This is a genomic window from Pantoea sp. AS-PWVM4 (assembly GCF_000468095.1).
GTDB lineage: Bacteria > Pseudomonadota > Gammaproteobacteria > Enterobacterales > Enterobacteriaceae > Pantoea > Pantoea phytobeneficialis.
Genome location: NZ_ASZC01000003.1, coordinates 173015 through 230685 on the forward strand (window position 1 = coordinate 173015; position 57671 = coordinate 230685).

Here is a 57671-nt window from a genome sequence, read left to right on the forward strand (position 1 = left end):
AGCGGCGGTGAAGACGCCCGCGCCAGCGGAATTGCAGGGCTACTGGCAAACGGTCGGTCCCCAACGCAAGCTGGTAAGCGACCAGGCAATGGGCAGTCTGATTATTGGCGCACAGGGCGATACGCTTGATTGCCGCCAGTGGCAACGCGTTATTGCCAAACCCGGCAAGCTGACTCGTCTGGATGACCAATGGGTTAACGTGACACGGCAGGTGCGTGTGATGCCGCTTAGATTAAATAATGGTGAGCTGCGTTACGATGGCTTGCGGATGCGTAAAGTGGACCGCCCAACGGTTGAATGTCAGCAGGCATTAAAAGAAGTCGCCGCACGGCCAAATGACGATGTGATTCAGAATATTGAACCCGAGATTTTGCGTCCGACGCAGAGTGCTGCACAGAATTAATTGTTGAGAAAAAATAGCGGCAGGGAAAGAGGCTTCGCTGCCGCTACTTCAGGTAACACTCAGACTGACTGACGTGGTACCAATACGCTGCCTTGCTTGCCGTAGGCGCTCATCATGGTTTTTTGCCGTGATGATTGTCCAACCAACTGTGCCAGTTCATCCAGACGTGCCTGTAACAGGCGTTTGACTTCACTCTCATTGTCAAGGATATGGCGTAATACCGGGCGCAGTTGCTCCTGAGTTTGCAGCGAAGGTGCGTTATCTTGCGTCGATCGTGCCAACTGTTGCACCGCACTAACGTATTCCATCTCCTTGGTGATTAATTCATCCCATTCGCCGTCTGCGGCAAGGCGCAGCATTCCCTGGCTGAGATCGAGTAACTGCTGGTAAATGGCAATCAGATGCGGTGCGATAGTCATTAAACGGCGTCCTGAAGGTGTTGAGGTTGAGCGACTTCTTTCCAGGCATCAGCGATGTTACGTAGTAGCCCTTCAACTTCTTCGATGGCTTCTACGTCATTACGCAGATTGGCCTGTAACAGACGGCGAACCATGTAGGCGTACAGCCCTAACAGGTTATCGGTGAGTTCATCACCGCTGCCTTCTGCCAGACCCTGTTTGAGTCCGTTTTCAATAATATTGATCGCTTTAGAGAGCGACAGACCTTTGCCCTCCATATTTCCGTCCTGCAAAAACAGACGGGCGCGTACCAGTGCACTGAGCGCACCGTCAAACAGCATCACCACCAGTTGCTGCTGGCTGGCGCTCATGACGGCGCTTTCAACGCCGATTTTGGCATAGGCTTGGGTGCCATTTGCGCTATACATGAATCACTCCTTATGAGGATGAGCTACTGGTCGTCGTGCTGGAGCTGCTTGAAGAATCAAACTGCTGTGTCAGGTAGCTACTGGTACTGTTTAACTGACTCATCAAAACATCGAGGGCAGTAAACTGTGTTTTATAACGCGCGATCAGGTTATCGATACGCGTACTCATATCGTTGTACTGATCGGTCAGATCATTCAGGGTTTTACTCACGCCATCGGTGGCCGCCTGAACGATACCGGTGGTAGAAAGCCAGCTGGTCAGGTTGGTGGCGATGGTGGTGGTGATGCCCGTGGTGGTGCCATCGCCAACGATCATCTCTTTCACGCCATCAGGGTCGCTGGTCAGGGCGGTTTCCAGTTCATCGGAATCCAGCTCCAGCTGACCGGATGTCGGGTCAGTGGTAATCCCGATCTGCGCCAGCGTTTTATAGGTTGAGCTGCTCTGCGCATTGGTCAGCATGCTTTTCAGCTGCGTCTGAATGGTACGCAGGGTGCTGTCACCGAGCAGCGCGCCGTTGCTGGAGTCCTGTGAATCTGAACCGACATCCACCGCGGTATATTTGGTCAGAGTGTCGAACTGCGTCAGCAGGGTGTTATAGGCATCAACCCAGCTCTCAATCGCGCTTTGTGCTTTCGACGAGTCTTTGGTGATGCTTAATGTCGCGTTACCGGTGGTGGTGTCATTGAGTTTGAGCGTAATGCCTTCCAGCGCATCACTGATGGTGTTGCTGCTGTTCTCAATTTCAACGTTGTTTACCGTCAGCTTGGCGTTCTGAGCCGTGACGCTTTCCGTCATGGCGTTGCTGCTGGAGGTTGAGTCATATCCCACGATGCCTTGCAGGGTGTCATCGCCGGTCACGCTGATGCTGCTAACGGCATAATCGCTGCCGGTTTCTGACGACGTCAGTGACAGGCGATAGCTGCTATCACCGGTTTTAATAATGGTGGCGGTGACACCGGCATCGGCACTGTTGATGGCATCACGCATACCCGTCAATGACGTCTGATCGCTGGTCAGGGTGATGTCTTTACTGGTGCCATCCACCAGGGTAATGGTCATCGTACGGCTGCTGGCAGAGCTGTCGCCCAGCGCGGTGCTGTTGCTGGTCTGTGTTGCTGAAGTCAGGGTTTGTGCCTGTGCCAGCTGTGACACGCTAATGGTGTAGTTTCCGGCTACTGTGCTGCCAGATGTTGTGGCGCTAAAGGCACTGGAACTGCTGGTGGCAGATGTCGCAGTAAAAAGGTCTGCGTCATTCAATGCGGTATTCGCGGTCTGGAAGGTGGTCAATGCGCTTTTCAACGTACCGTAAGCGCTCAGCTTGGCGGTATAAGCCGTCTGCTGAGTAGAGATAGGATCTAATGACGCTTTTTCGGCGGTTTCCAGACTATCCAGAATGCTACTTAAATCGAGGCCTGAACCGACACCCAGGGTAGAGATACTTGCCATGTTGTTTCCTTTTTATGTCGACACGGAGAGTGAATACCGGGGTTATCGGCTTTCGATGGGGAAAGTTTAAAATTATTTACCTGCGAGTAATAAAGCGAATAGCGCATATAGAGAAGGGTATTTCTGACGCTAGAAAAGTGATCATTTATATCTAAAGAAGTCTGCGGGTCGGGCGATAAACATAAGCGTGACAGGCTGAAGACAAAAATTTTTGCCTGGTACTAAAAAAAATCTAAAGGTTGTTTAAGGGCAGACGATAACAACTTTGACGGCGCTGAAGCCGGCGGGTTGAAGCCCACACCTTAACCGAAAGACTTGATTAACAGGAATATTTATCATGGCCCAAGTCATTAATACCAACAGCCTCTCGCTGATCACTCAGAACAACATCAACAAGAACCAGTCTGCTCTGTCTACTTCTATTGAGCGTCTGTCTTCTGGTCTTCGTATTAACAGCGCTAAAGATGACGCAGCGGGCCAGGCAATTGCTAACCGCTTCACTTCTAACATCAACGGCCTGACTCAGGCAGCGCGTAACGCCAACGACGGTATCTCTGCTGCGCAGACTACTGAAGGCGCACTGTCTGAAATCAACAACAACTTACAGCGTATCCGTGAACTGACCGTACAGGCACAGAACGGTACCAACTCTGATTCCGACCTGTCTTCAATCCAGGACGAAATCAAATCACGTCTGGATGAAATCGACCGTGTGTCTGACCAGACCACTTTCAACGGCGTGAACGTGCTGTCTAAAAACGGCTCAATGAGCATTCAGGTTGGTTCTAACGATGGCGAAACCATCGACATCAACCTGGAGCAGATCGACTCTTCAACTCTGGGTCTGAGCGGCTTCTCTGTTTCTAAAAACTCTCTGGATGTGACCGACGCGGTTACTCAGGTTGCCGATACTGGCGGCGTGATGACTGATGTTGACATGTCAGACGTAGCAACCAAACTGGGCGTGAGCAGCGGTACTCTGTCTCTGCACCAGATCTCTGGCACCAACGAATATGTTGTTCAGTCTGGCAGCGATTACTACTCTGTATCTGTTGATAACAGCGGTGCAGATGCCGGTAAAGTTGAACTGAACACCACCGACGTTTCTTACGGTGACGAATCTAACGGTATCGCCACTAACGGCGCGGTACAGAGCGGTCAGCTGATTAAAGTTGGCACCGACAGCAGCGGCAACGCAACTGCCTACGTTACCATCCAGGACAAAAACTACAGCGTGTCTTCTGGCCTGCTGGCAAACAGCTCCGATGCAACTGCTGCGACTTCTGGCGCAACTTCAGGTATCGAACTGAGCTCTACCGGTGGCGTGACTGCAACCACAGAATTCTCTGGCGCAGCAACTGCTGACCCGCTGGCGCTGCTGGACAAAGCTATCGCTAAAGTTGATACCTACCGTTCAAGCCTGGGTGCGGTGCAGAACCGTCTGGACTCTGCTATCACCAACCTGAACAACACCACGACGAACCTGTCGGAAGCGCAGTCTCGTATCCAGGATGCGGACTACGCAACAGAAGTGTCGAACATGTCTAAAGCACAGATCATCCAGCAGGCAGGTAACTCCGTGTTGGCGAAAGCTAACGCCGTACCTCAGCAGGTTCTGTCTCTGCTGCAAGGCTAATCAGCGTAACAGGCGTTATCTAAACAGACTTGTCTGGCATAACGAGTTACTGAATCTGATTAACGTAAACGAAGGGTGTTTATACACCCTTCGTTTTTTGCTTTCTGCAAGCCAGAACACGCTCACCAGGGTGAATACGTAGGCGGCAAATAGGCGTGAATTAGGCCTTTATCTCACGATTGAAAAGGTTTACCCGGTGTTAATTTTAACCTCATTTAACCGCCCGGATCCCTCCTGGCACTTTAGCAGAGTCATCCCATTCTGGCTTCGGTAAGAGCAGATAACTTGTCAAACCGGAGGGGATAAGCAGGAGAGTTTCAATGAACTATTTCGATCAGATCAGTTTCGGTTCAGACGAAAGCATTATGAATTTGTTAGATAATCGTCGCAGTGCGCTACTGACGGATATTCAGAAACAAATCATGTTCAAACGACATGTTGAAATCGTCAACCTGGAGCTCTCATACAGTTGTAACCGGAAATGCGATTATTGCCCGGTAAGTTTTTCAAATCGTCAGTCAGTGCAACGCTTCATGGACCAGACTTTATTAGAAAAGATCTGTCATGAACTGGCGGCCGTTCGTTATGAGAATCGCATCTCGTTAAATCTTTATAACGAACCGTTAATGGACCTGGCACTGGAAAGCAAAATTGCTTTGATAAAACGCACGTTACCCTATACCCATGTGGCATTTAACAGTAATGGGGATTATCTGGACAGCGAACGCCTGGCTACCTTAGCTGAAAGTGGACTGGATGCCATATGTGTGACGTTACATCCCAATGCGAACGTCATACAAAGTGCATCCTCCATTTGTCGGCGAGTGCATAAAATTGTCGATCGATTGGGTTGCGAACACTTGTTTGCCGATTTCAGTGTAGATGATGTGACGCAGTCAACGAACATTGAGTTCAGCCTGCGGGGCGTAAAAATTAAAGTCCAATGGCCAGACTGGCGCAAAAGCGGCACAAATCGCGCGGGATTATTAACAGAACATGTGGCGAGCAGTGCGATTCGTACGCAGCCCTGTGTGAAGCCATTTAGAGAATTCACCATTTTCTATGACGGTACGGTACAACCTTGCTGCGAAAGTTTTCTTGATGACAAGACTAATCTTGCTTCAGCAGGGAGTTTACAGACGTTGTCAATCTATGACATCTATGCTGGGAAAATGCTCAGTAATTTCCGTAAAGGGCTATTTGATTTTGGCTTGAAAAAAGGAATTTGTGCTTCTTGTACTGTTGCGGACTATAGCCGTGAAGAAGATGATGCTGAACGCAAGCGTATATTACAGGCGTTATAAATCAAGACATTTCCGGGCATTTTATCAAAGAGAAAAGACATGAGAGACATTGAAGATTTTATTACTGGTGAAAGTCGCTATTTCGAACCCATGCTGATGCGTGCAACCCAATCGACAGCAGCGCAGCGGGAACAATGGCGTACGGAGACGATTCGGGAACGCCAGGAGCGTATTTCACTTGAAGTCTTTGAACAGTTAGAGGGCCATGTTAAATACGGTCCTTTTACTGGTATGAAACTCGATCGTAATACCTGGTGGGGTAAGCTTGATCTTGCGTCACAATGTCTGGGTTTATATGAAAAAGAGATTCTTGATATTGTCGGAGAAATAAATCCCGATCAGTACAGTCGATTTATCGATATTGGTGCTGCTGATGGATATTATGCTATTGGGATGCTGCTTTCCGGTAAATTTAACAAGACATCTTGCTTTGAAATAACGGAAAAAGGGCGCGAAGTCATCGCCAAAAACTGGCAAAACAATGGTTCACCCGGTGAATTGCGTATTTTTGGTGAGGCGACTGAGAAGAGTCTGGCCGCGCTACCTGCGGAGCAAAGGTACAACGCGTTTGTACTGGTGGATATTGAAGGGTTTGAGTTTGAATTGTTGAGCGAAAAAACACTTTCGTTGCTGCAATCCTGTACTGTTATTATTGAAATTCATCATTGGGTTGATGATTTTTTGCCACGTTATACAAGGTTATTGCGCACAGCAAGTCAGTTTTTTGACCTCGAGCTGCTTAAACCTGTCGAGCGTGCCACACTCCATCTGGCTGAACTGCGTGATTTAACCGACGATAACCGTTTACTACTGACTTCCGAGCGACGTCCGGGTGTTATGCGTTTCTTAAAACTTTCGCCAAAATCACCGGCCATGTGACATTCAGCAGCGCCTGATTGCTGACCAAAACGGTATGAATAGGCGGCGATTCACGGTGTTGCTCGACGGATTGAATCCAGAGAGGCTCTTTATCATGAGGAATACTCGTCTTTCTGCGCCTGACAAAGAGTGCTGGCGCAACGTATTCCAGCGAAGGGCCTCTGATGAATCACTCTCCACTTGTCAGCATTATTATCACTGCACACGTTCCCGTATGGCTGGAGGGAGCGCTTAAAAGCGCCCTGGCACAGGACTATCCGCATTGTGAGATTCTGGTCTCCGATACCAGTGGCAAACAGTTTATTGGTCAACGGTTACAACCTTATCTCAATCAGCCAGGACATACCGTCAGGCACTTAATCTTTCCAACTGGGTACTCAACAGCACTGGCTGAAGCGATCCATTCGGCACAAGGCAAATACATAAAGTTGCTGAGTTTTGCCGATCAATTGGCACCTCAATGTGTTTCAACGATGGTCCAGGCGTTAGAAAGCCTGCCTCAGGCGGTGCTGGCTGTCTCCAAACGTAAGCGACTTGATGCAGGCGGTGAGGATGTGGCGGATACGTTATCCACAGCGGCATTTTTGCCACATCCGGGGCTGGTAAAGGGTACCGACCTGCTGCGTTATCAATGTCGTCTCAGCTACAACCTGATCGGTGACCTCAGTGCGACCTTAATCAGGCGGGAGTGCCTGTTGGCACTGATGCCAGAACCAGAGGCGCTGTTCACCCTTGAGAATGAAACATTAGCACCAGCAGGTGCACTGGTTTTGTATAGCAAATTGTTAGCACAGGGTGATGTGGTTTGGTTCCCGACCCCACTCTGCGCAGTACGCGTTTCTGATGTCCATCCTCAACCTCATCAGATCGAGGATGACGAGCCGGCTCGGACGTCGCGAGAGAGAGTGATTCAGTTTTTGCGGCAAGCATCCTGGCAGAGCAGCGCAAAAGGGCCATCAGAGCTCATCTCTGTTGCGCCCTTATCACAGCCAGCGGCATTTACGCAGCATAATGTCAGGCAGTTGCAATATCATGCACTCAGTCTCAGTACGCTTTTTCACTGGAATGCGGTACGAAGTCTGAAGCCGGTTCACCAGGCGGCGCTGGAACAGTTGAGCGATCGTGCACCACAGCCTGCGAGCCTTGCGATCATCATTATCGTCACGCCTGAAAATGTAGAGCAGCTGAATGACACGTTAACATCCCTGAGTGATTTTTCTTCGCCATTATTGGTACTTACCCCTTTATTGGTCGGTGAGGTAACTGACAATACGCAGGGAGTCCCAGCCTGGCCTGCATCAGCTGAATCCCGACTTGCGGTAATTAACCAGCTCATTGCTGAGCAGTCGTACACTTGGTTGATGTGTGTTGAGGCCGGAACACGTTTTAATCTCTCCGGACTAATGGCGTTGTCTACCACTTTGCCATCACGGGATGACGTGTTGGCGCTGTATGCAGATGAGTATTTCTATATTGAACAGCAACCCGCAGGTCTGGCATTCCGACCTGATTTCAATCTGGATATGTTGCTCAGTTCACCGAAGTCCATGGCACGACACTGGCTATTTCGTCGTGAACTGTTACTCGCAGCAGAAGGGTTTGACATCAATTTTAACCAGTCAGCTGAACTGGATCTGATCGTCAAACTGATTGAATCGCAGGGGTTGAATGTCGTCGGTCACCTCGCGGAACCACTTCTGACAGCTCATCTTCGACCACGAGATATTGCGCAGGATGCACAGATTATCCAGCGTCATCTGCACAACCGTGGTTATGCAGAGGCGGAAATTGCGCTTGATGGCTACTACAACTATCGGCTGCGCTATAACCATGCTGATCAACCCAAGGTTTCCATAATCATTCTGGCCGGGGAAAGCCTGGCGGCGTTGATCACCTGTGTCACAACATTGATGGAGAAGACACGTTATCAGCATTACGAGTTGATGATCGTGGCTGACAATCAGCATAGCCAGGACCGCGATAACTGGCTTGAGGCGATTGCAACCGTTGATGTAGAGCGTATCCGCGTCGTGCGTTACGACGGTGAATGGCATCAGGGCGCAATGGCGAATCTGGCAGCAGAACATGCACAGGGCGAATACCTGATGTTTTTGCACAGTGAGCTAGCCATTACGGATGGCGAGTGGCTGGCGAATTTGCTCAATCATGCGCAACGCCCGGAAGTGGCGATTGTGGGAGGCAAGCAACTGTCGGCGGATAATAAAGTGCGCCATGCGGGCTTTGTCCTGGGTGTTAATGGCATCGCTGGCGATGTATTTCGCGGCCATGACGATAAGGCCCCGTCTGCGCTAGGACGCCTACATCTCGATCAAAACTACAGTGCCGTATCGGGCGACTTTATGCTTGTTCGTTTTACGGTGTTTGCCGCTCTGAATGGTTTCGATGAAACCCTGACGCTATTCAGTGACGTTGATCTTTGCCTGCGCGCCCGAAATCAAGGCTATCTGACAGTGTGGACGCCCTATGCCCGTGTATTGCGGGCGGCAGATCGAAAACGTCCGTTTGCGGGCGTGTCGATCCAGGCTGCGGCGCGACTCAAGCAACAGGAAGAGGATTTGCTGTTGCAGCGCTGGTTACCGTTAGTTGGACGCGACCCTGCGTATAACACCAACCTGTCGCAACGTGGTCGACATTTTGATATCAGCAATGACAGTGAAATGTGCTGGCAGCCAGTGAGAAGTGCGGGTTTACCACAGCTGTTACTCCACCACTCAGATACGGCGGGTTGCGGTCACTATCGTATGCTGCAACCCTTGCACGCGATGCAAATGGAAGGCAAGGCACAGGGTAACGCCTCTCTCTCATTGCTTAACCTGAGTGAGGTGGCACAGTATCGTCCAGACAGTTTGATTATCCAGCGCCGGTATGCACCTGCCTTCCATACCTGGATTGAGCGTGCCGGTAAGATTCCCGAAATGTTCAAAGTGTTTGAGCTGGATGACTATATTCTTAATTTGCCCATGAAACACTACAACCGCGCCAATTTCCGGCAGGAAGTATCGGGGCATTTACGTAAAAGCCTGAGCTATTTTGACCGCTTCGTGGTGTCGACACCGCCATTGGCTGAGGCCCTGTCGTCTTTCCACCCTGATATTCAGGTGGTACTTAACCGTTTGCCGGTTAACTGGTGGGGAGGGCTACACAGTCTACGTGGGCAAGGGCGTAAACCTCGTGTCGGCTGGGCTGGTGGCTCCAGTCATCAGGGGGATCTGGAAATGATAGCGGATGTGGTCAAAGCGCTTGCCAACGAAGTGGAATGGGTGTTCATGGGGATGTGCCCGGAGAAACTGCGCCCTTATGTGCATGAACATCATTCAGGTGTGGACATCAGTCTTTATCCGGCCACGCTGGCTGCACTGAATCTGGATCTGGCTCTGGCACCGGTAGAGGATAATATCTTCAACGATTGCAAAAGCAATCTGCGCTTGATGGAGTATGGCGCTTGTGGCATCCCGGTGGTGTGCAGCGATGTCCAATGTTATCGCCACACTAACCTACCGGTGACCCGCGTGAAAAATCGCTTCAAAGATTGGGTCGATGCGATCCGTATGCATCTTAATGACCTGAATGAAAGTGAACGAACCGGTCTCGCCCTCCAGCGGCAGGTGCGTGAAGAGTGGATGCTCAAAGGCACCCATGTTGATAACTGGCTCAAAGCCTGGAGCGCCTGATTACTGTGTCATGCAGGCTGGGTATCCCATCCAGCCTGTTTCCTTTGATATGAAAAATGCCGCGTTTTTGCCCTCTGTTTTGGGGATTGGTTGTCACCTGTCATGGCTACTATAGAGAAAATTTGCCCGGCAACACTTGCCGCTCAATATACGCGTAACCATGATGACGACTATTCAGGACGAAAATTTCCCTTATTTCATTATCGCGCCAGATTACCGCGACTCTTCTGCTGGCGTGCAGGTTATGCATCGCTTGTGCCATCTGTTAAATGAAAGTGGCAGACGCGCATGGATGGTGAATTGTAAGGTCAATCCAGAATGGAATACCCCGGCGGTGACCGGGAAAGAGTTGCGTGACTACCGTTTGCGCGGCGGCCTGTTTATTGCTGTTTATCCAGAAGTTGTCAGCGGGAATCCACATCAGGCTCCGGTCGTGGTGCGATATATGTTGAACCGTGAGTCGGCAATTAATGGCAATACATTACAAGACAAGGTGGGCGACCTCTTTTATTGGTATCGACCGGAGTTCGCTGCAAAGCACCACCACGCCAATATTCTCAATATTGAGTGTTATGACCTTGACCTGTTTTGTGATGAGCAGCGTAAACGTAATCGTGATGTGCTGTACCTGAATCGAGTTCCAGAATCTGCCGTTGATTTCGCGTCATTGCCTGCGGATATACAGATTCTCTCCATGCGTAATCCGTTATCGTTGCCACAACTCGCCGAAATACTCAAAACTACCCGTACGTTATACACCTATGAATCCTCGGGAACAGGGTTGCTAGCCGTACTCTGTGGTTGTCCGGTGGTGGCGTTGACGGCCAGGGGCTATGAACAGCATGCGGTAACACCCGCAACGATCAATGATCTAAATGGATTAGGCTATTGTTGGGATGACAAACCTGGGACCCTGGAGAGGGTGCGCAGTAACATCGGAGAGATGCATGATGTGTTACTTGAGCGCCGTAAACAGACTGCGTCACAGCTTGACCATCTGGTGAGCTCTTCACAGCAGGCAGCCAGAGAATTTCAGCAAACGGTTTGGGAAGGACGCCTGGAAAATTGGTTGGTGAACCGAAGTTTGACACCCGCGCTGAAAAGCGAACTGCAATTTACGCAGATGCCTCGTTTGCTTATCACGATTTTTGATGATGCCGAACATCCCGATCGCTTGTCGTTAACGCTTGATACGCTGGCTGAACATCCTGCTTACGTGGCTATTGTCATTGTTTCATCGCGTCAGGATGCCGCAAGGCAAGGTGTTGAGGTTGTTGCACTGACGCATTGGCGAGGGTGGTTGGCACGGCAGGTTGCTGAGGATACTTTTGATTGGTTGCAGTGTATTCCTGCTGGTGGTTTTTATAGCGCTGAGTGCTGGCCGGGCCTGGCACATTTCCTTGCGAGTCAGACGCAAGTGCAGGCGGTGTATGCCGACGAGTTATGGCTTGATGCTAACGGTGAGCCGGTTCCACATCTCAAACCGCAATGGGATTGGGATTTGTTCAGTAACGCACCCGAAATCTATCTCAAACGCTGCCTGCTGGCGCGAAGTGCATTCGCTCAATGGCTGGATACAGCCCATTTAACGCAGGCACTGGACGTTAGCGTGCTGCAACAACTTTATCTCCACACCGGTGTTATGGCTATTCGGCATTATCCCGACCTGATCTGTATTTTGCCGCAGCCGCAAGTGCACACCGAGGAGAGTGATGAGGCTGCTCAGGCGCTAAACGCGTTGACAATCCAACGAGGTTATCCGACGGCCTCCGTAGAGGTACAACCCGGTTTGCCGATGCGTGTTGTGTACCATCATCGAGCGCAGCCCTTGGTTTCTTTAATACTGCTGGCGGGCAACAAACTGGCGGCTCTTGAACGTGCAATCACCAGTTTGCTGCAATATAACGCATGGGCAAATACCGAATTGCTGGTGATCAATCATCAACATAGTGATAGCACGATCAATACATGGCTGGAGGGACTCGCAAGCATTGATCCTGCGCGTATCCGGGTGATTAATCTTACTGTCGGCTGGCAGCCTGTAATATTACGCAATCGTGCTTCGCAACACGCCAAAGGCGAGTTTCTTTGCTTTATCGAACCTCACCTGATTTTCTTTAGTGATAACTGGCTTTCTGCGCTGATGAATCACGCTCAACGTCAGGAAGTGGCTGTGGTTGGTCCAAAACTGATCCATACGGAGCAGCATATCCTGTCGGCTGGCATCATTGGTGGTTATCGTGGCCTTGCCGGGCACATTGGTAAGGGGGAACGTTGGGATTCGATGATCGCCGCCGGTTTCCTGCAAAGTGACCGTTATTCTCGCCTGTTAGATGGGCAATGCCTGGTGGTTCGCCAAACATGCTGGCATGAGATGAAGGGACTGGACGAGAGTTATGGCGACATTGCTCTGGCGGAAATCGATTTTTTCCTCAAGGTCGCGCAAGCTGGTTACCTGTCCATCTGGACGCCCCACAGTGTGGTCGCAACTGATGCTGATGCGCGTGGATTTAATCCATCTTCTGTCGAGGCTTCGCATCTTCAGCAGCAATGGGGCAGAAGTCTATTCTGTGACCCTGGCTATCACCCCAGTCATTCTCTGTATGGCGAACCCTTCACGGTTGATGAAAGCGTCAAGCAAATGTGGCCAGCATTCACCCAGGCAAACATCCCACGCGTCGTTTGGGTACAGGGAGATAACGGCATGCCCGCCAGCGCTTACCTGGGCGAGATACTGAGTGCGATGGCGCAGCAACAACAGATTGCGTTGCTCACATATGATGCCCTCGCGCCTTGGGTGTTGGTGCGCTTACAGCCAGACATGCTGATCATATCGGCGGAGGTGGGCGAACGCCAACTAGGGCATCTTAAGTCGATTACCACCATGACCGGTTGCCAGACGTATTGTTTACCTGAGGCTGGCATTAATCAGCAAGCGGTCCAGGGACTGTTGCATGCCGATTGGCTCGCTGGCTGGCTGGTACGCAACGAAGAGTTAAAACTCTGGCTGCAAAAACGTAAGCAAACGGTCTATTCCCTGCCATCGTTGGTGGTCATGCCAAAACTTCAGTCAGGAGTCGCCCCACGCGGCACGAAACTGCGGGTCTTATGTGACACTCTGCAATTAAGTGATGCTGAAAAGCGCTTCTTTGCCCCTGTCATCAACGAAACCGCGGGATTTATCGATTGGGTCATTCGTGGCGATGTTCCCGCCGGTTGGTTTGCCGGTGTGAGTGAAATACATCGAACGCACTCTGTGCTAGTGAACGCTGATGACATCATATCCCTGCAAGTCAATCTGGCGGTGCTGTTTCGTCTCAACAATGATGAAAACCGCTTCAAAGATAATTTGCCCCTGCTGCATTACCAGGCGGCTTCGCTTCCGGTGTTGTGCAGTGAGCATATCGCGTTGGCACACGGCGGGTCAGTAACAGCGATAAGGAATAAAGACAATGTTTGGATTACTCGCTTACGTGAATGGCATCAGAACGTTGAGCCAGCAGTGGTGTCGCCAGTAAACCGCGAAAACCAGTTAACGACAAACACGCTTGCGACCTTTTGGCAGCAGGCCGGTGTAGATCTCCAATAACCGTGACACATTACTTTGCCCGCAGGGGGCCTCGATGAAAAAAATCGCGCCACATTACGACAACAAAAATATTCTGGTGACCAGCCCCTTACTGCCGCCACTGGAGGAGTTTATTCCTTACCTCGAAAATATCTGGCAGAGCAAATACCTGACCAACGGTGGCCCGTATCACCAGGCCCTGGAAGCTGCGCTGGCAGAATACCTGGGCGTGAAACATATCTGCTTATTTTCTAATGGTACGCTGGCGTTGATGACCGCGTTACAGGCGCTGCGTATTGATGGTGAGGTGATCACCACACCATACTCCTTTGTGGCGACCTCACATTCGTTGTTGTGGAACGGCATCAAGCCGGTGTTTGTCGATATCGATCCTCAGACCTGTAACCTCGACCCGGCTAAAATTGAGGCGGCAATTACGCCGAAAACCAGCGCCATCATGCCTGTGCATTGCTACGGCCTGCCGTGTGACACCGATGCGATTCAGCGCATTGCCGATACCTATGGCTTACGCGTGATTTATGACGCGGCCCACGCTTTTGCCGTGAAACGCGAAGGGGTCAGCATCCTGAATCATGGTGATTTATCGGTGCTGAGTTTCCATGCCACGAAGGTGTTTAATACCTTCGAAGGCGGTGCGATTATTTGCCCGGATGAGAAGATTAAACGTCGCATTGATTATCTGAAGAACTTTGGTTTTGCTGATGAAACAACGGTCGTAGCGGCGGGCATCAACGGCAAAATGAGCGAATTCCAGGCAGCCTTTGGTATGTTGCAGCTAAAGCATGTGGATGCCGCGTTTGGTGTGCGTCAGCGAATTTATCAACGCTATGCTGAGGCGTTAGCCGCGGTGCCAGGGGTATCGTTGTTGCAGGCGGATGCGCAAACCGAATGGAATTACGCCTACTGCCCGCTGTTTATCCACCCGGAACACTTTCCACTGACGCGCGACCAGCTTTATCAACAGATGAAGGACGCAGGGATTTACGCCCGTCGCTACTTCTATCCACTGATTTCGCAGTTCCCGATGTATAAAGGTTATGAGTCGTCTCATCCTGACAATCTGCCGGTTGCCAGTGCCACTTCCCAGCAGGTGCTGTGCCTGCCGATCCATCCCACGCTGACCGAGACAGAGCAAGCGCGCATTATTGATATTGTGTTGGCAGCCAGTCAGACCGCGGCGGCCTGAGAACGGCTCCCCCCGAAAGGGGGGAGCAAAGTGTTAGCGCATTAACCGGTCGCAGTGGCGGGATGGGAAAGCAAGTCCAGCAGCGTTACTGGCTGGTGTAACGTGGCACTGCGTTGGGCTTTTTCGAGAAAATTCAGCCCGCTCAGTGCCGTATCAATACCCTGACTGTAGTCGTTGTGTTCGCCACGTAAACTCTGGGCGATATCCGCATAGTAGTTAGCAAAGGCTTCGATAAATCCAGCCGGATGACCTGCCTTGAAGCGGCAGTAGCGTGGCAGGTTAGCGATGCGGTTGGCATTATCGGTACGGTCAATCAAAGTGACCTGGCCGTGCACATTGCTGAGTTTCAGGGTTTCCGGTTCCACCTGTAACCACTCTGCGCTACCTTTATCGCCCATGACCCGGATACGTAAGCCATTGCGGTAACCCAGCGCCGCCTTGCCGTACCAATACTGGCATACCAGACCATCTTCATAGCGGGAAACGGCATGAACGGTGTCGATAATGTTGGGTAACGTCGTGAAGTGGCTATTGATCGCATAGACATCGGTCGCCCGACGTTGCGCAATAAAATCCACTAACTGATGCACATGAACACCGAGATCGAGCGATACCGTGGGGATCACGCCGTCGGACTGACGCCAGCTTTGTGGCCGTGCGACATCCCCGGCCATATTGCGACGGCTAAAGCCCTCCTGCGGCATCTCTACCAGGATCTGCTGGATATTCCCCAGCTCGCCATCGGCAATACGCTGGCGCAGCTCGCGCACCATTGGGTAACCGCTGTAGTTATAGGTAACAAACAGGCGGCCACCAGTACGTTGCAGGGCGTGACTGACCACCAGCGCGCTGGCGACTGACTCCACCAATGCCTTTTCACATATCACCGCGACACCATATTCAAGGCAGCGCACGATGACGTCGAGATGATGCGGCGTAGGCAGTAGAATCACCACCGCATCCAGTTGTGAATGTTCTGCTGCCAGCAACGCTTCATAATGGTCGTACAGACGATCGGTGGCGATGCCCCAGATCTGCGCTGTTTGTTGATTTATCTGTGCATCGCGGCTGAAACAGCCAGCGACCAGATGGAATTCACCATCCATCTGGGCGGCAATTTTGTGGGTCTGGCCGATGGCGGAATTGATGCCGCCACCAAGGAAGGCAATCCTGAGTGGTTGGGTCATGACTTTCTCTCCTGTTGCATCGGGGGATTAAGATACTGGTTCAGATGCGGCGTCAGTTGCGCCAGCCTGGTCAGGCTGTCGCACTCGGCAAACACCAATCCTGCGCGGTCGCGCGGAGCGGCTTCCAGTGCATCGCCCGGTAACTTGAGGGGGATGACATCGAGTATTTTTGCCGGTAACGCAGCAAAGTGAAAACCCGCGAAACGGGTTGCTTCGGCGACGGAGACGGTATGACGGGCGATAAAGCGCTGGCGTACCGGGCGGCGTTGGTCAAAGTGGTCATCAATATTGATAAAGGGTGCGACAAAATGGCTGCTGTAAGGCACACCGGTCGACAGGCTGATCAGGCGGCTATAGAGATCGCCAGGACAACGTCGTGTCAGTTCAATCAACCAAAAATCGTTGCCGTCGGTCATAAACTGGGTGTGTAGCAGGCCATCACACAGACCGAGCTGTGACGTTAACGTCGCCAGACAATCGCTGACGCGATCCTGTAATGTGCGGCTCAGTTGCGTGGTGAGAGAACTGCTGTTGACTTGCCACGGATAAACGGTGCAAAACTCATCGACATAAAATTCGCAGACGATTTCACCGTTACGAATAAAGGCGGAGTGGCTGTGCAGCGTGCCATTAATAAACTGCTCAATTAACGCTTCACCGCTACGTGAAGCCTGTTGAGCAGCGAGGAAAGCAACAGCTAACTGTTCGCGTTCAGAGATATGGGTAATCCCTAATCCGCTGTAGGCGTCAACTGGCTTAACGATCAGCGGTAAAGACAATTCATTGCTTTCGCTTAACTGCTGTACCGCTGCTGGCACCGGGAAATGGTTAGCCTGTGCCCATTGGCGAAACTGATCCTTCTGGAACAACGTATCGGCAACATCCGGAGTGTCGAATCCGGAAAAACCAAGTTGTTCTGCGACCCGTGAGCCGGCGAGATAAGAGACATCCGTGACGCCGGGCAGCAGGGCTGAAATGCCCCATTCGCGACACAGGTCAATGACTTGCTGCACGTCACCATAGTTAACAGGACTGCTGTCATCTGCAAAACGATGGCCAGGGTCTTGGGTTTTGCTGCCGCACACCGCCGTGCGGTAACCGTGCTGGCGTAATACATCCAGAAAGGGCAGTGAGGCGAATCCCGCATCAAGCAGCAGCGCCCGGGAGGGTGAAGACATGGCGTCCAACCTTAGCCTGAGTAAATTTAACCGTCTTATTTTATTCAGGCTTGGGTCAGTGCAATGGCATAAACAGACAGGGTTTTTGGCTCAATTTGCCTTTTTCAACACGTTTGCTTCCAGCAGTAGAGGGACCACCTCGCTTAAACGGGCGCGCCAATCCGAAGACGGGAAGCCCAGTTCGTCCAGACGTAAACTGCACAGGACTGAATTGCGTGGGCGCTTTGCCGGTGATGGCCACTGTTCGCTACCATAAAAAAGTAACCAACCTGTTACAGAACCCTGCAAATCTGCCGATAACTCCCTTCAGAATCACACGAATTTTTGCCGTACTTTTTCCATTTTCTGGGGTGTCTATGCGCTTCAATTATGACTTGTTACCCGGTGAGCTACTGACTTTCGAAGAGATCGCGTTGCGCTACATGCAGCAAAATCCTGATGAGAAAGAGCTTACCGCCCGTGGGTTGCTGAGCCCGTCAACCAGCTATCGCAATTTGGTGATCCGCGCGGTGTTCGCTCAGCAGGAGATCAATAGCCCGATCGAGGATCTGCTGTTTGTCTCGGACGACAACGAACGCAAAAACTATCTGCGTCGCTTTGAGCATTACCTGAAGAACCAGCAGGCTTTCCTCTATTTCCGCCGCACTGACGAAATAAAGAAAGAAAATCGCTGGAAGGTCGTCGGGGAAACCCGCGTTTACGCGATGCTCGATCCCCATTCGGCAGAGGCGCAGAACCTGCTGGCAAGCCGTGGCTTTAAGCTGGTGCTGATGCGCCAGAATGAAGACGACGAATATTGGCAGTTGTTCGACCCACAGGCTCATCCCTGTTTTCCATTATCGCGCAAGGTGCAATTCCTGGTAGTGCTGAGTACACCGCAACATAAAGTCCCGATTGCGGTGATGCCCGGTACTGAAGTCGGCAGGCGGGTTAAAGCGCGAGTATTCCAGCGTGCCAGTCAGGCCGAGTTTAGCGCGGCGGTTAAAGCGCGCTACGGCGCTTGCGTAATTACTGGCACGCGATTGACTGAACGACACAGCTGGCCGTGGGTCGAAGCCTGTCATATCGATACTCAGGAAAATGAAGAAGGATTTCTCGCCGATAACAGCGTGGATAACGGTTTGTTCCTGCGTAGTGACTTACAGCGGCTATTTATTAACCGCATGTTAAGCATCGATGCGGAAACCGGTCAGGTGGTGTTCAACGCGCAACTTGAAAGCGATGGCAACATTAGCCCTTTCTATCAGTCGCTTGAGGGGAAAACCTGCGTGTTATGGGACAACGTACCGCCCGGCACGCGCCAGCGCCTGCGTAATCTGCGTTAGGGAAGTCTTGGGTGGCGGCCTGCTGTGCCGCCATCAATTACAAATTGAAATAACCGCGCTTTGCCCGCCTATTCCTCCAATCAAAACGCCCTACAGAATTAGATAATCATGCCGATAACTTTATTAACGCAGGGTAGTCAACGTGAACGATCTCTATACCGCCGATGGCGTGATGGATAAACATTCGCTCTGGCAGCGCTACGTTCCTCTGGTGCGGCATGAAGCGCTTCGCCTACAGGTACGGTTGCCCGCCAGCGTTGAGCTTGACGATCTGTTGCAGGCCGGTGGCATTGGCTTACTGAATGCCGTGGAACGCTACGACGCGTTACAGGGCACCGCCTTTACCACCTACGCCGTGCAGCGTATCCGGGGAGCAATGCTGGATGAATTGCGCAGTCGCGACTGGGCACCTCGTAGCGTACGCCGTAATGCGCGCGAAGTGGCTGGCGCCATGCATCAGGTAGAGCAAGCGATGGGGCGCGCGGCTACCGAGCAGGAAGTGGCTGATCAATTGAATGTTTCGCTGGAGGAGTATCGGCAGATTCTGCTCGATACCAACAACAGCCAACTCTTCTCCTACGACGAGTATCGGGAAGAACACGGTGACAGCGCAGAGCTGGTGACGGAAGGGCATGAAGAAGCCAACCCGCTTCATCAACTGATGGAAGGGAATCTGCGTGAGCGCGTAATTGAAGCGATCGAGGCATTGCCCGAGCGTGAAAAATTAGTGCTGACACTGTACTACCAGGAAGAACTGAACCTGAAGGAGATTGGCGCGGTGCTGGAAGTGGGCGAATCCCGCGTCAGCCAACTGCACAGTCAGGCGATCAAACGCCTGCGTGCCCGTTTAACGGGAGCGCGCTGACAGAATCAGTTCCTGGGGATCCAAAAAAAATAAAACCGGGGACTCAGCAATGGGAGCCAAATCCAAAGCCAGACCTTTAAGTCGCTACCTTAAAGACTACAAGCACAGCCAAAGCAATTGTTCACATTGTGGCAAGGTTCTTGACCGTATGGCGTTAGTGTTCCGCGGCCAGATCATCAATAAAGAGGCCATTGCTCGCATGGACCAAATGATTGACGATCAGGTGTGGATGAAACTCCAGCCGGAATTGACTGCGTTGTGCCGTTTTTGCAGCGATATTTTTTGTAATACTCATCCGAATTACTTCGATATCATGGCGTTCAAGCAATACCTCTTTGAACAGACTGAGATGAGTCACAGCACCATCCGCGAATACGTGGTGCGTTTACGTCGACTCGATGACATGCTCAAGGCGAAAAATTTCCCGGCAGAACGTTTGCGGGGCAACAGCTGGCATGAGTGTCTGGAGAACGATTTACCTGATGCCGGTAATAATAATTACCGCATCGCTTTGCGTAAATATGACCAGTTTTTAGGCTGGCAGCGCAGCTAACTGTGATCCTCCCCCTGTTGTTGTCGAAGACGCCAGCAACAGGGACTGCACCCGGTGAATTCCGGGTGCGACTTTTCTCATCTTCTGCAACACTGTAAGAATAATTGCAATTTGCCCGAATGGAGGCTGCATTGTCCTTACATCTTTTGCACCAATTCCCTCGTCTTGAGCTGCTGGGTGCGCCCACGCCGCTAGAGCATTTGCCCCGTCTTTCTGACTATCTTGGGCGTGATATTTTCATTAAACGTGATGATTTCACCCCGGTGGCGCTCGGTGGTAACAAGCTACGCAAACTCGAATTCCTCGCGGCCGATGCGCTGCGCGAAGGCGCGGATGTGCTGCTGACGGCGGGTGCAATACAATCTAACCACGTACGTCAGACGGCGGCAGTGGCGGCACGTCTTGGTCTGAAGTGCGTGGCGTTGCTGGAAAACCCGATTGGCACCACGGCACAAAACTACCTGAGTAACGGCAACCGACTGCTGTTGGACCTGATGGACGTCGAGGTGGTGATGGTCGATGCGTTGCATAATCCGACGGCACAGTTGGCGGAGCAGGCTGAACGTCTCGAAGCACAGGGTTTTCGTCCTTATGTGGTGCCGGTGGGCGGTTCCAATGCGCTGGGTGCACTCGGTTATGTGGAATGTGCCCAGGAAATTGCGCATCAAAGCGAAGGCGTGGTGGATTTTGCCGCCGTGGTGGTGGCATCCGGCAGTGCCGGTACCCATGCTGGCCTGGCGGTTGGTCTGGAGCAACTGCTGCCGGACAGCGAGCTGGTGGGTGTGACGGTGTCGCGCAAAGTGGCAGATCAACTGCCCGTGGTTGAGCGCATCCGCACGGCACTGGCGCAGCAGTTGGAGGTTGCAGCGCGCGCGCCCATTACGCTGTGGGATGAATATTATGCTCCACGCTATGGCGAACCGAACGAAGAGGGGATGGAGGCGGTGAAGCTGCTGGCGCGGCTGGAAGGCATCATGCTTGACCCGGTGTATACCGGAAAAGCGATGGCCGGTTTGATTGACGGCATCAGCCAGAACCGTTTCCGTCGTGAAGGCCCGTTGTTATTTGTCCATACCGGCGGATCACCCGCGTTATTTGCTTATCATCCTTCGGTCTGAGACGCAGGTAAAAAAAGGTTTATAATCCGGCCGTTATTTGCCTGACCCGGTGAAATAACGCACACAACACACACAACTCACAAATAATAAATGGGGTATTTATGGCTTTCTCACAGGTTCGTCGCCAACTGGTGATGGGAGTGATGGCGGTGGCGCTGGTCGCCGGTTTCAATGTGAAAACCTTCGCGGCAGAAAATCTGCTGAATAAAGTGAAAGAACGCGGCACGCTGCTGGTGGGGCTGGAAGGGACCTATCCGCCGTTCAGCTTCCAGGATGAAAACGGCAAGCTGACCGGTTTCGAAGTGGAATTCGCCCAGCAACTGGCGCAGCATCTTGGCGTGAAAGCCAGCCTGAAACCAACCAAATGGGACGGTATGCTGGCCGCGCTGGATTCAAAACGTATCGATGTGGTCATCAACCAGGTCACCATTTCGGATGAGCGTAAAAAGAAATATGACTTCTCCACGCCGTACACCATTTCCGGTGTGCAGGCGCTGACGCTGAAGAAAAACGCGGGCAGCATTACTAAGCCGGACGATCTCTCCGGTAAGAAAGTCGGTGTGGGTCTTGGCTCCAACTATGAACAGTGGCTGCGTGATAACGTGAAGGGCGTGGATATCCGCACCTATGATGATGACCCAACCAAATATCAGGACCTGCGTTCAGGCCGCCTTGATGCCATCCTGGTGGACCGTCTGGCCGCGCTGGATCTGGTGAAGAAAACTGGCGATACCATGGCAGTGGCAGGCCCGGCCTTCTCGCGTCTGGAATCTGGTGTGGCACTGCGTAAAGGTAATGATGATCTGCTGAAAGCGATTGATGCGGCGATTGCTGATATGCAGAAAGATGGCTCCCTGAGCAAACTTTCCGAGAAATGGTTCGGCGCGGACGTTACTAAATAATGCAGGAAAGCCTACAACTGGTGCTGGATTCAGCACCATTTTTACTCAAAGGCGCGGTGTTCACACTGCAACTGAGTATCGGCGGCATGTTCTTCGGGCTGATACTTGGCTTTGTGCTGGCATTGATGCGCCTGTCGCACTTCTGGCCGATTAACTGGCTGGCGCGATGTTATGTGTCGATCTTTCGTGGCACGCCGCTTATCGCCCAGCTGTTTATGATCTACTACGGCCTGCCGCAGTTTGGTATCGAGCTGGATCCCATTCCCTCCGCCATGATTGGTCTGTCGTTAAACACCGCCGCTTACGCCTCGGAATCGCTACGTGGCGCAATTGCTGCAATTGAGCGGGGTCAGTGGGAAGCAGCGGCCAGTATCGGTATGACGCCGTGGCAAACGCTGCGTCGTGTGATCCTGCCGCAAGCGGCACGTACCGCGCTACCACCATTGGGTAACAGCTTTATCAGCCTGGTGAAAGATACCTCGCTGGCGGCCACGATTCAGGTGCCGGAGTTGTTCCGTCAGGCGCAGTTGATCACCTCGCGTACCCTGGAGGTGTTTACCATGTACCTGGCGGCGTCGGTGATTTATTGGGTGATGGCGACGGTACTCTCCGCCTTGCAGAATCGACTGGAAGCGCATGTTAATCGTCAGGATCGGGAGGCGAAATGAGTGCCATTGAAGTACGTCAGCTGGTGAAACAGTTTCACGGCCAGACGGTGCTGCACGGTATCGATCTGGACGTGGCTTCTGGCGAAGTGGTTGCGATTATCGGGCCGAGCGGTTCGGGTAAAACTACCTTATTGCGCAGCATCAACCTGCTGGAAGTACCGGATAGTGGCACCATCCGGGTGGGCGAGATTGCCGTCGATGCTGCTCTCGGCATCAACAAACAGAAGGAACTGGTGCGCCGTCTGCGTCAGCAGGTGGGATTCGTATTCCAGAATTTTAATCTGTTCCCCCATCGTTCGGTACTGGAAAACATTATCGAAGGGCCGGTGATCGTCAAAGGTGAACCGAAAGCGGAGGCCATTGCGCGTGCACGTTCATTGCTGGAGAAAGTGGGGCTGCACGGTAAGGAAGAGAGCTTCCCGCGACGCTTGTCCGGTGGACAACAGCAGCGTGTGGCGATAGCGCGCGCACTGGCAATGCGCCCACAGGTGATTCTGTTCGACGAACCCACCTCAGCGCTTGATCCTGAGCTGGTGGGGGAGGTACTGAATACCATCCGTGCGCTGGCAGAAGAGAAGCGTACGATGGTGATTGTCACCCATGAGATGAGCTTTGCCCGCGACGTTGCTGACCGTGCCATCTTTATGGATCAGGGCCGTATCGTTGAGCAGGGGGTGGCGAAGGCGCTGTTCAGCAATCCGCAACATGCCCGTACCCGACAGTTCCTCGATAAATTCCTTAATCAATAATCTTAAGCGCCGTGGATGATTCACGGCGTTTTCCTCATTGTCCCACATCAGTTTCTTCCGAAAAAAATCAGTCTTATTTTTTCATTATTCTGATTTTTAAGTATTTATTTTACCTTCATTTACTCTGCTGGGTTCTTGCGGTCTTTTTAAGAGTGGTACTGATTGTGATGAATTAATAAATAAAAATAATTATTTACAAATTCATGACACAATCAGGACTTAACAATGACGTCTGCCAGGCAAGAGGTTCTCTGGATCAATACGCTAAAAGGCGGCTGTATTTTACTGGTGGTTCTGCACCACGCCATCATCACCACCTTTGCCCCATCGTTGCAGTATCTGACCGCCGGGATCATCCCTGCTGAAGGCTGGGTGACCTTTAATAAATACCTCTCCCCGTTACGTATGCCCGCTTTCTTCTTCGTCTCTGGCCTGCTGGCGGCGAGCGCCATCAGTAAAAAAAGCTGGCAGGAAGTGTTTACGAAGAAATTCAGCAACATACTGTATCTTTATTTGCTGTGGGGCGTGATTCAGTGGCTGTGCATCCACTACATTTCAACGCATATGATGGGTGACCGCTTATCGACGGCGAAAAACGCCGCCTACGCGGATTCTCCACTTCAGTTCATCAAGTTGCTGCTGCTGTCGATGACCAGCCTTTGGTATCTTTATGCGTTGGCAGGCTTTTTCCTGTTCACCAAGCTGTTTCACCGCCAGAAGGTGGCGCTGGTGCTGCTGGCAATTGTGGCTAACTATGCTGCACAGCTCAGTCTGATCCCCGGTTGGGGCCCCGCCAGCGTGGCTCAGAACTATCTTTACTTTCTGCTTGGCGTTTTCTTTAGCGAGAGATTGATCGCCATCAGCCACCTTGAGCGGCAACACTGGCTGCTCCTGGCCGGTATCGCGTTAATCGGTGTGGCGCATCATGTCGGCGGTAGTTACAAGAATCCCTTCTATAGCCTGCTGACCATCGTGTTTGGCATTGTGCTGTGCCGCTTCCTCAATCAACGTTGCAATATGGCGTGGCTTAACTGGATTGGCCGGAACACGCTACAGATTTATGTGCTGCACCGCATCTTTATTGAACTGCTGGGATTAAGTGCGCTAACGCTCGCTTTGCACTATGGCTGGTTTGGTAACACCACCTTTAGCTGGGCATGGGCATTACTGATGCCGTTGGCAGGGGTAGCCGTCTGTACTTCGCTGTCATTAGTGGTCTGGACGCTATTAAATCATGGTCCGGGGCGGATGCTGTTTCTCTACCCACGTTTACTGCGTAAGCAAGCCACGGAAGCAAAATCATCGCCGGTATCCTGATGAAATACAGGCCAGTGAAAACTGGCCATTTCGCCATTTACAAGCAGCACAGGCAGAATTTTTTTTCTTAACTCTCTGCTACATGCTGTTTATTTTTACTTTTATTTGATTATCGTGTGGATTGAAAGCAGGTGAGTAAATCTTAATTATTGACCGCGTTTATTTGCGATTGATGTGTATCAATATTCACTTTAACGTTTAAATAAATGGAGAAAATTATTAGCCTGCTTAGTTATGCTGGCCGGTGTTATGACGTAACGCATTGTTATATAGGGCCAGTAAAAATTTTTTAAGACTTTCGCTACAGTCAGATTGCCCCGCCTGTTTGATAATCCCTCTCACTATTAAAAATGTCATACCTCATTTCTCGGCGTCAAATTTCGCGTTCAAGACTGACACAGCGGGAGTTAATCATATGAATAACACCAGGACCGATGAGATATTATGGGTGAACACCCTTAAAGGCACCTGCATTTTGTTAGTGGTGCTCTACCATACGGTTTTACCCGGATTCGAAAATACCGTGCATTATCTGTCGGCAGGCTGGCTGCCAGCGGAAATTTGGGTGAAGTTTAATACCATTCTGTCGCCACTGCGTATGCCTGCCTTCTTCTTTGTGTCGGGACTGCTGGCGGCGAATGGCATCATGAATCGCCCGTGGAAGCAGGTTTTCACCAGCCGCATTACCAATCTGTTCTATCTCTATATTTTATGGGGATTTATTCAGTGGTGGTCCATCGATGGCATTTCATCGGAAATCACCGGGCAACGTATTTCTGACAATACCAATGCGGCCTATGCCGGATCGCTGTTGGAGTTTCTGAAGCTCACCTTTATGGCGATGAGCACGTCATGGTATCTCTACGGTCTGGGCATTTATTTCCTGTTAGCCAAGATCTTTCGTGAGCAGAGAATGGCGTTGCTGGCGGTGGCGGTGGTGTTGAATTATCTGGCGGTAGTGAAAATTATCCCGTACTGGGGACCGCAGAGTCTGGCGCAATATCTTCTGTTTTTCCTGCTGGGGGCGTTCTGGAGTCCACTGATGCTGCGGCTCAGTAGCTGGAAGCGGGAAAATATGGTCCCCTGGGCACTGCTGGCCGCCTTTGCGGGGGTAAACATTATCTTTGGTGTCGGCAGGAACCTGTTTCTGTGCATCATCGCGGTGTTGTTAAGCGTGGCGATTTGTCGCTGGCTGAATGCGCATTTCCGCATGACCTATCTGAACTGGATTGGCCGCAATACCCTGCAAATTTATGTTATTCATCGCATATTTATTGAATATTTTGGCATGTCAGCCATTTTATTTGCGCAGCGCCATCATCTGTACGAGCAGGCGTGGTTCTCGATACTTTGGGCGTGCTTGTATCCCATTGCCATCGTAGCCATCTGTTCGTTGTGTTCGGTGTTGGTGTGGTCACTGACTAATCGAGGGTTGGGGCAGTCGCTGTTTGTGTTCCCGACATTAATTGGTATGAAGCGAAGAAAGACAGCCGCATAACGAAAAGCAAGCACATTCCGTAGTGGCGCGATTTATCGCGTATCTGTTAAAACAGCGCGATAAATCGCGCCGCTACGGGTTTGTCTCTACATGCTTGCCAGCATAACGGGCAAGCATGTTCTATTTATGATGTTAACCGATGGTCATCAGACTGGCGTTGCCACCGGCGGCTGCGGTGTTGACGCTGAGAGAACGCTCAATCAGCAACCGTTCCAGCAGCAAATTTGTTTCCCCACGGGCGAAGCCCTGCACGGAAACAATAGCACCTTCACGCGCTGCGACCTGCTCGCACAGGCTGCGTAACTGATCGGCATCACCGTGGTAGATCACCGCATCAAACTCTGCGGCCAGCAGATCTTTTGCCAGCGTAATACGCTGCTGTACCGCCGCTGGTAAGGCAGCACGCAATGAACGATGTAGCTCGTCATCCGGCCATAGCACCTGACTACCGACACTGGTGACAGCCGCCAGTTGCGTCAGTGCATCCTGTTGGTTGTCGGCAATACACAGCACCTGCTCACGCGGCAGCAAAGTAAAGGTATTGCGCTCACCGGTAGGACCCGGCAACAGACGGACGGTACCGGCCTGTGCCAACTGGTCATAACGTTGCGTCAGGGCCAGCAGCTCGGGTTTGTCCTGCGCCCATTGTTGCAACGCCTGGTGTGCGCTCAGCAGGGTGGTACGCAAGGTGCTATCCACCGGACGTTCAGCATCCTGACGATCAAACGTTGTGAGCAGCGCGCCATCCGGACGGTTCGCCAGCAGGCGATACAGATACAACGGGCCACCCGCTTTCGGTCCGGTGCCCGATAAACCTTCACCACCGAACGGTTGTACGCCAACCACCGCACCCACCATATTACGGTTAACATAGAGGTTGCCGACTTTGGCCCCTGCCGTCACCTGGGCGATGGTTTCGTCAATGCGCGTATGCACCCCCAGCGTTAAACCGTAACCGGAAGCATTGATCTGGTCGATCAGCTGCGGCAGATTATTGCGCGCAAAACGGACAACGTGCAGCACCGGACCAAAGACTTCTTTATCCAGATCGCTGACCTGCTCCAGTTCAATCAACGTCGGTTTCACAAAGGTGCCGGTCGCCCACTCTTTCGTGTCCTGTGGATTTTCCTGTGCAGCCTGGTAGATGGTGAAACCTTTATTGCGCATAGCCTGAATATGGCGCTCGATATTGGCTTTGGCTTCGGCATCAATCACCGGGCCGATGTCGGTCGAGAGGCGTTCTGGGTTGCCCATGCGACATTCCGCCATCGCACCGCGCAACATTTTCAGCGTGTGTTCGGCGACATCTTCCTGCACGCACAGCAGACGCAGTGCCGAGCAGCGTTGACCAGCGCTGTCGAAAGCGGAGGCGACAATATCCACCACCACTTGCTCAGTCAGTGCTGATGAATCGACGATCATCGCGTTCATGCCGCCGGTTTCCGCAATCAATGGAGTAGGGCGGCCCTGTGGATCAAGACGTCCAGCAAGATTGCGTTGTAGCAGCGTCGCGACCGCAGTGGAACCGGTAAACATCACGCCGCGCACACGGTCATCACCGGTCAACTGTGCGCCGACAGTCTCACCGAGTCCTGGCAGCAGCTGCAACACGCCAGACGGCACACCGGCATCCAGCATAATTTGTACCGCCTGGGCGGCAATCAGCGGCGTTTGCTCGGCAGGTTTCGCCAGCACGCTGTTGCCTGCGGCGAGCGCGGCGGCAATCTGCCCGCTGAAAATCGCCAGCGGGAAGTTCCACGGACTGATACACACCACCGGGCCGAGTGGACGGTGGGTTTCGTTGTCGAAATCGTCACGCACCATACCGGCGTAGTAATAGAGGAAATCAACCGCTTCGCGGACTTCGGCGATGGCGTTGTTATAGGTTTTACCCGCCTCACGCACCAGCAGGCCAATCAGTTGCTGCATCTGGCTTTCCATCATCTCAGCAGCGCGCTCCAGAATGGCGGCACGCTCCTGGGGTGGGGTGGCGAACCAGATCGGGCCGGCATTCACTGCCGCATCCAGTGCTTGTGAGACTTCTTGCGGGGTGGCTTCGCGTACGTGCCCCACCACATCGGCTGGCGCAGATGGGTTGAGTACCGGGTTGCTGCTGCCGACAGCCAGCTCACCTTCAATCAGCGGCTGGGCCTGCCACGGCTGGCTGGCGCTGTTGAGCAAAGCACTGGAAAGCGAGGCCAGACGGTGTTCGTTGGCCAGGTCCAGACCGGCAGAGTTAACACGTTTCTCTCCGTACAGCTCACGCGGTAACGGAATTTTGGCGTGAGGCAGCCCCATTGCGCCTTCGCTGGCGCCCATTTTCTCCACTGCCGTCACCGGGTCAGCGACCAGCTCATCAATCGGCAATGAGGTATCGGCGATGCGGTTAACAAATGAGGTGTTGGCACCGTTTTCCAGCAGGCGACGTACCAGATAGGCCAACAGGGTTTCGTGCGTACCTACCGGCGCATAAATACGGCACGGACGATTGAGTTTGCCATCGGCGACTTTACCCACCACCTGTTCGTACAGCGGCTCACCCATGCCATGCAGGCACTGGAATTCGTACTGGCCCGGATAATAGTTATTCCCTGCCAGCTGATAAATGGCCGCGAGGGTGTGAGCGTTGTGGGTGGCAAACTGCGGATAGATCAGATTTGGCACCGCCAGCAGCTTGCGTGCGCAGGCCAGATAGGAGATATCGGTGTACACCTTGCGGGTATAGACCGGGTAGCCTTCCAGGCCGTCCATCTGGGCGCGTTTGATTTCGCTGTCCCAATAGGCGCCTTTCACCAGACGAATCATCAGTCGGCGACGGCTACGCTGTGCCAGATCGACCAGGTAATCAATGACGAACGGACAACGCTTCTGGTAAGCCTGGATAACAAAGCCAATGCCGTTCCAACCTTCCAGCTCTGGCTCGAAGCAGAGTTTTTCCAGCAGATCGAGCGACAGTTCGAGACGGTCAGCTTCTTCTGCATCGATGTTAATACCGATGTCATAAGAGCGAGCCAGCAGCGTCAGGGATTTCAGCGTTGGATAGAGTTCTTCCATGACGCGTTCATATTGCGCACGGCTGTAGCGCGGATGCAGTGCCGACAGTTTGATCGAGATCCCCGGACCTTCATAAATACCACGGCCATTGGACGCTTTGCCGATGGCATGGATCGCCTGCTGATAAGACACCAGATAGGCTTTGGCATCGCTGGCCGTCAGCGCTGCTTCGCCCAGCATGTCATACGAATAACGGAAACCTTTCTCTTCCAGCTTGCGTGCATTAGCCAGGGCTTCGGCGATAGTTTCGCCGGTGACGAACTGCTCACCCATCAGGCGCATCGCCATATCCACGCCTTTACGAATCAACGGCTCGCCGCTTTTACCAATAATCCGGTTGAGTGATCGCGATAAATTCGCTTCGTTATGAGTCGAAACCAGACGGCCAGTGAACAGCAGACCCCAGGTGGCGGCATTTACGAACATCGACGGGCTACGACCGAGGTGGGATTGCCAGTTACCGTTGCTGATTTTGTCGCGGATCAACGCGTCACGCGTGGGTTTGTCCGGAATACGCAATAAGGCTTCCGCCAGACACATCAGCGCGACCCCTTCCTGCGAGGAGAGGGAAAACTCCTGCAACAGACTTTGCACCATCCCGGCGCGACCGGTTGCACCTTTCTGATGCCGTAATTTATCCGCGAGGCTGTACGCCAGTTGATGCGTTTTCTCCGCCAGTGGGGCAGGGAGACGGGCCTGTTCCAGCAGCATTGGCACTGCATCGGTTTCCGGGCGACGCCAGGCGGCGGTGATGGCTGCACGCGTCACCGACTGCGGCAGAATGTGTTCGGCAAAATCGAGGAAAGGTTGCACCGACTCTTCTGACGTTTGTTCTTCCGTCGCGCCCTCGATGAGTTGTACCGGAATTTCCGGTAATGCGTCACCGGATTCCAGCTGTGTCAGGTAATTAAAAATTGCCTGTTTAATCAGCCAGTGCGGCGTGCGATCAATCTTCTGTGCTGCCAGTTTAATGCGATCGCGGGTAGCTTCATCCAGCTTCACCCCCATCGTGGTGGTTCCCATGCTTGCCTGTTCCTCAAAAGAGTAGAGAGAGTTCTGAAGTGATCTGCACTATTACCCATGTTGCAACTTTGTGCAACCGTGTTAAATGTGTGCCATGTCGTTAGTAGGATGTCTGTTGCAAAATTCTCGCCAGGGTTGCAACTCATCTGCTGGAGGTTTATTTCGGTGCAACCCGCTGTTGCCCCGATCACAACCTGTGAAACGTCGTTAACTCCGCGTATTCAAAGGCATTGTGCCAGACGCCGCTTTGCGGCAGGATACCGCGCCTTTATGGAGATCCAATAACAAGTGGAGAGACGAAATGAGTGTCAGTACACCGATGCTGGTGACTTTTGTTGTATATATCCTTGGGATGGTGTTGATTGGTTTCGTTGCTTACCGTTCAACCAAAAACTTTGATGACTATATTCTCGGTGGGCGCAGCCTCGGAAGCGTAGTCACCGCGCTTTCAGCCGGTGCATCAGACATGAGCGGCTGGTTATTGATGGGCCTGCCTGGGGCGATTTTCCTGTCGGGCATTTCTGAGAGTTGGATTGCAATCGGCCTGACCATTGGCGCATGGCTGAACTGGAAAATTGTCGCCGGACGCCTGCGTGTGCAAACCGAGCATCATAATAATGCGCTGACGCTGCCTGACTTCTTTACCAGCCGTTTTGAGGATCACAGTAAGATTCTGCGCGTTATCTCGGCGCTGGTTATTCTTATCTTCTTTACCATCTACTGCGCCTCGGGTGTGGTGGCCGGTGCCCGTCTGTTCGAAAGCACTTTCGGCATGGATTATCAGACCGCGCTGTGGGCGGGCGCTGCCGCAACCATTCTGTATACCTTAGTCGGCGGTTTCCTGGCTGTTAGCTGGACCGATACCGTGCAGGCCAGCCTGATGATTTTCGCGCTGATCCTGACCCCGGTGATTGTGATTGTCGCGGTGGGTGGCTTCTCCGATTCACTGGCGGTGATTGAAGCGAAAAGCCTCGAAAACCTGAATATGCTGAAAGGCCTGAATTTTGTGGCGATTGTGTCGCTGCTGGGCTGGGGGCTGGGATACTTTGGTCAGCCCCATATTCTGGCGCGCTTTATGGCGGCTGATTCGCATCGCTCCATCCGAACGGCGCGCCGTATCGGCATGACCTGGATGATTCTGTGCCTGGCGGGTGCGGTTGCGGTCGGTTTCTTCGGTATTGCTTACTTCCAGAACCATCCGGAGCAGGCGAGCGGTGTCAGCCAGAATGGTGAACGCGTGTTTATCGAGTTGGCACGTATTCTGTTTAACCCGTGGATTGCCGGTATTCTGCTGTCGGCCATTCTGGCGGCGGTAATGTCAACCCTGAGCTGTCAGTTGCTGGTCTGCTCCAGCGCGCTGACGGAAGATCTCTATAAAGGTTTCCTGCGCAAAAATGCCAGCCAGAAAGAGTTGGTATGGGTTGGGCGCTTGATGGTACTGCTGATTGCATTGATCGCCATTGCGCTGGCGTCAAACCCGGATAACCGCGTACTCGGTCTGGTCAGTTATGCCTGGGCGGGCTTTGGTGCGGCTTTTGGTCCGGTGGTTTTGTTCGGTGTGTGCTGGCAGCGGATGACACGTAACGGTGCTCTGGCTGGCATGGTGATTGGTGCCGCCACGGTGTTGGTGTGGAAACAATATGGCTGGCTGGGTCTGTATGAAATCATCCCGGGCTTCCTGTTTGCCAGCATCGCGATTGTCGTTGTTAGCCTGCTGGGCCGCGCACCCTCGCAGATGGCTCAACAACGCTTTGCCGCAGCGGAAGCGGAATATCTGACCAAATAAATCCTTCTCCCGAGATGTCACCTGCCTCATTAATGAGGCGGGTTTTTTGTCGCACGTTTTGCACAAGAAACGTTTCAGTGAGAATAGAAGCCGGGTAAAGGCCATTTATCTCAGTCAACTCATCCTTTTTCCTTCTTACACCCGATTGATTAATAAATGTACTTTCCACTGACCAGACTGCGAAAACGGAGCAGCGATCTTTCATGTTTTTTAGTTGGATTAACTGGTCAGAATGATTTCCGAATCCTCCTAAAAACTTCATGCGCAGTCGAATTAATCAATTACATGATAAATAAAACAAATTTAATTTAAGCTGTGAACTGCTTACGGAGCCTGGTCACTTTTTGTTGGTCACCAGGTAAAATTACTGTTGCAAATTACCGCAAATATGATGCATTTTAATCATAAGCGTTGTCAGATGTGTGGCTAAGGTCACTGGAGTTCGCGCATGATTCGGTCCTTCAAAGGACAGGTAAATACCCTTCAACATACGCAGTTCACTGCGGGGGATTTTTTCCCTCGAAAGTTTCCTCTTCACTTTTCAAGCTTCGTTCTTTTTCAATCTCATATTTCTTACCGGTGCGTAACAGCGTTTGCGCGTTGTTGCACACTATTCTCAATGGCTCGAAACGGCTCTAAAGGAAGCCACGTCAACCTCTAAAGCGTTCACGTCATCGCAACAGGATAATCCTGAAGCGATAAATGAAACCAACTGTAAGGTGCCACTATGGGAAGACAGAAAGCAGTGATCAAAGCGCGTCGTGAAGCCCGCAGAGTGCTTCGTAATGACTCTCGTAGTCATCGTCAGCGTGAAGAAGAATCGGTCACTTCGCTGGTGCAGATGGGTGGGTTGGATGCAATTGGCATGGCACGCGATGTGCGAGACAGTTCACCAATTGAAGCCAGAAATGATGCTCAGGCGCACTATCTTAAAGCCATAGAAACGAAACAGCTTATTTTCGCGACCGGAGAAGCGGGCTGCGGAAAAACCTGGATTAGCGCAGCCAAAGCGGCTGAGGCCCTGATACATAAGGATATCGACAGGATAATCGTTACACGCCCGGTCCTACAGGCGGATGAAGACCTCGGTTTCCTCCCCGGAGACATTTCCGAGAAATTCGCCCCGTATTTCCGACCGGTCTACGACGTTCTGGTTAAACGTCTCGGCTCTTCCTTTATGCAGTACTGCCTGCGCCCGGAAATCGGCAAGGTAGAGATCGCGCCCTTCGCTTATATGCGAGGACGTACTTTCGAAAATGCCGTGGTGATTCTCGACGAGGCACAAAACGTCACCGCTGCGCAGATGAAGATGTTCCTGACGCGTCTTGGTGAGAACGTGACCGTCATCGTCAACGGCGATATTACCCAGTGCGATTTACCGCGCGGAGTGACATCCGGACTCGCGGATGCATTGGGACGATTCGAAGAAGATGAGATGATCGGCGTGGTTCGTTTTGGCAAAGACGACTGTGTCCGTTCGGCCTTGTGTCAGCGTACGCTACATGCTTACAGTTAACCATTGAGATTTGATACACAAAACCCGGCTGCGGCCGGGTTTTTTTGTGCACAACGTATGGTGCACAGGCGAAAAAAAAGTCTGAACGTTAGTTCAGACTCTTCTTCAGAATGATGGCGGTGAGGGGGGGATTCGAACCCCCGATACGTTGCCGTATACACACTTTCCAGGCGTGCTCCTTCAGCCACTCGGACACCTCACCACATTTTGTTTGCCAACCTCAGCGGGTCAACGGGGCGCTACTATAGGGAGTTAGCTGAAAAGGGTCAAGCTCTATTTTCTCCTTTTTTTCTATTCGCTTAAGCTCTGAGCGGATTGCATTAGCCTTGTTCGTTTTGCCGATCCTGTCATCAAAATATTGCGTGCCAGTCACAAAAGTGTCACGGCATTGTCGCAGACTTGTCAGCGGAAACATTTGGTTATATTTGTGAATAAGGATGCTTATAAATGAAAAAGATACCTTTGATTACGGTTCCGCTTATCACTTCATTGTTCGCGACGGCAGCACTTGCTGATGCAACCAGCTACTCGCGCGCCGCCACCGGTGACCTGACTCAGCATGGTGGTGCGCGTCGACTGACCGGTGATCAAACGGAAGCGCTCAAAGCTTCTCTGAGCAACAATACGGCGAAGAATGTCATTCTGTTGATCGGTGACGGCATGGGGGACTCAGAAATCACTGCTGCACGTAATCAGGCAATGGGCGCAGGCGGCTTTTTCCCCGGGATTGATGCCTTACCTTTAACCGGTCAGTACACCCATTACTCGCTGGATAAGAAAACCCACAAACCGAACTACGTCACGGATTCAGCAGCGTCTGCGACCGCGTGGGCCACGGGGACCAAATCCTATAATGGCGCGATTGGCGTTGATGTGAATGGGAAAGACCAAACCACGCTGCTGGAACTGGCGAAAGCTGCCGGTAAGGCCACCGGTAACGTTTCAACTGCGGAGCTACAGGATGCAACACCTGCGGCGTTGATCGCTTATGTCACTTCACGTAAATGCTATGGCCCGGAAAAAACCAGCGAGCTATGCCCGAGCAACGCGCTGGAGCAGGGTGGCAGAGGTTCCATCACCGAGCAGATGCTGAAAACTCGTGCGGATGTCACGCTGGGTGGCGGTGCCAGGAGCTTCAGCGAAGTGGCGAAGGCGGGAGAATATCAGGGTAAAACCCTGCGTGAGCAGGCGCAGGCACGAGGTTATCAACTGGTGGATAATCTCGACGGCATGAATGCGGTCCAGCAGGCGGACCAGCGTAGACCGTTGTTAGGGCTGTTCTCTGAAGGCAATATGCCAGTGCGCTGGCAGGGGCCGAAAGCCAGTTATCACGGCAATCTTGATAAGCCGGTAGTCACCTGTGAAGTGAATAAGGATCGCCCGTCCAGTACGCCAACACTGGCGCAGATGACCAAAAAAGCGCTGGATCTGTTGAGCAAAAATGACAAGGGCTTCTTCCTGCAAGTTGAAGGTGCCTCCATTGATAAACAGGATCATGCCGCTAATCCTTGTGGGCAAATTGGTGAAACCGTTGACCTTGATGAAGCGGTACAACAGGCACTGGCTTTTGCTCGCGAGCATGGCAATACCCTGGTCGTGGTGACGGCAGATCACGCGCACAGTAGCCAGATCGTTGAAAATGGCACCAAAGCACCAGGCTTGACTCAGGCTCTGAACACCAAAGATGGCGCGGTGATGACCATCAGTTACGGTAACTCAGAAGAAGATTCACAGGAGCATACCGGTACTCAGTTGCGTATTGCTGCCTATGGCCCGCATGCGGCGAATGTGGTTGGTCTGACTGACCAAACGGATCTGTTCTTCACCCTGAAAGATGCGATGGGAATTAAGTAAGCTAATCCAGCCTAAAAAAATCCACGCGCAAGCGTGGATTTTTACGTTGGGAAAACAATTATCGCTGATGTGACAAATAGCAACGGATAGAGTGCCGACACTTTTCTGCCAGGTTTTTCGGCAGTTCATCAGATGAGAAAAAAGTCAGTTCATCGCTTTCACTGGGATCATTGATCATCACCCCCGACCATTCATCAACCTGATAGAGAGCCGTTACGGCGTTGTCTCCCTCGTTGTACTCCTGGTTAAGGGTATATTCCGGCTCACAAAAAAATCCTAACAGTTGCATCCGATGTACATCAAGATTGGTTTCCTCCTTCACTTCACGTTTCACCGTTTGTTCTGGTGATTCCCCAGGATCCAACCAGCCGCCTGGTAAGCCCCAACTTCCATCCTTGCGCAGTTGTAACAGGATACGCGTCCCTGCCAGCAGTAATAAGCGGTGTCCAACCTGGCCGCGCATCTCTTCAATGTGGTTCACTTCTGTTTCCGTTCTGGCAACGATTAATCAATTGAGACTTCAACAGTCAGGTTGGCGCGCTCTTTTTTCCATATCAGGTTGCGATATTGCGAGCCAGCGATCACGTTGATGGTGTTATCTCCCTCTTTTTCACCAATTACAATCTGCTTAAAGATCTGATTGAACTCATTGGCTGCAAAAGGGGGCCACTTATAGCGATCCAGGTGTCCATCCGGCAGCTCAACCGTATGTTCCTCCAGCAAATTACCCAGGCTACTTTTTACCTTTATGGTAACTTTGCTACCTGAAGGTAAATCGGCTGCCAGCTTATCGCCAAAGAGGTCATGGTTAACCCAGGGATTTTCTGATGCAGTAAAAATCTCAGCTTTGACGGTTAAATGTTCCTGACTCTTTTTCCAGATTTTATTTTGCCAGGAGGTCCAGGGCATAATGGCGATATCATTATTAGCATCTTTAACGCCAATCTTGATTTTTTTCAGAGCATTGTTGAATTCATAGCCAGTATATTCTGACCAGCGCCAGCGACCCGTCATACTATCAGGAACCATCACTGTGTAATCTTCCAACATTTGCCCAGCCTGATCTTTTACCGTAATCATGACTGAACTGCCGGAGGCCAAATCACCAGTGTAAAGTTCGTCACCGAAAGGGTCGTTATTAACCCACATGTCCTCGATGGTAGTGATGACTTTTAAGTTGTCCAGTTTGTTTTTATAAATCTGGTTTTCGAAGGATGAACCAGGTTTAACATTAATTTCACCCGTATTAATGTCCAGCATCCCAAGTTTAACTTTCTTTAAATTGCTATTGAAGATCGCAGCAGAGTATGCCGGCCAGGTCCATTTGCTGACGTAGTCTTTACCCACTTTTACTGTGTGTTTTTCCAGTGCTTTATTTTGACTGTCATATACGCCGATCGTAATGAAACTGTCAGGGGAAAGTTCACCATCGAAAAGAGCGGAACTATAGGCGTCGGTCGTAATCATACGTCGGCCAACGGTCGTTCTGAGATCATTACCAACCCATTCGTATTGATAATTCACTTTACCTGTGCACCTACCATACTCATGCGGGTAGTAAAACGATCCCTGTTTACCGGTTGCAGTGACATAGGGTGGTGAAACGGTAATTTGTGAAACTTCAGGTGTGTAACAGGTATCGACACTTTTATAATATTCAATCCAACCGGATTGAACTGACCTCAGTAACCCCGAGCCAGCAGGAAGTCGCCATGCACCGATTTGTGTTTCTGTTGTGCTGCCTTCTTCTTTGACGAAACCGTACCAGACGTTGACATCGTCACTCCCACGACGGACTTCAAACAGATATCTTTGCCCTTTTTTGATCGGGTATAACCTGGAACAACTGGCACCATAGCTACCATCAGCGCCCAGTCTACAGCGTTCACTGTCTACAACTTCGGTGCCGTAAACAAAAGAGGAAAACACGACTGAATATTGATCGGCAGTTCGCGGTTGCAGACCAATATAACCAATTGCGGTTGCACCCGTAAAACCAAATTGGCTTGCATAGTAATAACCTGGCGTTTCCGGAGCGGTATTAACTGTAAATGGGAAGGTCAGGCTGGTGATATTCGTTGCATCGAGAGTATAGTTCCAACCTGCCATTCCTCCTGGTGTAATAGAGGCAGCATTCCCTGCGAATGTCGCACAAAGCGCCAGGGCTAATAAATGGTGTTTCATATTTCTCCGGTGTAAAAATAAAATATTGTAATTTTTTCTGTAGTTATTTTAATAAACTTCAGTTTTAGGTCTGGTTGCAGCTAAGCAAGGAATAAATATACCCCGCACTTCACTGAATAAAATTATTAATGTGTCAAAGGTAATAATTTAATTGATAATTAAGATATAACAATGTCGAAGAAGTGAAAATAGAGAGTGTTCTGGCGCGCGTTGAGAAAGTTCCCTGGAGTGTATTTCGTCAGTAAACTGCAATTGAAGATAATTGACAAACCGAAGTGGTATTGTTGAGTGAATAAAAAAGCCCATGCACAAGCATGGGCTTTTAATTAACGTCTGTTGCTGAAAATAATCAGACGTTAAACAGGAAGTTCATTACATCGCCATCTTTAACGATGTATTCTTTACCTTCAGAACGCATTTTTCCTGCTTCTTTCGCGCCTTGTTCACCTTTATAAGCGATGAAGTCATCAAACGCGATAGTCTGGGCACGGATAAAACCTTTCTCGAAGTCGGTATGGATTTTACCAGCCGCCTGCGGTGCAGTGGCACCGACCGGGATAGTCCAGGCACGTACTTCTTTTACACCGGCGGTGAAGTAAGTTTGCAGGTTCAGCAGAGTATAACCAGCGCGAATCACGCGGTTCAGACCGGGTTCTTCCAGGCCCATCTCAGCCATAAACTCCGCACGCTCATCATCTTCCAGTTCAGCGATATCGGATTCCACTGCGGCGCAAACCGGCACAACCACTGAACCTTCTGCGTCGGCAATTGCACGAACCTGGTCGAGATAAGGATTGTTCTCGAAGCCATCTTCGTTAACGTTGGCGATGTACATGGTGGGTTTCAGCGTCAGGAAGCTGAGATAACGAATTGCCGCTTTCTCATCAGCATCCAGATTCAGTGAGCGCAGCATCCCGGCATTTTCCAGATGCGGCAGACACTTCTCCAGCGCCGCCAACTCAGCTTTGGCGTCTTTGTCGCCGCCTTTGGCTTTCTTCTGTACACGCTGGATAGCACGTTCACAGGTATCGAGATCGGACAGCGCCAGTTCGGTGTTGATGATATCGATATCTTCCGCCGGGTTTACTTTGCCCGCGACGTGAATGATGTTCTCATTTTCGAAGCAGCGAACCACATGGCCGATGGCATCCGTTTCACGGATATTGGTCAGGAATTTGTTGCCCAGGCCTTCACCTTTAGAAGCACCTTCCACCAGACCGGCGATATCAACGAACTCCATGGTGGTCGGCACAACGCGCTGTGGCTTCACGATCTCGCTCAGTTGGTCAAGGCGCAGATCGGGCATTGGAACGACACCGGTGTTTGGCTCGATGGTGCAGAACGGAAAGTTGGCTGCTTCGATACCCGCTTTGGTCAGCGCGTTGAACAGGGTGGATTTACCGACGTTCGGCAGGCCCACAATACCGCATTTAAATCCCATGATCTGATTACCTTTCTCGCTGAGTGTGCAGCGTTGACCGGCAACGCTGACGATTCAAAAAATTTCGCGCATTATACACAGATTTCCCGGTCTGCGGCGCGGGATTTGGCCTTAACCGGCTTTGAAGGCGTGCAGACGGTTCATTGCCTTAATCTTATCTTCTTTCAGCCACAGTTCCGTACAGCGCACCGCTTCATCTACGGCATGATCGATCAGCTTCTGTTCACTGGCAGGGGGTTTACCCAGTACAAATCCGGTGACTTTATTGCGGTCACCCGGATGACCAATGCCGACCCGTAAACGGTGAAAATTATTGTTGTTACCCAGCTTGCTGATGATGTCTTTCAGACCGTTATGACCACCGTGGCCGCCACCCTGTTTAAACTTCGCCACGCCAGGAGGCAGGTCCAGTTCATCGTGTGCCACCAAAATTTCCTCTGGCGCGATGCGGTAGAACGTCGCCATTGCCGCGACCGCCTTCCCACTCAGGTTCATAAAAGTGGTGGGGACCAGTAGCCGCACATCTTCGCCCGCCAGCGATAAGCGAGCGGTGTAACCAAAGAATTTGGGTTCGTCTTTCAGAGACTGATTGTTGCGCTCTGCCAGCAGATCCACATACCAGGCACCTGCGTTATGGCGCGTAGAGGCATATTCCGCGCCGGGATTAGCCAGTCCCACAATCAGTTTAATGCTGCTCACGATGATTATCCTGTCTCGAAATCGAAAGGGCGTTAGTTTACTGCCTGACAGGGGAGATGACAAAGGGCTGAGACAGTGAATAGTGCCGCTACGTTATTTATCATTTTCTATCGAAATCAACCCGATAAGCGGTAAAGTTTCGTCAGGATTGTGAAAGATGTGTGATCATGCACGCATCTTAACCCCGGGTCATTGCCTAAACTTATAGCAAGTTAACGTTATGTGCTGTTTTTGGCATTACTAAAAAAGGATGGAGGTGAATTATGAAACGTCATCACTCTCGCTATATCGGTAATGGCCTGATGTGTCTCGGTTTACTCACCATGGTGCTTGGCGTCGGTTACTCGATCATTAATCAAATACCTTCGTTAAATCTGCCGCAATTCCTGGCGCATGGCGCAATGTTTAGCATCTTTATTGGTGCGCTGCTCTGGCTGGTGGGTGCGCGTGTCAGTGGGCGGGAAAAAGTGGAAGACCGCTATTTTTGGTTGCGCCACTACGGTGATAAACGTTGCCGTCGTAACACGCATCACCCATAAGACTACACCAGCGTAGCCTGATTCAACGGCTGTAACTGTGTCAGATATTGTTCAGTACGGTTACGGCCGCTGGCTTTTGCGCGATACAACGCCTCATCAGCCAATGCCAGTAATGTCGGGAAGTGAAGCTCTTCCTTGCTGGCTGTTGCATAGCCGATACTGACGGTGTAGCTGATATTATCCGGCAGCGATAACTGCGTTGCGACGCGAATACGTTCACATACCAATTGTGCCTGCTCACTGTCGCCGGGCAATATGGCGGCAAACTCTTCACCTCCCAACCGGGCAAACTGCCCCTCGTCAGGCAATAACGCCTGGGCAATCTGGCAAAAATCAATTAATACCCGATCACCTTGTTGGTGGCCGTAGCGATCGTTAATGCTTTTGAAATGGTCGAGATCGAATAATATCGCCGTGAAGGGTTGTTGTTGCCGTAAGCGTCGGGCGATGATTTTTTCCGCCTGCTCGAATAATGCGCGGCGGTTCCACACACTGGTTAAGGGATCGTGCAGTGATGCCAGTTTATGGGCGATCTGGGTACGTTCATTGACCATCGCCAGAATCGTAAACGTCAGGCCAATAACGAACAAAATCGATTCAAGCATGACGTACACGGAAAAACTGGAACCACCAATTGCACCATGCACCGGGGTGGCAACGGCGTCATCAAAGAAAATTCGTGCGACGTGAAACAGCAAATGTATCCACAACAACATCTGCGCGGGCCAGAAGGTGACGGTGAGCGCGGCGCGTGCCCGCCACAGCAGCTGAATCAATGCGCCGGTGTAGATGATGCACAGCAGACAAACGACCAGAACGCGTTTTGGCAGACTGAAGTAAAACGCCGGGAAAATACACAGAATCGCCCATAGCAATGCCCCCGCCAGCCAGCTCATGCCAAGTGGTTTTTTACAAAACACCCGGAAAGCATTTAACAGGTTGCCATAAGCCAGCATCATCACCACATTACCCACCGCAATGGGCAGGAACTGTAATCCTGCGGCACGCAGGCTGCTCAGAAACACGGCTGTAAGGGTTAACACCAGCGTCAGAGTGGTGAAACCCAGTACCCGATCATACTGTGAGCCAATCCAGGCAAATACCATAATGATGCTTAAAAACCCCAGGACATAGAGCTCGCAAACAAAAAGTGTGTAGATGTCGAGAGCCATAGTGGTCGGAGTTCTCAAAAAAAGTGTGGTGAAAAATACCACTAAACCCAGGACGGCTAAAGTCCGGATAGTAGTGTTAGTTGAAAACAGTGAATGGCAACGCGAATAGCGAATTTTAACGAAAATTATCGCGAAAATATCTGCGCCCGAAGCGGCTTAATCGGTAACTGAACTTAAACGTGTGGCAGGGAAATAAAACCGGGCCAGAGGTGGCCCGGTTTCGTTCGATTAATGCTCGAACATGGCTGAAATGGATTCTTCGTTGCTGATACGACGAATCGCTTCGGCCAGCATACCGGACAACGTCAAAGTACGTACGTTCGGCAGAGATTTCATCTCGTCAGACAGTGGGATGGTGTCGCAGACAATCACCTGATCGATCACTGACTTGCGCAGATTTTCCACCGCGTTACCGGAGAAGATCGGGTGAGTGGCGTACGCGAAAACGCGTTTCGCGCCACGCTCTTTCAGCGCTTCAGCCGCTTTGCACAGCGTACCGCCGGTGTCGATCATATCGTCGACCAGTACACAGTCACGGCCAGCGACGTCACCGATGATGTGCATCACCTGAGAAACGTTAGCACGCGGGCGACGTTTATCGATGATAGCCATGTCAGTGTCGTTAAGCAGTTTGGCGATGGCACGGGCGCGCACCACACCACCAATGTCAGGAGAAACGACAATCGGGTTCTCCAGACCAATTTGCAACATATCTTCCAGCAGGATCGGGCTGCCAAATACGTTGTCTACCGGGACATCAAAGAAGCCCTGGATCTGCTCGGCGTGCAGGTCAACCGTCAAAACACGGTCAACACCAACGCTGGAAAGGAAATCCGCGACTACTTTAGCGGTAATCGGCACACGCGCGGAACGCACACGGCGGTCCTGACGGGCATAGCCAAAGTAGGGGATAACGGCAGTAATACGACCAGCAGAAGCCCGACGCAGCGCGTCGACCATCACTACCAGCTCCATCAGATTATCGTTGGTGGGGGCACAGGTGGACTGGATGATGAAAATATCACCACCGCGTACATTTTCGTTAATCTGTACACTCACTTCACCGTCGCTGAAACGACCGACAGCGGCGTCTCCGAGGCTGGTGTAAAGGCGGTTGGCAATACGTTGTGCTAGTTCCGGGGTGGCGTTACCAGCAAATAGCTTCATATCAGGCACGAGAAGAACCTCAGGCTTTGCGTCCAGCGAATGAACGACGTTGCGATAACCGGCGAATATCGCAAAGCGTGTTCAGACAGGTGTGTTGATGCGTCGCGTGCTGTGCCTGGAACAGGGGTGACACAGTCACGCATACGCTTAAATCCCGGAAAGAGTACGCTGTAACGGCGAGACATTCAGCCCGCGCGCCACAAATCCTCGTATCCATTCCGGGGCAAGCTCCAGCACCTGACGAGCTTCGGATTCGGTGTTAAATTCAGCAAACACACAGGCCCCGGTCCCAGTCAGGCGCGACGGCGCGTATTCTAGCAGCCAGGAAACCAGCTCATCAACCTCGCGAAAACGTTTTCTTGCCACAGACTCACAATCATTGTGGAAAGGGCGCTGCAAAAGTTCATCAAGTGAGCGTATCGGTGAATCGCGCGTCAGTTCAGGATCGCCAAAAATGACCGGGGTGGCGATACTTACGCCAGGATGCGCAACCAGATACCATTTTTCATCTGGCTCTGCGGGTTGCAATTGTTCACCTACGCCTTCCGCAAAGGCGGCATGACCGCGAACAAACACCGGAACGTCGGCACCGAGTCGTACGCCAAGGGTTGCCAGCTCATCTACGCTAAGTCGCGTTTGCCACAAATGATTCAGCGCCACCAACACTGTCGCCGCATCCGACGAGCCGCCACCCAGGCCTCCTCCCATTGGCAGCCGCTTTTCCAGCGCAATCGCCGCACCGGCCTGGGGCGGTAACGTACCGCGTGCTTCAGCCGCATGCATCAGGGCACGAGCGGCACGAACGATCAGGTTGTGTTCATCCGGCACACCCGCTAACGGTGTCAACAGACGAATGTTGCCACTGTCATCTGGGGTGATGGTCAGCGTATCGCCGTAATCTAAAAACTGAAACAGGGTTTGCAGGTTATGATAGCCGTCAGGACGACGGCCGGTGATGTAAAGAAATAAATTCAGCTTTGCCGGGGCAGGCCAGGAGGTAATCATTGTACGGTCCAGCTATCCATCCGCAGCTTAATACGCTGTCCACCCTCGGTCAGCTCGAGATTGGCAGGCAGAGGAGGGGTGACTTTGCTGTCATAATCTGAGATGGCAACGTGCCATTGCTGGCCGTTACGACTGTAATTCAGGCTCTGCAATTGATACTGGTCGTTTAACTGATAGTCGCTGGCATCGCCTGGCAGACCCATCATCCACTGACGCAGGTTGGCGAGGGGAATATCCATCCCGGTGAGCTGAGAAATCATCTTTTCAGCGTCATTGCTGACATAGCGTTTGCCTTTGTTATCGACCACCTGCACCACGGAACCCTGGGCATCAAGTTGTAACTCGGTGCTGCCCAGCGGATTGGTCAGCAGCAAACGATAACGGTCAGCGGCAGTTTGCTGCCAGTTAAAGCGGGCATACACCTTCTGGCGATCAGAAATATAGGCGAAGGCACCGCGTGTCTCATAATGGCTGACTTTAGCCACCGCCTGTTGATGTTGCTGCCACTGGGGTGCGGTGGTGCTTGGGCCTGGTCCCTGCGGTTTGTTGACGCTACAGGCAGCCAGCAATACGCTGGCAAGGGGTAAAAGGCGCAACAGCTTGCGCGAAGGCATAGGCATCACCTGGTCATCTCCTCGGACAGGTTTTTACTTCGTAACCGGTAACGCTAACCATCCGCATCTAAGCCGTCAATGCTGTTGTACCGATTATTGCGCACGATCAGTTTAATCTTATTACAGTCATAGGCTTTGTATGGCTTTTCTTGATCTGTGGCATCTTGTAGAATGCGCTTCACAAAACCCTGACAATAATTGGGATATCCCAACCAGAACCACCATGACGCTGCTCGCTCTCGGAATCAACCATAAAACCGCACCCGTTGCACTGCGCGAACGTGTTTCGTTCACGCCGGACACGCTGGATCAGGCGCTTAGCAGCCTGCTGTCCCAGCCGATGGTGCAAAGCGGAGTGGTGCTTTCCACCTGTAATCGCACTGAACTCTACCTCAGCGTAGAGCAGCAGGCCGATTTGCAGGAGAAGCTGGTGCGCTGGTTGTGTGACTATCACCAACTGCGTGAAGAAGATGTGCGCAAGAGCCTGTACTGGCATCAGGACAACGCGGCAGTCAGCCATCTGATGCGTGTTGCCAGCGGTCTGGATTCTTTAGTGCTGGGTGAGCCGCAGATTCTCGGCCAGGTAAAAAAAGCTTTTGCCGATTCACAACGTGGTCAGGCGTTGTCCAGTGAACTGGAACGGATGTTCCAGAAAACCTTCTCCGTCGCCAAACGGGTGCGCACAGAAACTGAAATTGGTGCCAGTGCGGTATCTGTGGCGTTTGCCGCCTGTTCTCTGGCACGTCAAATCTTCGAATCTCTCAGCTCGGTTAACGTGTTGCTGGTGGGCGCGGGCGAAACGATTGAATTGGTCGCGCGTCATTTGCGTGAGCATCATGTGCAAAAGCTGATGATTGCCAACCGTACGCGTGAACGCGCGCAGTTGCTGGCTGATGAGGTCGGGGCAGAGGTCATCGGGCTGGCGGATATCGATTCGCGACTGGCTGATGCCGATATTATTATTTCTTCCACCGCCAGCCCGTTGCCGATTATTGGTAAAGGCATGGTCGAGCGTGCATTGAAAGCCCGCCGTAACCAGCCGATGCTGCTGGTGGATATCGCAGTACCGCGCGATGTGGAGCCGGAAGTCGGCAAGCTCGCCAATGCTTACCTGTACAGCGTGGATGACCTTCAGGCGATCATTGAGCAGAACATGGCCCAGCGTAAAGCTGCGGCGGTGCAGGCTGAAAGCATCGTGGTGCAGGAAAGCGGCGAATTTATGGCCTGGCTGCGTGCGCAAAGCGCGGTCGACACCATTCGTGAATATCGCTCGCAGGCTGATGATGTACGCCTTGAATTGCAGGAGCGCGCGCTGGCCGCACTGCGTCAGGGAGCGGATGCCGAAAAAGTGTTGCAGGAACTGGCGCACAAACTTACCAATCGTTTAATTCACGCTCCAACCAAATCACTACAGCAGGCCGCGCGCGATGGCGACAGCGAACGCCTGCAAATCTTACGTGACAGCCTCGGTCTCGATTAGGCTGTCACGACCTTTTACGGGATACCCTCAATTACATGAAGACCTCTATTGTTGCCAAGCTGGAAGCTCTCCAGGAACGCCACGAAGAAGTGGAAGCCCTGCTGGGCGATGCTGGCGTGATCGCCGATCAGGATCGTTTCCGTGCCCTCTCGCGCGAATATGCGCAACTGTCTGATGTGACCCGCTGTTTCCGTGAATGGCAGCAGGTGCAGGAAGATGTTGAGACAGCGGAGATGTTGCTCGACGATCCTGAAATGCGCGAGATGGCGCAGGATGAACTGAAAACCGCACGCGAAAAGCGTGAAGTGCTGGAGCAGCAGCTACAGGTATTGTTGCTGCCGAAAGATCCTGATGATGAGCGTCCGTGCTTTGTCGAAGTGCGTGCTGGTACCGGTGGCGATGAAGCGGCAATTTTTGCCGGCGACCTGTTCCGCATGTACAGCCGTTATGCCGAGTCTCGCCGCTGGCAGGTGGATATTATCAGCAGCAATGACGGTGAGCATGGCGGGTATAAAGAAGTCATCGCCCGTGTGACGGGTGATGGTGCCTATGGTCGTTTCAAGTTCGAATCGGGCGGTCATCGCGTACAGCGTGTGCCGGAAACCGAATCACAGGGGCGTATTCACACCTCGGCCTGTACAGTGGCGGTAATGCCGGAACTGCCGGAAGCCGAGCTGCCGGATATCAACCCCAGCGACCTGAAAATTGATACCTTCCGCTCCTCCGGTGCGGGTGGTCAGCACGTTAACACCACCGATTCTGCCATCCGTATTACCCACCTGCCGACCGGCATTGTGGTGGAGTGTCAGGATGAGCGTTCGCAGCATAAAAACAAAGCTAAAGCGTTGGCAGTGCTGGGCGCGCGTATTCACGCGGCGGAGATGGCAAAACGCCATGAAGCGGAAGCGTCCACCCGTCGTAACCTGCTGGGCAGCGGCGACCGTTCGGACCGTATCCGTACTTACAACTTCCCGCAGGGGCGCGTTACCGATCACCGCATTAACCTGACCATCTATCGTCTGGATGAGACGATGGAAGGCAAGCTGGATAGCCTGATTGAGCCTATCGTGCAGGAATACCAGGCCGACCAGTTGGCCGCGCTGGCTGGACAGGATTAATGGATATTCGCCACTGGCTGAAGCATGCCGTTGCTACCCTGAGCGGCGGCGACAGCCCCAAGCGCGATGCCGAAATTTTGCTGGCGTTTGTTACCGGCAAATCCCGTACCTGGCTGGTGGCGTTTGACGATACAGCGCTGGATGAGAACCAGTTACAACAACTGAATGCGCTCCTGGCTCGACGTGCGCAGGGTGAGCCGGTGGCGCATCTGGTGGGTGAACGTGAATTCTGGTCGTTACCTCTGCGCGTCAGCGATGCGACTTTGATCCCGCGTCCTGACACCGAGGTGTTGGTCGAGCAGGCGCTGGCTCATCTGCCGACCCGTGCCGCCACTCTCCTTGACTTAGGTACTGGCACCGGAGCCATCGCGCTGGCGCTCGCCAGCGAACGGCCTGATTGTCAGGTCATCGGCTGTGATCGCATCGCAGCTGCCGTGGCGCTGGCGCAGGAAAACGCGCAGCGTTTGCACATCAGCAATGCACAATTTCTCCTCAGCGATTGGTTCGACAATCTCACCCCGCAACGTTTTGATCTGATTGCCAGTAATCCCCCCTATATAGACGCTACCGACCATCATTTGCAGCAGGGTGATGTGCGGTTTGAACCGCTCAGTGCGCTGGTGGCCGATGAGGCGGGATTAGCCGATCTGCGGGTGATTATTGCAACGGCACCACACTGGCTGCACGCTGGCGGTTGGTTGTTGCTGGAACATGGCTGGCAGCAGGGCGAGGCGGTGCGAGAATTGATGGTTCAACATGGCTATCAACAGGTCAACACAGTGGACGACTACGGCGGCAACCCGCGCGTTACACTTGGGCAATTTTTCTTATAAAGGAAGCAAGATGGCTAGCTGGTATCCGCTGATTAAACATTTTCATCTGCTTACAGTGCTGATTACTGTCAGCCTGTTTCTGGTGCGTTTTTACTGGAAATGCACCGGTTCAGCACAGCTCGATCGCCGCTGGGTGCGCATTGCTCCGCACATCAACGACACGTTTTTGTTGCTGAGTGGTGTGCTGCTGGTCGTAATTACGCACTTTTACCCGTTCACACCACAAGGAAGCTGGCTGACTGAGAAGCTGTTAGGGGTTATTATCTACATCGCCTTAGGTTCCGTGGCCTTGAGTCGTCGCCCGCGAAAGATGAGCACCCGCTGGATTGCCTGCCTGGTCGCGATCGTTGCGTTACTGGTAGTGATTAAGCTGGCGATGACCAAAATGCCGTTATTGGGGATAGTATGACCTCGCCAGAGCAACTCGATTACAGTCAAACACCGTTATGTGAAGCGGTTATTGGTGCAACCTGCGCCATCCGCGAAGATTTTTCTGCTCAATCCGTAGAGCAACAGCTGGCAGCGTTAGTGGCGGAAGCGCGTGCGTATGTCAGCAGTGCCAGTGATGCTGACCTGCAACTGGAGAAGTTGCTGGAACTGTTCTACCGCCAGTGGGGTTTTGGCGGTGCCAGTGGCGTCTACAATTTATCCGATGCCTTATGGATCGATAAGGTGTTGAAAAGCCGTCAGGGCACTGCGGTGTCACTGGGCGTTATCCTGCTGCACATTGCCGAAGAGCTGGAGTTGCCGCTGATGCCGGTTATCTTCCCGACCCAGATGATTCTGCGGGCCGACTGGCTGGATGGTGAGATGTGGCTGATTAACCCGTTTAACGGTGAAACCCTCGATACCCACACGCTGGAAGTCTGGCTGAAGGGCAATATCAGCCCGACGGCTAAGCTCTATCAGGATGATCTCGATGAAGCGAAAACGGTCAGCGTAATGCGTAAGATGCTGGATACGCTGAAAGCGGCGCTGATGGACGAGAAAAAGATGGAGCTGGCGTTAAATGTTAGCCAGGTGCTGTTACAAATCGATCCGGATGACCCCTACGAAATTCGCGACCGTGGTTTGATTTACGCGCAACTGGAGTGCGAACATATCGCGCTAAACGATCTTACCTACTTCGTTGAACAGTGTCCGGAAGACCCGGTTAGCGAAATGATTAAAGTGCAGATCCACGCAATTGAACAAAAACAGGTCACGCTGCACTAAGCGTACCTCTGAAAAAGGAAAGGGCATGACACAGAAAGTAGTCAGTATTGGTGATATCAAGGTCGCAAACGATCTGCCATTTGTTCTCTTTGGCGGCATGAACGTGCTGGAGTCGCGCGACCTCGCCATGCGTATCTGCGAACATTACGTAACCGTGACCGACAAACTCGGTATCCCCTACGTGTTCAAAGCCTCTTTTGACAAAGCCAACCGTTCCTCCATCCACTCTTACCGTGGTCCGGGCCTGGAAGAGGGGATGAAGATTTTCCAGGAGCTGAAGCAAGCCTTCGGCGTGAAAATCATTACTGACGTCCACGAACCGGCGCAGGCACAGCCTGTGGCTGAAGTGGTAGATGTCATTCAGCTGCCGGCCTTCCTTGCACGTCAGACTGACCTGGTTGAAGCGATGGCGAAAACGGGCGCAGTCATTAACGTGAAAAAACCCCAGTTCGTCAGCCCGGGTCAGATGGGTAACATTGTCGATAAATTCGCCGAAGGCGGTAACGATAAAGTGATCCTGTGTGACCGTGGTAGCAACTTCGGTTATGACAACCTGGTCGTGGATATGCTGGGCTTTAACGTGATGAAGAAAGTCACCAATAACTGCCCGGTGATTTTCGACGTGACTCATGCGCTGCAAACTCGTGATCCGTTTGGTGCTGCCTCAGGCGGTCGCCGTGCGCAGGTGGGTGAACTGGCGCGTGCCGGTATGGCGGTCGGCATTGCTGGTCTGTTTATCGAAGCCCACCCGGAGCCAAACAGCGCCAAATGTGATGGCCCGTCTGCACTGCCGCTCGACAAACTGGAGCCGTTCCTGGTACAGATGAAAGCGATTGATGACCTGGTGAAAAGCTTCCCGGAACTGGATACCAGCAACTAAATCGTTGGTTGGTAAAAAGGCGTCGAAAGACGCCTTTTTTATTGGCTTGCTATCCGTAGCGGCGGGATTTATCGCGCAGGTATTACCGATAGCGTTAAAGGCGTGCGATGAATCGCACCGCTACAGCATAATCGTCATCAAATAGCCGACAAACAACGCCAGGTGTGCCGCGCCATTCAACACATTGGTTCGTCCGGTGGAAAATGAAATGTGGCACAGGATCAGTACCGCACTCATCACCACCATATGCGGTGGTTCCAGACCGAACACCAGTTGCTGCCCGGTCAGCGTGGCTATAATGGTCACCGCCGGTACGGTCAGTGAAATGGTGGCCAGTACTGAACCGAAAAACAGGTTCATCGCACGCTGCACCTGGTTCATCAGCACCGCTTTAATCGCCCCCAATCCTTCCGGTGACAGGATCAGCAACGCCACAAGAAAGCCAGTAAACTGCTGCGGTGCGTTTAATTCGGTTAACAGATGCTCCAGCGTGTTGGCATTCATCTTGGTTACGCTGATAACCGCAATCAGATGCACAATCAGCCAGGCGGTATGCCATAACGAGCTGTGCGCTGAAGGTTTTCCGTGGTGCGGGTCGCCATCATCGCTCTCATCCTCGTGTTCGTAGACAAACAGGTTTTGATGCGTTTTGGTCTGAATCAACAGAAACACGCCGTACATTGCGGCAGAAATCGCCGCAATCAGCAAAGCCTGTGCGGTTGAAAAATTACCGCCGGGCAACGCATTCGGGAATACCAGTACCAGGATGGCGAGTGGGAAAATGGCGATCAGATATTGCTTCACCCCCACCAGATTGACGTATTGCGTTGCGAATTTGCGTCCACCCAGCAGCAGGGCAAATCCCACCAGCCCGGCGGTAACAATCATAATGATCGAATACAGGGTATCGCGCATCAATGCGGGAGCAGCGTCGCCGGTTGCCATCAGCGCCGATATCAGGCTGACCTCAAGGATCACCACGGAAAGGCTGAGTATCAGCGAACCATAAGGCTCACCCAGTCGGTGCGCCAGCACATCGGCATGGCGTACCACGCTGAACGCACTACTCAGAATGGCCACCAGGGCCAGTAAATTAATGCCAATCACCACTGGCAGGCTGGTTTGTGCACCAAAAAAACTCAGTACGCCCAGTGCGACGATGGGGAAAATCAGGGAATATTCAGTGTGACGGGTTTTCTCATGTACAGCCATTCGCCATCCTCTCCGAAAAAAAGAATAAAATCAGGCAGTCAGTGCCTGATAAATATACTTACTTTTACAGCGTTGCGCAGTGTAACTTTTCATCACGCTTGGTGCCGGGTTTTTACGATTATTTACTTTAGAAGAAAAAATAAATCTCATCACTAAAAAACCTGGTTATTTCTCTTCATATCATTATTTTCATCACGTTAATCATTGCTGATTCTCATCTTATTCTGGAGAAATGGCGTTTTTTTCACGTTTTTGTTTGAGTAAATGCTGGTTCTGAACTTTTAACTCACTTAACACGATAAAAGTGATGATTTGCGTTTTTTACTATCTGTTCCAGACTTACCCTGTGGTTAGAAAAGGAGGATTTATGCCTTACTCATCAACACATGAACTACCTGACAGTGTACGCCACGTACTACCGGCGCATGCGCAAAAAATCTACCAGAAAGCATTTAACAGCGCCTGGGATGAATACCGCGATGAGGATGATCGCTTCGGTAACGACTCGCGCGAAAAAGTGGCCCACAAAGTTGCCTGGGCTGCGGTCAAAAAAGATTATCAAAAAGGCGACGATAACAAGTGGCACCCTAAACACTGATCCCTGCGGGCCATTGCGGCCCGCTTCACACTTCCTGTCTCCCCCGGTCAAGTTTCATGCCAGGCAGCCGATGCTATTTACGGGCAATTTACCCTTTGTGATCGGCATCAACCTTGAAAAAATTGTGACAAATGCATTAATGTCTTCTGATAAGGCGGTGCATCAGCATCCGCTGTGACGAAATCAGTATCTCAGGAGCTAAACCGACAGGATGTCAGGGCAGTTGAGGAGGTCGCATTGCTAACCCGGGAATTCTTATTAAAAGCAGATTGTAAAACCTCATTCGGTGATATCGAAGAGACGTTGCTGTGGAGTTGCGAACAGCGAGCTGCTTCGCTTGCCGCTACGCTTGCCTGCCGTCCTGACCACAGTCCGGTATGGATTTTTGGTTATGGCTCGCTGATGTGGAACCCGGTGTTTGAGGCGGAAGAAGTCGCTTCTGGTCAACTTGATGGCTGGCACCGGGCATTCTGCCTGCGGTTAATTGCCGGGCGTGGCACGGCAACGCATCCCGGACGTATGCTCGCGTTGAAAGAGGGTGGCAGCACCAGCGGCCTGGCGTTTCGTCTGCCCGAAGCGCGTCTGCATGACGAGCTGGAATTGCTGTGGAAGCGGGAAATGATCACCGGTTGCTATCTCCCTACCTGGTGCGAACTGAAGCTGGATGATGATCGCAGGGTATCGGCGCTGGTATTTATCATGGACCCGCGTCATCCGCTGTTTGAAGCAGACTCCTGTCCGGGCACCATTGCGCCATTAATTGCCCAGGCCAGCGGTCCGCTGGGCACCAATGCGCAATATCTGTTCTCGCTGGAGCAGGAGCTGGCAAAACGCGGCATGCAGGAAGAGGGCCTGACGGTTCTGGCTACCCAGGTCAGAGCGCTGCAACAGTGCACAGCGCGGGTATCCTCTTAATTACCGGGATTAATCAGCCAGGTACCAGGTTTATCAATCGTCAGTGACTGACTGTGAACCTGGTTACCGTTGTGCACTTCAATATGATACTGACCTGCCGCCAGACTCAATGACGCAAAGCCGTTACTGGCGGGTTTCACATTCTGCGCTTTACCATTCACCACAATATTTTCCCCGTCCTGCAACCGCAGATAAAGGGTTGCCAACACCGGCGTACTGCTGGCAGATTTGCTGGCGTCAGCGGAGGCTGCGGCATTTGATGCGGCTATTTCTGGTTCAGCGCTACGATGGTTGACCTTCCACACGGCAACGATCACCGCCAGAATAGCCACCGCAGCGACGGCCAACAGACCGGGTGACAAACGACGTACATTGCGCGGGGTGACCGGTTCAATAACCGCAGCCGCGTGGTTAACGGCCATTACCTGTGGTTCGGGTATGTTAATCGGTACTTCTGGCTCGATGGGCGTGTCGTTAACCGGGGTAATCTGGGTAACCAAGGCTTCCACATCGCTCACCGGCAGATCGATCAGGCTGGCAAACGCATCAATGGTCTGTGGCCGATCTGCTGGCTTCATCGCCAGCGCACAATCAATCGCATGCAGCAGTGGCAACGAATAACCTTCAGGTTTACGTTCAACCAGCGGCTGATAGTTGTCTTCAATGCAGCGTACCACGGAAACCGGGGGGGCATAGCCGGTGATCAGATTGTGCAACACCGCGCCCAGCGCATAGATATCCGTCCAGGGACCTTGTTCGCCTTCACCTTCTTCACTGTATTGCTCGATCGGTGCGAAGCCCGGCTTCAGCATGATTTCGGTTTCGTCGGAAAGGTTACCAATCTCCTTGCGTGCGGAGCCGAAATCGAGCAGCACCGGCAGTTGATTTTCCTGAATCTGGATGTTGTCCAGGGAGATATCGCGATGCAGATAACCCGCCTGGTGAATGGTATTGATCGCACCAAACAGCGGTGGTAACAGTCGGCGTATCCAGGCTTCATCGATGCTTTCCGGGCTGGTGACTTGCCACTCTTTAAGCGTCATCCCGCTGTAGTAGAGCGTGCCCATATAGGCAGTGCCATTTTCTTCCCAAAAACGCAGAACGTGTAGCAGGCCAGGATGATTAAAGCGCGCCAGCAGGCGGGCCTCCTGAATAAAACTGTTGCGACCGGCGTTGAACAATTTTTGAAAACGTTCGCCACGCAGTTCCAGCGACAGATCGGCAGCGCGCACCGCCAGCGACACCGGCATATATTCCTTAATGGCGATGGTTCGTTCCAGTTGATGATCCCAGGCGCGGTAGACAATGCCAAAACCACCGCCGCCAATCACATCTTTGATTTCGAACTCATTGAACCGGTAACCCGCAGGCAGGGCGTTGGGTATCTTTAGATTATCGTTTGCCGACATAGTGAACTCTCTGAACACGTCCTGTAGCCCGCCCGGGAAATACACGGGCAACGGCCGCTATTAATTAATGTTACGCCAGGCACCAATGGCAGGATCCGCGAGATCCGCATGCAGGGTGTCAATCAGTAACACAGTCACTTTTTGCTGTGGCATAAACTGCGGCGACCAGACGCCACGTAAAGTTTCAACGCGTTTTTTAACCACATCGGCATCCTGTCCCGTGGTCTTGTCCATTTTGACCAACAGCGTTCCGTTAAAACGCCAGAGGTGCTGTTTGGCATCGAAGGGCAGCACCAGCCAGCTGTCGGCAGCATCCGGGCGCGTCACGATCATGCGTTGGTTATTGACGGCGATCACCTGTAACGGTGGGCCGCTGACATTGAGATTGGCGATCGGATAACCCTGGTAAAAATTGACCGCCAACTGCTGCGGCTGGCCGTTGATCACCTGGGTCAGCTCGCTGCTGCCTTCCAGCCAACCTTCAGACGAGCAATGCTGCTGCGTCATTTCAGGGATAAACAGCGATGCGCCTTTATCATCCCACCAGGTGCGGAAATGACAGCCACCCGGCAAGGCAAATTGTTGCAGTGGGCTGCTGTCTGCCGGGCGTGATAAATCGAGAGGAGCAGCATTGTTGGCGCTGGCATTGGCGGTGGCATCATTCAGCACAATAGGCCGCCAGTTCTGTAATTTGGTGGCGCTGCCGTTAGCCAGCACGTTGCCATCTTTGTCGGTCATCTGCCAGGGAATCACATCCAGTGTGCCGCACTGATTCGCCAGCAGTGTGCCGACACGCGGCAAAAAGCTGGTGAGCACGCTGGAGTCGGTGCCTTTGCCGGAGACAATACGCAGCGGCAGTGTCTCTTTACACCAGTCGTTTGGGGCGTTACTTGCCACGTCATCGATATACACTTCCAGCGCGAGGCTCGGGGAGTACACCACCCGATAATCTTCAGCCTGTGCATTCAGGGCCAGCAGCAGCGTCGCTAAGCCCGACAACCACAATTTCATATGAATCCTTGGAATCAATAACGTGACGGCAGAAAACGTGCCGCATCGGCCTGGGAATAAAGCAGCGTTGCTTCCTGTGGCTCACCAATCCAGATCGCCAGAGCGCTCAGATTGTCGCTTTTTACGCTGCGGTTAACGGCTTGTTCCATCAATGCCAGCCACTCTTCGCAGGCATTGACCATGCGCAGGGCCTGTTCCATTTCGTCAGTCGTCAGGTTGAGCCAGAATCCGTCGGTACAGACCAGAAAGGCATCGCCATCTTCCAGCGCAATTACCTCGCTAAAAGTGGCCGGACGCGCCGGTTCAACGCCGAGCGCATTATAGAGTAAATTACTGTTAATGCCGGTATTTTCATAGCCAGCCTCGCGCAATTGTTGGGCCAGACTATGATCGCGTGTTACCTGAAAAAGAGAACCGTGGCGAAAGTGATAAACCCGGCTATCACCGGCGTGCGCCCACCATGCCCGTTGTTTTTCCCGATCAATAAATAGCGCGGCCAGCGTGGTGCTCATGCGGGAAAAATTCGGATTCTTTCCCTGCTCCTCCAGCAGCACGCGCTGGCAAAGTTTGATTGCCTCCGCCGTCACCGCAGGTGTGAAGGCCGCATCTTGTTGTACTGCGTCGAGCAGGGTATCACGTACCAGTTGTGCCGCCCGATCTCCTCCCGGCAGGCCCGCCACGCCATCACACACCACAAAACAAGCCTTGCGATCGTCCAGTTGCGCACCGGTACGATCCTGATTTTCATCGCGCATACCTTGCTGGCAGCGGCTGGCAAACATCATCTTCATGAGTCTTCCGTCCGCGTCTGTGAATCTTTGTATTGGTTAACTTCCATATCGTAGGCGTGCAGAAAGGCTTCACCGAACAGGGTGTGGAAGTCATCCTCAATCTCGCCAGCAGTGCGTTGATAATGACGGGAAAAATGGTCCCATAGCGCGGCCTTACGTGTATTCGCAAACGGCATTTTTGGCATGACGCCATCTTGTCGTGCCTGATCTTCCAGCCGCTGGGGATTGAATGATTGCAGCATCGCCGCGATGATGGCGCGAATACCGGCAATCATCCCTAATTGATGGGCCTGTAAATCCACCAGGGCATCACGCACGGCAGTTTCCGGCGGCATAAAGCCCGGCATCTGGCTTTGGTACATCTGCATCAGCACCGTTTTGCCAGAAGGAAGGATTTTGAAGGGGTTATTGGCCTCGTTAAGGATCATCGTCATATCGGCTTTGACACCGCGTTTCAGAATCGATCGTGAGGAGAGAAGCGCGACTGTGCCCTGCGAAAACAGACTCAGCATCCGTCCGGTGATGCGCATCTGTTCTTCGTTCATGGGCGTTTGATGGCCGTTGTTCAGCCCCATTCCTTCCAGCAACGCGATAATCAGCTTATCCTGGTCCGTACCGGGCAGCACCGTGGGCAGGGCGGGTGAACTCTCCTGTGGGTCGATCGCCAGGCGTGCATCATTATGACGTTCAGGGCGCGGCGCGGCGGGTTCAGGGATGACATGCTGGATGCTCTCCAGCATGCCAAGCGGGTCACTTTCTGCCGGGGAAAAAAACGCCAGTGGATCGTCTTTTTGCGCCGTGGTGCGTGCCGGGTCGCGTACCTCCAGCCCGTATTCTCCAATCGTTAACGCATCACCATGTTGCAATGACGCTTGCGCACCGCGTGGCAATGGCACGCCATTCAGCACCACTGAGGTGACGCTGCCCTGGTTGGTCAAACGGCATTCGCCTTCGGGCGACAGATGTACCAGTGCCTGTAGGCGAGAAATGGCCCGCGATTCATCCGGCAGCACCAGATCATTATCCTGACTACGGCCGATGGTGCCGCCTGGCGGCTTAAAGGCCACCGTTTTTGCCGGCACATCCGTATTGCACTGCACAATGGTAAATTCCATGAGTCTTCCCGTTTACAGAGGGCAAACGTCGCGGTCTATTCGAACATGGGCGGATAGAGACCGTTACGTCCCGGCTGCGCACCTGACGCCGGGTTAAACAATAATGCAAAAAGCTGCGCGGTGAGCGGGCCACTGTGTTTATGTGTGGCGTGTGCAAAACCGTCACTGCGGTTACTCCACCAGTAGCTGATATGCTCGTGGGGATCAAAATGGTCGGCCACTTCACGCCAGCTTAACGAGCTGGGCAGGTCAGCGAAACCAATCACGTCCATGATGTCGGTACGACGTTTTTCCGGGACCAGCAACGGTGACATCTGTTGTATAGCCAGCTCCAGCATGTCTGCGGTCTGGGCATCCCGCACTGCACGCAACAACGTCATCCCCAATTCCTGAAACCAGTCGCCAGAGAGCGCCAGTTGCGCAGGATGCCACTGGCTCACGGGAAAACTGCGCAACGCCAGCAACGGCCAGGCGCGCCCGACACGGTCACAGGAGGGCAGCAGGCAACCCATTTGTACCTGGGGGCGCAGCGGTGAAATCGGTAAAACAAAATTCCACACCGGTGCCGCCAGAAAGTGCTGGGTCGTGGCATTCTCCTGCTGATGCCAATGCAGTAAACCTTGCTGAAACCAATGGCTCCAGGATGTCACGCTATTCTCACTGAGTCGCTGGCGCAGGAAATCACCGGTTGTCGGCAACTTCCCGTACCAGCCGGGGG

48 protein-coding genes and 1 tRNA gene (2 of these 49 running past the window's edge) are annotated in these 57671 nt (G+C 52.4%); 28 read left to right on the forward strand and 21 right to left on the reverse strand.

Annotated elements, in window-relative coordinates; translation table 11 throughout:
* Positions 1-403: the 3' portion of a lipoprotein YedD gene (gene yedD, locus L579_RS03430; RefSeq protein ID WP_036624928.1), read on the forward strand. The gene continues 65 nt to the left of window position 1, outside the view; 403 of the gene's 468 nt are visible here — the last part of the coding sequence; its start codon lies beyond the left edge, outside the window; it ends in the stop codon at positions 401-403.
* 59 nt (positions 404-462) lie between these two features.
* Here the strand turns inward: yedD and fliT are convergent, their stop codons facing one another.
* The 3 genes from fliT to fliD are packed head-to-tail and all read right to left on the reverse strand — an operon-like array spanning position 463 to position 2676.
* Entirely contained in the window at positions 463-822 is a 360-nt protein-coding gene (fliT, locus tag L579_RS03435; RefSeq protein WP_021182880.1) for a flagella biosynthesis regulatory protein FliT, read from the reverse strand.
* Complete coding sequence (fliS, locus tag L579_RS03440) at positions 822-1229, reverse strand: flagellar export chaperone FliS (RefSeq protein WP_021182881.1); 408 nt, start codon at positions 1227-1229, stop codon at positions 822-824. The genes fliT and fliS overlap by 1 nt, the downstream gene beginning before the upstream one ends.
* A gap of 10 nt (positions 1230-1239) precedes the next feature.
* Entirely contained in the window at positions 1240-2676 is a 1437-nt protein-coding gene (gene fliD, locus L579_RS03445) for a flagellar filament capping protein FliD (RefSeq protein WP_021182882.1), read from the reverse strand.
* 337 nt (positions 2677-3013) lie between these two features.
* On the opposite strand from fliD, the gene L579_RS03450 reads away from it, so the two are divergent.
* The 6 genes from L579_RS03450 to L579_RS03475 all read left to right on the forward strand — a co-directional run bounded on the left by L579_RS03450 (position 3014) and on the right by L579_RS03475 (position 14962).
* The gene (locus L579_RS03450) at positions 3014-4312 is read left to right on the forward strand and encodes a FliC/FljB family flagellin (RefSeq protein ID WP_021182883.1); all 1299 of its coding nucleotides are present in this window, start codon (positions 3014-3016) and stop codon (positions 4310-4312) included.
* A 320-nt stretch (positions 4313-4632) separates the two neighbouring features.
* Complete coding sequence (locus L579_RS03455) at positions 4633-5616, forward strand: radical SAM/SPASM domain-containing protein (protein WP_021182884.1); 984 nt, start codon at positions 4633-4635, stop codon at positions 5614-5616.
* Positions 5617-5655: 39 nt separating this feature from the next.
* Positions 5656-6495, forward strand: coding sequence for a hypothetical protein (locus L579_RS03460; protein WP_021182885.1), 840 nt, complete (start codon positions 5656-5658; stop codon positions 6493-6495).
* 164 nt (positions 6496-6659) lie between these two features.
* The gene (locus L579_RS03465) at positions 6660-10187 is read left to right on the forward strand and encodes a glycosyltransferase (RefSeq protein WP_021182886.1); all 3528 of its coding nucleotides are present in this window, start codon (positions 6660-6662) and stop codon (positions 10185-10187) included.
* Positions 10188-10347: 160 nt separating this feature from the next.
* On the forward strand, positions 10348-13776 hold the full coding sequence (locus tag L579_RS03470; protein WP_021182887.1) for a glycosyltransferase family 2 protein: 3429 nt from the start codon (positions 10348-10350) through the stop codon (positions 13774-13776).
* Between the two features lie 34 nt (positions 13777-13810).
* Positions 13811-14962 (forward strand): DegT/DnrJ/EryC1/StrS family aminotransferase, encoded by a 1152-nt coding sequence (locus tag L579_RS03475; protein WP_021182888.1) that lies wholly within the window; start codon positions 13811-13813, stop codon positions 14960-14962.
* 41 nt (positions 14963-15003) lie between these two features.
* On the opposite strand, the gene L579_RS03480 is transcribed toward L579_RS03475, so the two are convergent.
* Together L579_RS03480 and L579_RS03485 are read right to left on the reverse strand one after the other, a co-directional pair.
* Complete coding sequence (locus L579_RS03480; RefSeq protein ID WP_021182889.1) at positions 15004-16149, reverse strand: Gfo/Idh/MocA family protein; 1146 nt, start codon at positions 16147-16149, stop codon at positions 15004-15006.
* A complete protein-coding gene (locus L579_RS03485) occupies positions 16146-17327 on the reverse strand; it encodes an ATP-grasp domain-containing protein (RefSeq protein WP_021182890.1) in 1182 nt (393 codons plus the stop codon). Before L579_RS03485 ends, L579_RS03480 begins: the two co-directional genes overlap by 4 nt.
* A 356-nt stretch (positions 17328-17683) precedes the next feature.
* Here L579_RS03485 and L579_RS03490 point away from each other — a divergent pair, with 356 nt between their 5' ends.
* From L579_RS03490 to L579_RS03530, 9 genes are all read left to right on the forward strand, one after another.
* A complete protein-coding gene (locus tag L579_RS03490; RefSeq protein WP_021182891.1) occupies positions 17684-18652 on the forward strand; it encodes an HNH endonuclease signature motif containing protein in 969 nt (322 codons plus the stop codon).
* 142 nt (positions 18653-18794) lie between these two features.
* A complete protein-coding gene (locus L579_RS03495) occupies positions 18795-19517 on the forward strand; it encodes an RNA polymerase sigma factor FliA (protein ID WP_013509526.1) in 723 nt (240 codons plus the stop codon).
* 49 nt (positions 19518-19566) lie between these two features.
* The gene (fliZ, locus tag L579_RS03500; RefSeq protein WP_013509525.1) at positions 19567-20070 is read left to right on the forward strand and encodes a flagella biosynthesis regulatory protein FliZ; all 504 of its coding nucleotides are present in this window, start codon (positions 19567-19569) and stop codon (positions 20068-20070) included.
* 131 nt (positions 20071-20201) lie between these two features.
* Entirely contained in the window at positions 20202-21188 is a 987-nt protein-coding gene (locus tag L579_RS03505; protein WP_021182893.1) for a D-cysteine desulfhydrase, read from the forward strand.
* Between the two features lie 101 nt (positions 21189-21289).
* A complete protein-coding gene (gene tcyJ, locus L579_RS03510) occupies positions 21290-22090 on the forward strand; it encodes a cystine ABC transporter substrate-binding protein (RefSeq protein WP_021182894.1) in 801 nt (266 codons plus the stop codon).
* Entirely contained in the window at positions 22090-22758 is a 669-nt protein-coding gene (tcyL, locus tag L579_RS03515; protein ID WP_021182895.1) for a cystine ABC transporter permease, read from the forward strand. The genes tcyJ and tcyL overlap by 1 nt, the downstream gene beginning before the upstream one ends.
* Complete coding sequence (gene tcyN, locus L579_RS03520; RefSeq protein WP_021182896.1) at positions 22755-23507, forward strand: L-cystine ABC transporter ATP-binding protein TcyN; 753 nt, start codon at positions 22755-22757, stop codon at positions 23505-23507. Before tcyL ends, tcyN begins: the two co-directional genes overlap by 4 nt.
* Before the next feature lie 225 nt (positions 23508-23732).
* The gene (locus tag L579_RS03525; protein ID WP_021182897.1) at positions 23733-24824 is read left to right on the forward strand and encodes an acyltransferase family protein; all 1092 of its coding nucleotides are present in this window, start codon (positions 23733-23735) and stop codon (positions 24822-24824) included.
* Between the two features lie 415 nt (positions 24825-25239).
* Positions 25240-26322: an acyltransferase family protein gene (locus L579_RS03530; protein ID WP_021182899.1), complete on the forward strand. Its 1083-nt coding sequence runs from the start codon at positions 25240-25242 to the stop codon at positions 26320-26322.
* A gap of 132 nt (positions 26323-26454) precedes the next feature.
* On the opposite strand, the gene putA is transcribed toward L579_RS03530, so the two are convergent.
* On the reverse strand, positions 26455-30399 hold the full coding sequence (putA, locus tag L579_RS03535) for a trifunctional transcriptional regulator/proline dehydrogenase/L-glutamate gamma-semialdehyde dehydrogenase (protein WP_021182900.1): 3945 nt from the start codon (positions 30397-30399) through the stop codon (positions 26455-26457).
* Between the two features lie 301 nt (positions 30400-30700).
* Here putA and putP point away from each other — a divergent pair, with 301 nt between their 5' ends.
* Together putP and phoH are read left to right on the forward strand one after the other, a co-directional pair.
* Complete coding sequence (gene putP / locus L579_RS03540; RefSeq protein ID WP_021182901.1) at positions 30701-32185, forward strand: sodium/proline symporter PutP; 1485 nt, start codon at positions 30701-30703, stop codon at positions 32183-32185.
* A 727-nt stretch (positions 32186-32912) separates the two neighbouring features.
* The gene (gene phoH, locus L579_RS03545) at positions 32913-33701 is read left to right on the forward strand and encodes a phosphate starvation-inducible protein PhoH (protein WP_013509516.1); all 789 of its coding nucleotides are present in this window, start codon (positions 32913-32915) and stop codon (positions 33699-33701) included.
* A gap of 114 nt (positions 33702-33815) precedes the next feature.
* Here phoH and L579_RS03550 read toward each other — a convergent pair.
* Positions 33816-33903: transfer RNA gene (locus L579_RS03550), tRNA-Ser, on the reverse strand.
* A 245-nt stretch (positions 33904-34148) separates the two neighbouring features.
* Here L579_RS03550 and phoA point away from each other — a divergent pair.
* Positions 34149-35555, forward strand: a complete 1407-nt coding sequence (gene phoA, locus L579_RS03555) for an alkaline phosphatase (RefSeq protein ID WP_021182903.1) — start codon at positions 34149-34151, stop codon at positions 35553-35555.
* Positions 35556-35613: 58 nt separating this feature from the next.
* Here the strand turns inward: phoA and L579_RS03560 are convergent, their stop codons facing one another.
* The 4 genes from L579_RS03560 to pth form a co-directional block, all read right to left on the reverse strand.
* Entirely contained in the window at positions 35614-36036 is a 423-nt protein-coding gene (locus L579_RS03560) for an NUDIX domain-containing protein (RefSeq protein ID WP_021182904.1), read from the reverse strand.
* Between the two features lie 23 nt (positions 36037-36059).
* Complete coding sequence (locus L579_RS22990; RefSeq protein ID WP_021182905.1) at positions 36060-37739, reverse strand: hypothetical protein; 1680 nt, start codon at positions 37737-37739, stop codon at positions 36060-36062.
* 349 nt (positions 37740-38088) lie between these two features.
* Complete coding sequence (gene ychF / locus L579_RS03570) at positions 38089-39180, reverse strand: redox-regulated ATPase YchF (RefSeq protein WP_021182906.1); 1092 nt, start codon at positions 39178-39180, stop codon at positions 38089-38091.
* 111 nt (positions 39181-39291) lie between these two features.
* Positions 39292-39879, reverse strand: a complete 588-nt coding sequence (gene pth, locus L579_RS03575; RefSeq protein WP_021182907.1) for an aminoacyl-tRNA hydrolase — start codon at positions 39877-39879, stop codon at positions 39292-39294.
* A gap of 263 nt (positions 39880-40142) precedes the next feature.
* Here pth and ychH point away from each other — a divergent pair, with 263 nt between their 5' ends.
* Complete coding sequence (gene ychH, locus L579_RS03580) at positions 40143-40418, forward strand: stress-induced protein YchH (protein WP_021182908.1); 276 nt, start codon at positions 40143-40145, stop codon at positions 40416-40418.
* A gap of 2 nt (positions 40419-40420) precedes the next feature.
* Here ychH and L579_RS03585 read toward each other — a convergent pair whose 3' ends face one another.
* The 4 genes from L579_RS03585 to lolB form a co-directional block, all read right to left on the reverse strand.
* Positions 40421-41590: a GGDEF domain-containing protein gene (locus tag L579_RS03585; protein WP_036624938.1), complete on the reverse strand. Its 1170-nt coding sequence runs from the start codon at positions 41588-41590 to the stop codon at positions 40421-40423.
* A gap of 228 nt (positions 41591-41818) precedes the next feature.
* Complete coding sequence (gene prs, locus L579_RS03590; protein WP_021182910.1) at positions 41819-42766, reverse strand: ribose-phosphate diphosphokinase; 948 nt, start codon at positions 42764-42766, stop codon at positions 41819-41821.
* A gap of 138 nt (positions 42767-42904) precedes the next feature.
* A complete protein-coding gene (gene ispE, locus L579_RS03595; protein ID WP_021182912.1) occupies positions 42905-43762 on the reverse strand; it encodes a 4-(cytidine 5'-diphospho)-2-C-methyl-D-erythritol kinase in 858 nt (285 codons plus the stop codon).
* Positions 43759-44382 carry a lipoprotein insertase outer membrane protein LolB gene (gene lolB, locus L579_RS03600; protein ID WP_021182913.1) on the reverse strand — a complete coding sequence of 208 codons (624 nt, stop codon included), beginning with the start codon at positions 44380-44382 and terminating at the stop codon, positions 43759-43761. The genes ispE and lolB overlap by 4 nt, the downstream gene beginning before the upstream one ends.
* A 217-nt stretch (positions 44383-44599) precedes the next feature.
* Between lolB and hemA the strand changes: the two genes are divergently transcribed.
* Genes hemA through kdsA form a run of 6 tightly spaced genes read left to right on the forward strand, consistent with a single transcriptional unit; the run spans position 44600 to position 49902 of the window.
* Positions 44600-45856 carry a glutamyl-tRNA reductase gene (gene hemA, locus L579_RS03605; RefSeq protein ID WP_036624944.1) on the forward strand — a complete coding sequence of 419 codons (1257 nt, stop codon included), beginning with the start codon at positions 44600-44602 and terminating at the stop codon, positions 45854-45856.
* A gap of 35 nt (positions 45857-45891) precedes the next feature.
* Positions 45892-46974: a peptide chain release factor 1 gene (prfA, locus tag L579_RS03610; RefSeq protein WP_021182915.1), complete on the forward strand. Its 1083-nt coding sequence runs from the start codon at positions 45892-45894 to the stop codon at positions 46972-46974.
* Positions 46974-47807 (forward strand): peptide chain release factor N(5)-glutamine methyltransferase, encoded by an 834-nt coding sequence (gene prmC, locus L579_RS03615; RefSeq protein ID WP_021182916.1) that lies wholly within the window; start codon positions 46974-46976, stop codon positions 47805-47807. Before prfA ends, prmC begins: the two co-directional genes overlap by 1 nt.
* 10 nt (positions 47808-47817) lie before the next feature.
* Positions 47818-48216, forward strand: a complete 399-nt coding sequence (locus L579_RS03620; RefSeq protein WP_021182917.1) for a SirB2 family protein — start codon at positions 47818-47820, stop codon at positions 48214-48216.
* A complete protein-coding gene (gene sirB1, locus L579_RS03625) occupies positions 48213-49022 on the forward strand; it encodes an invasion regulator SirB1 (RefSeq protein WP_021182918.1) in 810 nt (269 codons plus the stop codon). Before L579_RS03620 ends, sirB1 begins: the two co-directional genes overlap by 4 nt.
* Positions 49023-49047: 25 nt before the next feature.
* Positions 49048-49902, forward strand: coding sequence for a 3-deoxy-8-phosphooctulonate synthase (kdsA, locus tag L579_RS03630; protein WP_021182919.1), 855 nt, complete (start codon positions 49048-49050; stop codon positions 49900-49902).
* 120 nt (positions 49903-50022) lie between these two features.
* On the opposite strand, the gene chaA is transcribed toward kdsA, so the two are convergent.
* Complete coding sequence (chaA, locus tag L579_RS03635; RefSeq protein WP_021182920.1) at positions 50023-51114, reverse strand: sodium-potassium/proton antiporter ChaA; 1092 nt, start codon at positions 51112-51114, stop codon at positions 50023-50025.
* A gap of 367 nt (positions 51115-51481) precedes the next feature.
* Between chaA and chaB the strand changes: the two genes are divergently transcribed.
* Together chaB and L579_RS03645 are read left to right on the forward strand one after the other, a co-directional pair.
* Positions 51482-51712 carry a putative cation transport regulator ChaB gene (gene chaB, locus L579_RS03640; RefSeq protein ID WP_021182922.1) on the forward strand — a complete coding sequence of 77 codons (231 nt, stop codon included), beginning with the start codon at positions 51482-51484 and terminating at the stop codon, positions 51710-51712.
* A gap of 237 nt (positions 51713-51949) precedes the next feature.
* The gene (locus L579_RS03645) at positions 51950-52627 is read left to right on the forward strand and encodes a gamma-glutamylcyclotransferase (protein WP_021182924.1); all 678 of its coding nucleotides are present in this window, start codon (positions 51950-51952) and stop codon (positions 52625-52627) included.
* Here L579_RS03645 and L579_RS03650 read toward each other — a convergent pair.
* The 5 genes in view from L579_RS03650 to tagF are tightly spaced (at most 60 nt apart) and all read right to left on the reverse strand, a layout consistent with a single transcriptional unit that may run on beyond the window.
* Positions 52624-54036: a serine/threonine protein kinase gene (locus L579_RS03650; protein ID WP_021182925.1), complete on the reverse strand. Its 1413-nt coding sequence runs from the start codon at positions 54034-54036 to the stop codon at positions 52624-52626. The two genes, L579_RS03645 and L579_RS03650, sit on opposite strands and share 4 nt — an antisense overlap.
* Before the next feature lie 60 nt (positions 54037-54096).
* Positions 54097-55047, reverse strand: a complete 951-nt coding sequence (locus tag L579_RS03655; protein ID WP_021182926.1) for a hypothetical protein — start codon at positions 55045-55047, stop codon at positions 54097-54099.
* A gap of 14 nt (positions 55048-55061) precedes the next feature.
* Positions 55062-55838 carry a PP2C family protein-serine/threonine phosphatase gene (locus L579_RS03660; protein ID WP_021182927.1) on the reverse strand — a complete coding sequence of 259 codons (777 nt, stop codon included), beginning with the start codon at positions 55836-55838 and terminating at the stop codon, positions 55062-55064.
* Positions 55835-56953, reverse strand: coding sequence for a type VI secretion system-associated FHA domain protein TagH (gene tagH, locus L579_RS03665; RefSeq protein ID WP_021182928.1), 1119 nt, complete (start codon positions 56951-56953; stop codon positions 55835-55837). The genes L579_RS03660 and tagH overlap by 4 nt, the downstream gene beginning before the upstream one ends.
* A 35-nt stretch (positions 56954-56988) precedes the next feature.
* On the reverse strand, positions 56989-57671 hold the 3' portion of the coding sequence (gene tagF, locus L579_RS03670) for a type VI secretion system-associated protein TagF (RefSeq protein ID WP_021182929.1). The gene runs 16 nt beyond the window's last position; the window shows 683 of its 699 coding nt (coding positions 17-699); its start codon lies off the right edge, out of view; the stop codon is at positions 56989-56991.

Coding starts and splice junctions, on each gene's coding strand:
- fliT (WP_021182880.1), bottom strand. CDS start 822: ATGACTATCGCACCGCATCTGATTGCCATTTACCAGCAGTTACTCGAT.
- fliS (WP_021182881.1), bottom strand. CDS start 1,229: ATGTATAGCGCAAATGGCACCCAAGCCTATGCCAAAATCGGCGTTGAA.
- fliD (WP_021182882.1), bottom strand. CDS start 2,676: ATGGCAAGTATCTCTACCCTGGGTGTCGGTTCAGGCCTCGATTTAAGT.
- L579_RS03450 (WP_021182883.1), top strand. CDS start 3,014: ATGGCCCAAGTCATTAATACCAACAGCCTCTCGCTGATCACTCAGAAC.
- L579_RS03455 (WP_021182884.1), top strand. CDS start 4,633: ATGAACTATTTCGATCAGATCAGTTTCGGTTCAGACGAAAGCATTATG.
- L579_RS03460 (WP_021182885.1), top strand. CDS start 5,656: ATGAGAGACATTGAAGATTTTATTACTGGTGAAAGTCGCTATTTCGAA.
- L579_RS03465 (WP_021182886.1), top strand. CDS start 6,660: ATGAATCACTCTCCACTTGTCAGCATTATTATCACTGCACACGTTCCC.
- L579_RS03470 (WP_021182887.1), top strand. CDS start 10,348: ATGATGACGACTATTCAGGACGAAAATTTCCCTTATTTCATTATCGCG.
- L579_RS03475 (WP_021182888.1), top strand. CDS start 13,811: ATGAAAAAAATCGCGCCACATTACGACAACAAAAATATTCTGGTGACC.
- L579_RS03480 (WP_021182889.1), bottom strand. CDS start 16,149: ATGACCCAACCACTCAGGATTGCCTTCCTTGGTGGCGGCATCAATTCC.
- L579_RS03485 (WP_021182890.1), bottom strand. CDS start 17,327: ATGTCTTCACCCTCCCGGGCGCTGCTGCTTGATGCGGGATTCGCCTCA.
- L579_RS03490 (WP_021182891.1), top strand. CDS start 17,684: ATGCGCTTCAATTATGACTTGTTACCCGGTGAGCTACTGACTTTCGAA.
- fliZ (WP_013509525.1), top strand. CDS start 19,567: ATGGGAGCCAAATCCAAAGCCAGACCTTTAAGTCGCTACCTTAAAGAC.
- tcyJ (WP_021182894.1), top strand. CDS start 21,290: ATGGCTTTCTCACAGGTTCGTCGCCAACTGGTGATGGGAGTGATGGCG.
- tcyL (WP_021182895.1), top strand. CDS start 22,090: ATGCAGGAAAGCCTACAACTGGTGCTGGATTCAGCACCATTTTTACTC.
- tcyN (WP_021182896.1), top strand. CDS start 22,755: ATGAGTGCCATTGAAGTACGTCAGCTGGTGAAACAGTTTCACGGCCAG.
- L579_RS03525 (WP_021182897.1), top strand. CDS start 23,733: ATGACGTCTGCCAGGCAAGAGGTTCTCTGGATCAATACGCTAAAAGGC.
- L579_RS03530 (WP_021182899.1), top strand. CDS start 25,240: ATGAATAACACCAGGACCGATGAGATATTATGGGTGAACACCCTTAAA.
- putA (WP_021182900.1), bottom strand. CDS start 30,399: ATGGGAACCACCACGATGGGGGTGAAGCTGGATGAAGCTACCCGCGAT.
- putP (WP_021182901.1), top strand. CDS start 30,701: ATGAGTGTCAGTACACCGATGCTGGTGACTTTTGTTGTATATATCCTT.
- phoH (WP_013509516.1), top strand. CDS start 32,913: ATGGGAAGACAGAAAGCAGTGATCAAAGCGCGTCGTGAAGCCCGCAGA.
- phoA (WP_021182903.1), top strand. CDS start 34,149: ATGAAAAAGATACCTTTGATTACGGTTCCGCTTATCACTTCATTGTTC.
- L579_RS22990 (WP_021182905.1), bottom strand. CDS start 37,739: ATGAAACACCATTTATTAGCCCTGGCGCTTTGTGCGACATTCGCAGGG.
- ychF (WP_021182906.1), bottom strand. CDS start 39,180: ATGGGATTTAAATGCGGTATTGTGGGCCTGCCGAACGTCGGTAAATCC.
- ychH (WP_021182908.1), top strand. CDS start 40,143: ATGAAACGTCATCACTCTCGCTATATCGGTAATGGCCTGATGTGTCTC.
- L579_RS03585 (WP_036624938.1), bottom strand. CDS start 41,590: ATGGCTCTCGACATCTACACACTTTTTGTTTGCGAGCTCTATGTCCTG.
- ispE (WP_021182912.1), bottom strand. CDS start 43,762: ATGATTACCTCCTGGCCTGCCCCGGCAAAGCTGAATTTATTTCTTTAC.
- lolB (WP_021182913.1), bottom strand. CDS start 44,382: ATGCCTATGCCTTCGCGCAAGCTGTTGCGCCTTTTACCCCTTGCCAGC.
- hemA (WP_036624944.1), top strand. CDS start 44,600: ATGACGCTGCTCGCTCTCGGAATCAACCATAAAACCGCACCCGTTGCA.
- prfA (WP_021182915.1), top strand. CDS start 45,892: ATGAAGACCTCTATTGTTGCCAAGCTGGAAGCTCTCCAGGAACGCCAC.
- prmC (WP_021182916.1), top strand. CDS start 46,974: ATGGATATTCGCCACTGGCTGAAGCATGCCGTTGCTACCCTGAGCGGC.
- L579_RS03620 (WP_021182917.1), top strand. CDS start 47,818: ATGGCTAGCTGGTATCCGCTGATTAAACATTTTCATCTGCTTACAGTG.
- sirB1 (WP_021182918.1), top strand. CDS start 48,213: ATGACCTCGCCAGAGCAACTCGATTACAGTCAAACACCGTTATGTGAA.
- kdsA (WP_021182919.1), top strand. CDS start 49,048: ATGACACAGAAAGTAGTCAGTATTGGTGATATCAAGGTCGCAAACGAT.
- chaA (WP_021182920.1), bottom strand. CDS start 51,114: ATGGCTGTACATGAGAAAACCCGTCACACTGAATATTCCCTGATTTTC.
- chaB (WP_021182922.1), top strand. CDS start 51,482: ATGCCTTACTCATCAACACATGAACTACCTGACAGTGTACGCCACGTA.
- L579_RS03650 (WP_021182925.1), bottom strand. CDS start 54,036: ATGTCGGCAAACGATAATCTAAAGATACCCAACGCCCTGCCTGCGGGT.
- L579_RS03655 (WP_021182926.1), bottom strand. CDS start 55,047: ATGAAATTGTGGTTGTCGGGCTTAGCGACGCTGCTGCTGGCCCTGAAT.
- L579_RS03660 (WP_021182927.1), bottom strand. CDS start 55,838: ATGAAGATGATGTTTGCCAGCCGCTGCCAGCAAGGTATGCGCGATGAA.
- tagH (WP_021182928.1), bottom strand. CDS start 56,953: ATGGAATTTACCATTGTGCAGTGCAATACGGATGTGCCGGCAAAAACG.